This is a genomic window from Achromobacter ruhlandii (genome assembly GCF_002082135.1).
Classification (GTDB): Bacteria; Pseudomonadota; Gammaproteobacteria; order Burkholderiales; family Burkholderiaceae_B; genus Achromobacter; species Achromobacter ruhlandii.
Genome location: NZ_CP017433.1, coordinates 4,675,755 through 4,730,351, shown reverse-complemented (window position 1 = coordinate 4,730,351; position 54,597 = coordinate 4,675,755). Strand labels below are relative to the sequence as shown.

52 protein-coding genes (2 of these 52 running past the window's edge) are annotated in these 54,597 nt (G+C 70.0%); 33 read left to right on the top strand and 19 right to left on the bottom strand.

Annotation, left to right across the window (positions count from 1 at the left end; translation table 11 throughout):
* The 4 genes in view from AruCF_RS21440 to AruCF_RS21425 are tightly spaced (at most 29 nt apart) and all read right to left on the bottom strand, a layout consistent with a single transcriptional unit that may run on beyond the window.
* Nucleotides 1-771 carry the 5' portion of a hybrid sensor histidine kinase/response regulator gene (locus AruCF_RS21440; protein ID WP_049076010.1) on the bottom strand. It extends 366 nt beyond the left edge of the window, so 771 of the gene's 1,137 nt are visible here — the first part of the coding sequence; it begins with the start codon at nucleotides 769-771; its stop codon lies off the left edge, out of view.
* A gap of 19 nt (nucleotides 772-790) precedes the next feature.
* Nucleotides 791-1,396: a chemotaxis protein CheB gene (locus AruCF_RS21435; protein WP_049076008.1), complete on the bottom strand. Its 606-nt coding sequence runs from the start codon at nucleotides 1,394-1,396 to the stop codon at nucleotides 791-793.
* The gene (locus AruCF_RS21430) at nucleotides 1,393-2,238 is read right to left on the bottom strand and encodes a CheR family methyltransferase (RefSeq protein ID WP_049076006.1); all 846 of its coding nucleotides are present in this window, start codon (nucleotides 2,236-2,238) and stop codon (nucleotides 1,393-1,395) included. Before AruCF_RS21430 ends, AruCF_RS21435 begins: the two co-directional genes overlap by 4 nt.
* 29 nt (nucleotides 2,239-2,267) lie before the next feature.
* Entirely contained in the window at nucleotides 2,268-5,672 is a 3,405-nt protein-coding gene (locus AruCF_RS21425) for a response regulator (RefSeq protein ID WP_049076005.1), read from the bottom strand.
* 178 nt (nucleotides 5,673-5,850) lie between these two features.
* Between AruCF_RS21425 and AruCF_RS21420 the strand changes: the two genes are divergently transcribed.
* The 13 genes from AruCF_RS21420 (at nucleotide 5,851) to AruCF_RS21360 (ending at nucleotide 16,561) form a co-directional block, all read left to right on the top strand.
* Nucleotides 5,851-6,225 (top strand): response regulator, encoded by a 375-nt coding sequence (locus AruCF_RS21420; protein WP_235432695.1) that lies wholly within the window; start codon nucleotides 5,851-5,853, stop codon nucleotides 6,223-6,225.
* Nucleotides 6,226-6,430: 205 nt separating this feature from the next.
* A complete protein-coding gene (locus AruCF_RS21415; protein WP_049075999.1) occupies nucleotides 6,431-6,976 on the top strand; it encodes an RNA polymerase sigma factor in 546 nt (181 codons plus the stop codon).
* Nucleotides 6,973-7,644, top strand: coding sequence for an anti-sigma factor (locus AruCF_RS21410; protein WP_049075998.1), 672 nt, complete (start codon nucleotides 6,973-6,975; stop codon nucleotides 7,642-7,644). The genes AruCF_RS21415 and AruCF_RS21410 overlap by 4 nt, the downstream gene beginning before the upstream one ends.
* Before the next feature lie 58 nt (nucleotides 7,645-7,702).
* Nucleotides 7,703-8,602 carry an alpha/beta hydrolase gene (locus AruCF_RS21405; protein WP_080977484.1) on the top strand — a complete coding sequence of 300 codons (900 nt, stop codon included), beginning with the start codon at nucleotides 7,703-7,705 and terminating at the stop codon, nucleotides 8,600-8,602.
* Between the two features lie 2 nt (nucleotides 8,603-8,604).
* Complete coding sequence (locus tag AruCF_RS21400) at nucleotides 8,605-9,348, top strand: hypothetical protein (RefSeq protein ID WP_049075996.1); 744 nt, start codon at nucleotides 8,605-8,607, stop codon at nucleotides 9,346-9,348.
* Between the two features lie 68 nt (nucleotides 9,349-9,416).
* Nucleotides 9,417-10,349: an acyl-CoA desaturase gene (locus tag AruCF_RS21395; RefSeq protein WP_049075994.1), complete on the top strand. Its 933-nt coding sequence runs from the start codon at nucleotides 9,417-9,419 to the stop codon at nucleotides 10,347-10,349.
* Between the two features lie 2 nt (nucleotides 10,350-10,351).
* Entirely contained in the window at nucleotides 10,352-11,617 is a 1,266-nt protein-coding gene (locus AruCF_RS21390) for an NAD(P)/FAD-dependent oxidoreductase (protein ID WP_049075992.1), read from the top strand.
* Nucleotides 11,614-12,390 carry a DUF1365 domain-containing protein gene (locus AruCF_RS21385; RefSeq protein ID WP_049075991.1) on the top strand — a complete coding sequence of 259 codons (777 nt, stop codon included), beginning with the start codon at nucleotides 11,614-11,616 and terminating at the stop codon, nucleotides 12,388-12,390. Before AruCF_RS21390 ends, AruCF_RS21385 begins: the two co-directional genes overlap by 4 nt.
* Complete coding sequence (locus tag AruCF_RS21380; RefSeq protein ID WP_049075989.1) at nucleotides 12,387-13,661, top strand: SAM-dependent methyltransferase; 1,275 nt, start codon at nucleotides 12,387-12,389, stop codon at nucleotides 13,659-13,661. The genes AruCF_RS21385 and AruCF_RS21380 overlap by 4 nt, the downstream gene beginning before the upstream one ends.
* Nucleotides 13,658-14,173 carry a DUF2878 domain-containing protein gene (locus tag AruCF_RS21375; protein ID WP_231891674.1) on the top strand — a complete coding sequence of 172 codons (516 nt, stop codon included), beginning with the start codon at nucleotides 13,658-13,660 and terminating at the stop codon, nucleotides 14,171-14,173. Before AruCF_RS21380 ends, AruCF_RS21375 begins: the two co-directional genes overlap by 4 nt.
* Nucleotides 14,170-14,937: a DUF1295 domain-containing protein gene (locus AruCF_RS21370; RefSeq protein WP_049075987.1), complete on the top strand. Its 768-nt coding sequence runs from the start codon at nucleotides 14,170-14,172 to the stop codon at nucleotides 14,935-14,937. The genes AruCF_RS21375 and AruCF_RS21370 overlap by 4 nt, the downstream gene beginning before the upstream one ends.
* An 11-nt stretch (nucleotides 14,938-14,948) precedes the next feature.
* The gene (locus AruCF_RS21365) at nucleotides 14,949-16,031 is read left to right on the top strand and encodes an SAM-dependent methyltransferase (protein ID WP_049075985.1); all 1,083 of its coding nucleotides are present in this window, start codon (nucleotides 14,949-14,951) and stop codon (nucleotides 16,029-16,031) included.
* An 11-nt stretch (nucleotides 16,032-16,042) separates the two neighbouring features.
* Nucleotides 16,043-16,561, top strand: a complete 519-nt coding sequence (locus AruCF_RS21360) for a lipocalin family protein (protein ID WP_049075984.1) — start codon at nucleotides 16,043-16,045, stop codon at nucleotides 16,559-16,561.
* 20 nt (nucleotides 16,562-16,581) lie between these two features.
* On the opposite strand, the gene AruCF_RS29995 is transcribed toward AruCF_RS21360, so the two are convergent.
* The gene (locus AruCF_RS29995; RefSeq protein WP_235432694.1) at nucleotides 16,582-17,496 is read right to left on the bottom strand and encodes a hypothetical protein; all 915 of its coding nucleotides are present in this window, start codon (nucleotides 17,494-17,496) and stop codon (nucleotides 16,582-16,584) included.
* Nucleotides 17,497-17,515: 19 nt separating this feature from the next.
* Nucleotides 17,516-18,442 carry a DMT family transporter gene (locus tag AruCF_RS21345; RefSeq protein WP_049075983.1) on the bottom strand — a complete coding sequence of 309 codons (927 nt, stop codon included), beginning with the start codon at nucleotides 18,440-18,442 and terminating at the stop codon, nucleotides 17,516-17,518.
* A 292-nt stretch (nucleotides 18,443-18,734) separates the two neighbouring features.
* Between AruCF_RS21345 and AruCF_RS21340 the strand changes: the two genes are divergently transcribed.
* The 3 genes from AruCF_RS21340 to AruCF_RS21330 all read left to right on the top strand — a co-directional run bounded on the left by AruCF_RS21340 (nucleotide 18,735) and on the right by AruCF_RS21330 (nucleotide 23,733).
* Nucleotides 18,735-19,235 carry a hypothetical protein gene (locus AruCF_RS21340; RefSeq protein WP_232734788.1) on the top strand — a complete coding sequence of 167 codons (501 nt, stop codon included), beginning with the start codon at nucleotides 18,735-18,737 and terminating at the stop codon, nucleotides 19,233-19,235.
* A 76-nt stretch (nucleotides 19,236-19,311) separates the two neighbouring features.
* A complete protein-coding gene (gene dsbG / locus AruCF_RS21335; protein WP_049075981.1) occupies nucleotides 19,312-20,082 on the top strand; it encodes a thiol:disulfide interchange protein DsbG in 771 nt (256 codons plus the stop codon).
* A 459-nt stretch (nucleotides 20,083-20,541) separates the two neighbouring features.
* Nucleotides 20,542-23,733 (top strand): ATP-binding response regulator, encoded by a 3,192-nt coding sequence (locus AruCF_RS21330; RefSeq protein ID WP_333474453.1) that lies wholly within the window; start codon nucleotides 20,542-20,544, stop codon nucleotides 23,731-23,733.
* 22 nt (nucleotides 23,734-23,755) lie between these two features.
* Here AruCF_RS21330 and arsH read toward each other — a convergent pair whose 3' ends face one another.
* The 4 genes from arsH to AruCF_RS21310 are packed head-to-tail and all read right to left on the bottom strand — an operon-like array spanning nucleotide 23,756 to nucleotide 26,366.
* Nucleotides 23,756-24,481 carry an arsenical resistance protein ArsH gene (gene arsH / locus AruCF_RS21325; RefSeq protein ID WP_049075978.1) on the bottom strand — a complete coding sequence of 242 codons (726 nt, stop codon included), beginning with the start codon at nucleotides 24,479-24,481 and terminating at the stop codon, nucleotides 23,756-23,758.
* Entirely contained in the window at nucleotides 24,474-24,896 is a 423-nt protein-coding gene (gene arsC / locus AruCF_RS21320) for an arsenate reductase (glutaredoxin) (RefSeq protein WP_049075975.1), read from the bottom strand. Before arsC ends, arsH begins: the two co-directional genes overlap by 8 nt.
* Before the next feature lie 56 nt (nucleotides 24,897-24,952).
* Nucleotides 24,953-26,029: an ACR3 family arsenite efflux transporter gene (gene arsB, locus AruCF_RS21315; protein WP_049075974.1), complete on the bottom strand. Its 1,077-nt coding sequence runs from the start codon at nucleotides 26,027-26,029 to the stop codon at nucleotides 24,953-24,955.
* Between the two features lie 13 nt (nucleotides 26,030-26,042).
* Complete coding sequence (locus AruCF_RS21310; RefSeq protein WP_049075973.1) at nucleotides 26,043-26,366, bottom strand: ArsR/SmtB family transcription factor; 324 nt, start codon at nucleotides 26,364-26,366, stop codon at nucleotides 26,043-26,045.
* A 123-nt stretch (nucleotides 26,367-26,489) separates the two neighbouring features.
* Here AruCF_RS21310 and AruCF_RS21305 point away from each other — a divergent pair, with 123 nt between their 5' ends.
* The 4 genes from AruCF_RS21305 to pdeM are packed head-to-tail and all read left to right on the top strand — an operon-like array spanning nucleotide 26,490 to nucleotide 32,246.
* Nucleotides 26,490-27,494 (top strand): ligase-associated DNA damage response exonuclease, encoded by a 1,005-nt coding sequence (locus AruCF_RS21305; protein ID WP_049075971.1) that lies wholly within the window; start codon nucleotides 26,490-26,492, stop codon nucleotides 27,492-27,494.
* 48 nt (nucleotides 27,495-27,542) lie between these two features.
* The gene (locus tag AruCF_RS21300) at nucleotides 27,543-29,147 is read left to right on the top strand and encodes an ATP-dependent DNA ligase (protein WP_049075969.1); all 1,605 of its coding nucleotides are present in this window, start codon (nucleotides 27,543-27,545) and stop codon (nucleotides 29,145-29,147) included.
* Nucleotides 29,144-31,600 (top strand): ligase-associated DNA damage response DEXH box helicase, encoded by a 2,457-nt coding sequence (locus AruCF_RS21295; RefSeq protein WP_083036842.1) that lies wholly within the window; start codon nucleotides 29,144-29,146, stop codon nucleotides 31,598-31,600. Before AruCF_RS21300 ends, AruCF_RS21295 begins: the two co-directional genes overlap by 4 nt.
* Nucleotides 31,584-32,246, top strand: coding sequence for a ligase-associated DNA damage response endonuclease PdeM (pdeM, locus tag AruCF_RS21290; protein WP_049075966.1), 663 nt, complete (start codon nucleotides 31,584-31,586; stop codon nucleotides 32,244-32,246). The genes AruCF_RS21295 and pdeM overlap by 17 nt, the downstream gene beginning before the upstream one ends.
* A 40-nt stretch (nucleotides 32,247-32,286) precedes the next feature.
* On the opposite strand, the gene AruCF_RS21285 is transcribed toward pdeM, so the two are convergent.
* The 4 genes from AruCF_RS21285 to AruCF_RS21270 are packed head-to-tail and all read right to left on the bottom strand — an operon-like array spanning nucleotide 32,287 to nucleotide 39,060.
* The gene (locus AruCF_RS21285) at nucleotides 32,287-34,029 is read right to left on the bottom strand and encodes an ABC transporter ATP-binding protein (protein WP_049075964.1); all 1,743 of its coding nucleotides are present in this window, start codon (nucleotides 34,027-34,029) and stop codon (nucleotides 32,287-32,289) included.
* Nucleotides 34,026-35,741: an ABC transporter ATP-binding protein gene (locus AruCF_RS21280; protein ID WP_080977589.1), complete on the bottom strand. Its 1,716-nt coding sequence runs from the start codon at nucleotides 35,739-35,741 to the stop codon at nucleotides 34,026-34,028. Before AruCF_RS21280 ends, AruCF_RS21285 begins: the two co-directional genes overlap by 4 nt.
* A gap of 17 nt (nucleotides 35,742-35,758) precedes the next feature.
* Nucleotides 35,759-36,949 carry an MFS transporter gene (locus AruCF_RS21275; protein WP_049075961.1) on the bottom strand — a complete coding sequence of 397 codons (1,191 nt, stop codon included), beginning with the start codon at nucleotides 36,947-36,949 and terminating at the stop codon, nucleotides 35,759-35,761.
* 14 nt (nucleotides 36,950-36,963) lie between these two features.
* Entirely contained in the window at nucleotides 36,964-39,060 is a 2,097-nt protein-coding gene (locus AruCF_RS21270; protein ID WP_235432693.1) for a TonB-dependent receptor, read from the bottom strand.
* A gap of 156 nt (nucleotides 39,061-39,216) precedes the next feature.
* Here AruCF_RS21270 and AruCF_RS21265 point away from each other — a divergent pair, with 156 nt between their 5' ends.
* The 3 genes from AruCF_RS21265 (at nucleotide 39,217) to dmeF (ending at nucleotide 41,592) form a co-directional block, all read left to right on the top strand.
* On the top strand, nucleotides 39,217-40,140 hold the full coding sequence (locus AruCF_RS21265; RefSeq protein WP_049075960.1) for a helix-turn-helix transcriptional regulator: 924 nt from the start codon (nucleotides 39,217-39,219) through the stop codon (nucleotides 40,138-40,140).
* Between the two features lie 93 nt (nucleotides 40,141-40,233).
* On the top strand, nucleotides 40,234-40,506 hold the full coding sequence (locus AruCF_RS21260) for a metal/formaldehyde-sensitive transcriptional repressor (RefSeq protein ID WP_049075958.1): 273 nt from the start codon (nucleotides 40,234-40,236) through the stop codon (nucleotides 40,504-40,506).
* Between the two features lie 54 nt (nucleotides 40,507-40,560).
* Complete coding sequence (gene dmeF / locus AruCF_RS21255) at nucleotides 40,561-41,592, top strand: CDF family Co(II)/Ni(II) efflux transporter DmeF (protein WP_049075956.1); 1,032 nt, start codon at nucleotides 40,561-40,563, stop codon at nucleotides 41,590-41,592.
* Between the two features lie 18 nt (nucleotides 41,593-41,610).
* Here dmeF and AruCF_RS21250 read toward each other — a convergent pair whose 3' ends face one another.
* Both AruCF_RS21250 and AruCF_RS21245 read right to left on the bottom strand, forming a co-directional pair.
* The gene (locus AruCF_RS21250; protein WP_235432692.1) at nucleotides 41,611-42,717 is read right to left on the bottom strand and encodes a hypothetical protein; all 1,107 of its coding nucleotides are present in this window, start codon (nucleotides 42,715-42,717) and stop codon (nucleotides 41,611-41,613) included.
* Nucleotides 42,710-43,354 carry a hypothetical protein gene (locus AruCF_RS21245; protein ID WP_053086023.1) on the bottom strand — a complete coding sequence of 215 codons (645 nt, stop codon included), beginning with the start codon at nucleotides 43,352-43,354 and terminating at the stop codon, nucleotides 42,710-42,712. Before AruCF_RS21245 ends, AruCF_RS21250 begins: the two co-directional genes overlap by 8 nt.
* A gap of 268 nt (nucleotides 43,355-43,622) precedes the next feature.
* On the opposite strand from AruCF_RS21245, the gene AruCF_RS21240 reads away from it, so the two are divergent.
* Complete coding sequence (locus AruCF_RS21240; protein ID WP_049075952.1) at nucleotides 43,623-44,102, top strand: VOC family protein; 480 nt, start codon at nucleotides 43,623-43,625, stop codon at nucleotides 44,100-44,102.
* A 34-nt stretch (nucleotides 44,103-44,136) separates the two neighbouring features.
* On the opposite strand, the gene AruCF_RS29270 is transcribed toward AruCF_RS21240, so the two are convergent.
* Nucleotides 44,137-44,487 carry a hypothetical protein gene (locus tag AruCF_RS29270; protein ID WP_156524680.1) on the bottom strand — a complete coding sequence of 117 codons (351 nt, stop codon included), beginning with the start codon at nucleotides 44,485-44,487 and terminating at the stop codon, nucleotides 44,137-44,139.
* On the opposite strand from AruCF_RS29270, the gene AruCF_RS21235 reads away from it, so the two are divergent.
* The 6 genes from AruCF_RS21235 to AruCF_RS21210 all read left to right on the top strand — a co-directional run bounded on the left by AruCF_RS21235 (nucleotide 44,465) and on the right by AruCF_RS21210 (nucleotide 50,013).
* Nucleotides 44,465-46,234 (top strand): thiamine pyrophosphate-requiring protein, encoded by a 1,770-nt coding sequence (locus AruCF_RS21235; protein ID WP_049075951.1) that lies wholly within the window; start codon nucleotides 44,465-44,467, stop codon nucleotides 46,232-46,234. The genes AruCF_RS29270 and AruCF_RS21235 overlap by 23 nt on opposite strands.
* An 86-nt stretch (nucleotides 46,235-46,320) precedes the next feature.
* Nucleotides 46,321-46,626 (top strand): ElaB/YgaM/YqjD family protein, encoded by a 306-nt coding sequence (locus tag AruCF_RS21230; RefSeq protein ID WP_049075949.1) that lies wholly within the window; start codon nucleotides 46,321-46,323, stop codon nucleotides 46,624-46,626.
* 77 nt (nucleotides 46,627-46,703) lie between these two features.
* Entirely contained in the window at nucleotides 46,704-47,102 is a 399-nt protein-coding gene (locus tag AruCF_RS21225; RefSeq protein WP_049075947.1) for a PRC-barrel domain-containing protein, read from the top strand.
* 192 nt (nucleotides 47,103-47,294) lie between these two features.
* On the top strand, nucleotides 47,295-48,176 hold the full coding sequence (locus tag AruCF_RS21220; protein ID WP_235432691.1) for a glycosyltransferase family protein: 882 nt from the start codon (nucleotides 47,295-47,297) through the stop codon (nucleotides 48,174-48,176).
* An 89-nt stretch (nucleotides 48,177-48,265) separates the two neighbouring features.
* Entirely contained in the window at nucleotides 48,266-48,982 is a 717-nt protein-coding gene (locus AruCF_RS21215; protein ID WP_049075943.1) for a hypothetical protein, read from the top strand.
* A gap of 263 nt (nucleotides 48,983-49,245) precedes the next feature.
* Entirely contained in the window at nucleotides 49,246-50,013 is a 768-nt protein-coding gene (locus AruCF_RS21210; RefSeq protein ID WP_049075941.1) for a class II aldolase/adducin family protein, read from the top strand.
* A 72-nt stretch (nucleotides 50,014-50,085) separates the two neighbouring features.
* Here AruCF_RS21210 and AruCF_RS21205 read toward each other — a convergent pair whose 3' ends face one another.
* Nucleotides 50,086-50,874, bottom strand: a complete 789-nt coding sequence (locus tag AruCF_RS21205) for a hypothetical protein (protein WP_049075939.1) — start codon at nucleotides 50,872-50,874, stop codon at nucleotides 50,086-50,088.
* Between the two features lie 213 nt (nucleotides 50,875-51,087).
* On the opposite strand from AruCF_RS21205, the gene AruCF_RS21200 reads away from it, so the two are divergent.
* From AruCF_RS21200 to AruCF_RS21190, 3 genes are read left to right on the top strand one after another with little or no spacing between them, the layout of a single operon-like run.
* Nucleotides 51,088-51,963: an NAD(P)-dependent oxidoreductase gene (locus AruCF_RS21200; protein WP_049075938.1), complete on the top strand. Its 876-nt coding sequence runs from the start codon at nucleotides 51,088-51,090 to the stop codon at nucleotides 51,961-51,963.
* Between the two features lie 36 nt (nucleotides 51,964-51,999).
* Entirely contained in the window at nucleotides 52,000-52,449 is a 450-nt protein-coding gene (locus tag AruCF_RS21195) for an acetyltransferase (RefSeq protein ID WP_049075936.1), read from the top strand.
* Nucleotides 52,446-53,297, top strand: a complete 852-nt coding sequence (locus AruCF_RS21190; RefSeq protein ID WP_049075934.1) for an alpha/beta fold hydrolase — start codon at nucleotides 52,446-52,448, stop codon at nucleotides 53,295-53,297. The genes AruCF_RS21195 and AruCF_RS21190 overlap by 4 nt, the downstream gene beginning before the upstream one ends.
* A gap of 85 nt (nucleotides 53,298-53,382) precedes the next feature.
* On the opposite strand, the gene AruCF_RS21185 is transcribed toward AruCF_RS21190, so the two are convergent.
* Nucleotides 53,383-54,597: the 3' portion of a molybdopterin-dependent oxidoreductase gene (locus AruCF_RS21185; protein ID WP_049075933.1), read on the bottom strand. 1,104 nt of this gene lie beyond the right edge of the window; only the last 1,215 of its 2,319 coding nucleotides appear in the window; the start codon falls outside the window, past its right edge; it ends in the stop codon at nucleotides 53,383-53,385.

Below are 54,597 nucleotides of genomic sequence, written 5' to 3'. Positions count from 1 at the left end.
GCCATGGCATTCGGTATCGATGCGGCGGTCGCCGGCGCCGGTGCGGATCTCGTCCAGCGTGCGGTCGACCAGCGTTGCCATGTCCAGGCGGGTCGGCGCCAGGGCCAGGCCGCCGGCCTGGCGGATGCGCGTGACGTCGAGCAGATCCGCGATCAGGTGGTTCATGCGTTCGCCGCTTTGCAGGATGCGCTGCGCCAGGCTGACCACGCGCGCATCCTCGCTCTGGCGTTGCAGCAGCGACGCGCCCATGATGACGGCCTGCAGCGGCGTGCGCAGGTCGTGGCCGAGCACGGCCATGAACATGTCGTTGACCCGCAGCGCCTCGGTGCGCGCCTCCAGTTCGCGCGCCAGCGCGTGGCGGCGTTCGTGCAGCTCGAAAAAGACGTTGGCCTTGCTGCGCAGCATGTAGGGGTCGACCGGTTTATACAGGAAGTCCACCGCGCCGCTCTCGTAGCCGCGGAACTGCCAGTTCTGCTCGCGCGAGCCGGCGGTGATGAAGATCAGGGGGATGTGGCGGGTGCGTTCGCTGCCGCGGATCAGCTCGGCCAGTTCGAAGCCGTTCATGTCCGGCATCTGCACGTCGAGCAGCGCCAGCGCCACGTCCGGATGATTCAGCAGCAGTTCCAGCGCCTGCGGGCCGGACTGGGCGGTGAGCACCTGGACACGCTCGCTGGCCAGCAGCGCTTCCAGGGCGATCAGGTTTTCGGGCACGTCATCGACCAGCAGGCACTTGATACGGTCGTCCGATGATTTGGCAGGTGTCAGTAGCATGGTGTCGGGGAAGAAGGTGTCAGGGCAGGCGCGCCAGCAGGGCGGCGATGGCTTCCGGAGGCAGGACTTGCGATGATGGGACCCGGGACAGGGCGGCGTCGGGCATGGCGCGCATGGCGGCGGTCTCGGGCGCCTGGACCAGCGCGTGGCCGCCCGCTGCCTGGATCGCCGCCAGGCCGTCGGCGCCGTCCTCATTGGCGCCGGACAGCAGCACGCCCAGCAGGCGCTCGCGATAGCAGTCCGCGGCGGACTGGAACAAGACGTCGATCGATGGCCGCGAGAAATACACCGGCGGCCCGATCGACAGGGCCAGGCGCGGCCCGCGATCCACCAGCAGGTGGTAGTCGGGCGGGGCGAAGTACAGGTGCCCCGGCTGTATCGGCATCTGGTCCTCGGCCTCCAGCACCGGCAGGGCGCAGCGGTCGCGGAAAATGTCGGCCAGCAGGCTGCGGCGGTCGCGCGGCAGGTGCAGCAGGACGATCACGGCCGCCCGCAGGCCGGCCGGCAGCGCCGGCAGCAGCAGGTTCAGGACATCGATGGCGCCCGACGAACCGCCGATCACGATGGCGTCCCAGGCGGCCGAGGCCGTTGCGTCTTCGCGCGGGGCCGGCGAACGACGGTTCATAGACCGGCCTTCTTGCGGTAGATGCGGTCTTCGAGCACGAAATCGTCGAAGCCGTCGGCCTGGGCCGAAAAGCGCACCGATTCCCGCGATCCCAGGCCCATGAAGCCGCGATGCACCAGGGCGTCGTGGAACAGGCGCAGCGCCCGGTTCTGGAGTTCGCGCTCGAAATAGATGAGCACGTTGCGGCACGATACCAGGTGCACTTCGGCGAAGACGCTGTCCGTGGCCAGGCTGTGATCCGAGAACACCATGTGTTCGCGCAGCGCCTTGTCGAACACGACGCGGCCGTAGCGCGCGGTGTAGTAGTCGGACAGCGAGCTGCGGCCGCCGGCCTGCGCGTGGTTGCGGGTAAAGGTGGCGGCGCGCTCCAGGTCGTACACGCCCTGTTCGGCGGTGCGCAAGGCGTGCGGATTGATGTCGGTCGCGTAGATCAGCGCGCGATCCAGCAGGCCTTCCTCGTGCAGCAGGATGGCGAGCGAATAGACTTCCTCGCCCGTGCTGCACCCGGCCACCCACACCTTGATCGAAGGATAGGTGCGCAGGATCGGCACCACTTCGTTGCGCAGCGCCAGGAAATAGCTGGGGTCGCGGAACATGTCGCTGACCTGCACCGTGAGGAATTGCAGCAGCTCCGTGAACACTGGCGGTTCGTGCAGCACGCGGTCCTGCAGCTGGGACAGCGTCTTGCAGCCGAAGTGGGACAGGGCGCTTTGCAGGCGCCGCTTGAGCGAGGCCTGGGCGTAGGCGCGGAAGTCGTAGTGATAGTGGTGGTAGATCGCGTCGAGCAGCAGGCGCTGCTCGATGTCCTCGGTGGGCACCTTGGCGGGCGGCGGCGTGTTCATGGTCTTGGAAGGGGGCGGGCGGCGGCTCGTCACTTGCGCATCCAGACGCGCACCAGCGACAGCAGGCGCTCGACATCCAGCGGCTTGGCGATGTAGTCGTTGGCGCCGGCGGCCAGGCATTTATCCTGGTCGTCCTTCATGGCCTTGGCGGTCAGCGCGATGATGGGCAGGCGGCGCCATTCGGGCCGGGCGCGGATCTCGCGCATGGCGGTATAGCCGTCCATCTCGGGCATCATGATGTCCATCAGCACCAGGTCGATGGCGCGCTGGCCATCGCTGCCGGCGCGGTCCAGGGCCTCCAGCGCCTCGCGGCCGTTGCGCGCGATTTCCACCCGCAGGCCGGTCGGCTCCAGGATGCTGGACAGCGCGAACACGTTGCGCACGTCGTCCTCGACCACCAGCACCGTGCGGCCTTCCAGCGCGGTGTCGCGGCTGCGCGCCAGTTCCAGCATCTGGCGCTGCTGCGGCGGCAGGTCGGCCTCGACCTGGTGCAGGAACAGCGTCACTTCGTCGAGCAGGCGCTCGGGCGAGCGCGCGTCCTTGATGATGATGGACTTGGAGAAGCGGCGCAGCCGCTGTTCCTCGTCGCGCGACAGGGCCCGGCCTGTGTACACGATCACGGGCGGGAACGACACGCTGTCCTGCTCGGCCATCTCGCGCAGCAGTTCGTGGCCGCTGATGTCGGGCAGGTTCAGGTCCATCACGACGCAGTCGAAGGTGGTGGTGCGCAGCAGGTCCAGCGCGGCGCTGGCGGTGGCGGCGGGCACGATCTCGACGTCATCGCGCGCCAGCAGTTCGCGCACGCTGTCGCGCTGGCGTTCGTCGTCCTCGACCACCAGCACGCGCCGCACGTTCTGCGTGAACTTGGCCTCCAGGCGCTGCAACGCATGGACCAGTTCCTCGCGCTTGACCGGCTTGAGCGCGTAGCCGACCGCGCCGCGGCCCATGGCTTCCTGCGCGTAGTCGGCCACGGACACGATGTGCACCGGGATGTGGCGGGTGTGCGGGTTGCGCTTGAGCTGGTCCAGCACGCCCAGCCCGGAGAAGTCGGGCAGGTTGATGTCCAGCACGATGGCGTCGGGACGCCGCCGGGTGGCGAGGGCGAGCCCGTCGGTGGCGGTGTGCGCCGCCATGCAGGCAAAGCCCATCTCGCGCGCCAGGTCGCCCAGGATCGAGGCGAAGCGCTCGTCGTCTTCGATGACGAGTATGGTGCGGGCGCCGTCCTGGCCGGCATCGTAATGGAACGCCGGTTCGGGTTCGATGGCCGCGGCGGCGATGGCCGGCGGCGTCGCGGGCACGGCCGGCGCGGGCGTGGCCATGTTCGGGATGACGGTCTCGCGCGCGGCCGGCGCGGCTTCCAGGCGCAGCGGCAGCAGCAGCGTGAACACGCTGCCCTGGCCCGGCGTGCTGACCAGCGACAGGGTGCCGCCCAGCAGTTTGGCCAGGTCGCGCGAGATCGACAGTCCCAGGCCGGTGCCGCCATGCTTGCGATGGGTGCTGCCGTCTGCCTGGCGGAAAGCCTCGAAAATCAGTTCCTGCTGGTCGGCCGCCACGCCAATCCCGGTGTCGTGCACGGCGAACGACAGCATGTTGCGCGGCGCGCGCGCGACCTTGAGCCCGACCGTGCCCTGGTCGGTGAACTTGAGCGCGTTCGAGAGCAGGTTCTTGAGCACCTGGCCCAGACGCTGCGGGTCGGTATGCAGCGATGCCGGCACGTCGGCGGCGATGTCCAGTTCCAGCGCCAGGCGCTTTTCCTGCGCGATCGGCCGCAGCGGATCCAGCAGCCGTTGCAGCGCCGGGGCGATGGCGACCTCTTCGACCTCCACCGTGGCCTGGCCCGCCTCGATCTTGGCCAGGTCGAGAATGTCGTTGATCAGCGCCAGCAGATCGCTGCCCGCCGCGTGGATGGTCTGCGCGTACTTGACCTGCTCCGGGCTCAGGTTGCCGGGCTTGTTGTCCGACAGCAGCTTGGCCAGGATCAGCGTGGAGTTGAGCGGCGTGCGCAGTTCGTGGCTCATGTTGGCCAGGAACTCGCTCTTGTACTGGCTGGCCTGCGTCAGCAGGCGCGCCTTGTCGGTCAGCGCGCCCTGCACCCGCAGCAGCTGCTCGGTCTGCTGTTCGAGGCTGACATTGGCCTGCTTGAGCTCGGTCTGCTGCACTTCCATGCGCGCCTGCGATTCCTGCAGGATACGGCTTTGCTGTTCCAGTTCCTCATTGCTGACGCGCAGTTCTTCCTGCTGGGTCTGCAGTTCTTCCGACTGGCGCTGGGTTTCGGCCAGCAGCGATTCCAGGCGGGTGCGGTCCAGGCCGGCGCGGATCGCCGAGGCCAGCATCTCGGAGGCGCCTTCGAGCAGGCTGCGCTCGCTCTCGCCCACCGGGTGGTTGAAGCCCAGCTCGATCACCGCATACACCCGGTCGTTCTGCATGGCGGGCGCCAGCACCAGTTCGGCCGGATTGGAACGCCCGGTGGCCGACGAGACCTCGAAATGCCCGGGGGGCACGTCGCGCAGGTGCAGCAGCTTGCGCGAGCTGGCGGCCTGTCCCACCAGTCCTTGCGCGCTCGCGATCTTCTGCGTCAGCCGCTCGGCGGGGAGGGCGTAGCCGCCAAAGAGTTCCAGGTCGTCGCCGCCCTTGACCACGTAACCGGCGCCCACGCTGGCATGCAGGTATTCGGCCAGGTACTCCAGCGCGCGCTTGCCGATCTCGTCCAGCCGGTGATCGCCGCGCAGGCGCATGCCCAGGCCCGACAGGCCGGCCGTGACCCAGGCCTGGCGCGCCTTGGCGCGGTATTCGCGGATGGTCACCGCGGCCGAGGCCAGGATCAGCGCCAGCAGCAACAGCGAACCGCCCCACGAGTAATAGGTGGAGGTGGCCGAGGCCGAGGCCCAGGTTTCGCGTTGATCCTCGACCAGCGACAGTTGCCGCGTGTACAGGTCGGCGACCAGGTCGCGCAGCCGGTCCATCGCGTCCTTGCCGGCATCGGTGCGCACCACGGCCAACGCGCCGGCGGCGTCGCCGGCCTTGCGCATGTCGACGGTTTCGCGCAGTTCGGCCAGCTTTTGCTGGGTGATTCCGGCGATGTCGTTGACGATGCGGCGCTGGGCCGGGTCGGCGGCGGCGGCCTCCTGGATCACGGCCAGGCGCTGCTCGATGAGGGGGACCGAGCGCAGATAGGGCTGCAGGTAGGTGGGATCCCCGGTCAGCAGGTAGCCGCGCTGGCCGATCTCGGCATCCTTGAGCGCCGAGTTGAACAGGCTGAGCTGGCGCAGCGTCTCGGTGGCGCGGTCCATGGCCTTGACCGCCTGGGTGCGGGTGTCGGCCGAGCGCACGTTGACAAAAGCGATGACCAGCGTGGCCAGGGCGGCCGTCACGAAGCCGAGCATCAAGGTGCGGGGCAGGGCGTGGCGGGCGGCGCGTTGCGGCGAATGCGGCATGGGAACGGTGTATTCGGGTGCGAAAGGAACGACGACTATACAGGGGTCTGTCCAATTGTTGCGTACGGATACAAATGCTTCCCCTCTGTAGGGCCGGCATGTCCTAGCATGCGCCTTCCCCCCGCTTTGCCTATTCGCCCGCGCCTCGGCTTGCGCCAAGGCCCCGGCCTGAACAACCATGACGAAAATCCTTTTGGTCGACGACCAGCCCACGCTGGTCGCCCTGATGAGCGAGTTCCTGAGCGGCGAAGGCTACGAGGTCGCGACGCACACGGACGGACTGACCGCGCTGCGGCAGATGCTGGAGCTGCGGCCTGACGTGGTCATTACCGACTTTTCCATGCCCGGCATGGACGGCGGCGCGCTGCTCACCGCCATGCGCGAGAACGCCTACCTGAGCGACACCCCCGTGCTGGTGCTGAGCGGTCGGCCTGAATCCGAACTCGAAGCGGCCTGCGCCGGCCGCGCCACGCTGCTGCGCAAGCCGGCCGAGCCGCAGGACGTGCTGCACGCCATCCGCAGCCTGCATCCGGCGCCGGCCCTGGCCGCATAGGCGGGCCCGGGCCGGGCGACGCCGTTGCGCTGACCGGCTGGCCGCGCGCGCCTCGGGGCGCGCTGGCGGTTCGCGGCATGCCGGCGATGGCGCGCCGGCCGCACCGTGCCTGCGGACTTGCCTGTATCATGCGCTCCAAGACATCCGTCCCCGAGCGCCGTTTCCCGTCGCGCGATCGCATAGCCAGTGACCTCGGATAGCCGCCATGCCCGACCCGCTTCGTCTGCAGGCTTTGATACAGGATTGTGCCCGCGGCCAGGAATCCGCGCTGGCCGAACTCTACCGACAGACTTCGCCGCATCTGTTTGCGCTCGCCGTACGTATATTGCGGCGAAGCGACTGGGCGGAGGAAGTCCTCCAGGACAGCTTCATCAATATCTGGCGCAATGCCGCCCGCTATTCTTCGGAGCAGAGCCAAGTCATGACCTGGATGACGCGCATCGTGCGCAACCGCTGCATCGACCTGTTGCGCAAGCCTGACCTGGAGCGCCCCGATGCCGATGGCGCCTTGACACTTGCCTGGGCCGACGACGCGCCCGGGCCGTTCGAACGGTTGCAGCGCGACCAGGACGGACAGCGCCTGGCCGACTGCCTGAAACAGCTCGACGGGCCGCAACGCACCGCCATCGCCCTGTCCTTCTTCGATGATCTCAGCCACAGCGAGATCGCCCGCCGCCTGCAGGCGCCGCTGGGCACGATCAAGAGCTGGGTGCGGCGCGGCATGGACCGGCTCAAGAGGTGCCTGTCATGAACTACAGCGATCCCGAGCTGCGCGCGCGGCTTGCCGCGGACTACGTGGCCGGCGCCATGCGCGGCGGCGCGCGCCGCCGTTTCGAGGGCCTGATGGCCGCCGATGCCAACCTGCGCCGCCAGGTGCGCGACTGGGAAGACGATATCTATCCCTTGCTGTGGTCGCTGCCCGCCCGGGTGCCGCCGCGCCGCGTCTGGCGCGCCATCGAATCGCGGCTCAAGCCCGGCGGCGCTCGCGGCTGGCAAGGGCTGGCCTTCTGGCGCGTGCTCAGCGGCGCGCTCGCGGCGGTGCTGGTGGCCGGGGTGGTGGTCTATCCCATGCAGGTCGACCGCGCCGCGCGCACCCAGTTGATGGCGGTGCTGCAAAGTCCGGAAGCCCAGGCGATGCTGGTGGTGCGCGCCGACGAGCGCGGCGGCCTGCACGTCCAGGCCTTGCAGGACCTGGCGTCGCGCGCCGGCGGCAAGGCGCTGGAACTCTGGGTGATCCCGCCGGGACAGGCGCCGCAGTCGGTCGGCCTGGTGGCGCCCGAGGGCTTGACGGCGCTGCCGCGCGCCCAGGGCCTGGAGGGGGTGCAGACCCTGGCCATCACGCTGGAACCGCCGGGCGGGTCGCCTTCGGGCAAGCCCACCGGGCCGGTCATCATGAGCGGCGACGTGCTCAAGATCTAATCCGCATCCAAAGCGGGCCGGGCCGCGTATAGGGGGGTATTCCGTTGCGGAGTGCCCCATGTCTTCCTGGATCGCCGCCGGCCCGCGAGGCCTGCTTGCCATCACGGCCCTGGCCACGCTGGCCCTGGGCCTGCTGGCCGCCTGTTCGCCCTTGACGCTGCTGAACGGCGCGGTGCCCGACGACGCCAGCCGCGTCACGGCGGGCGTTGCCTATGGCCCGTTGCCGCGTCAGCGGCTGGACATCTACCGGCCGCCCGCCGTGACGCGCGCGCCGGTGGTGGTGTTTTTCTACGGGGGCAGCTGGCGCAGCGGCGACCGCGCCGACTACCGGTTCGTGGGCGACGCGCTGGCGGCGCGCGGCATCGTGGCCGTCGTCGCCGACTACCGGCTCTACCCCGAAGCCGGCTACCCGGACTTCCTGCGCGATGCCGCCATGGCGGTGGCCTGGACCCAGCGGCATATCGACGCCTATGGCGGCGATCCGGCGCGGGTCTTCGTTGCCGGCCACAGCGCCGGCGGCTACATCGCGGCCATGCTGGCGCTGGACGGCCGCTGGCTGGGCGGCGCCGGCTCCAGCCCGGCGACCCTGGCCGGCTGGATCGGCCTGGCCGGCCCCTATGACTTCCTGCCCATCGTGGCGCGCGACGTGCGCCCGGTGTTCGGCTATCCCGCCACGCCGGCCGACTCCCAGCCCATTCATCACGCCAGCCTGCACGCGCCGCCCGGTCTGCTGCTGACCGGCGCCGCCGACACCACGGTCGACCCGCGCCGCAACAGTGTCGGCCTGGCGCAGGCCTTGCGGGAGGCGGGCGCGTGCGCGCGGCTGGTGCAGTACCCCGACCTGGGCCACAAGCTGCTGGTGGGCGCGCTGTCGCGGCCGCTGCGCTGGCGCGCGCCGGTGCTCGACGACCTGGGCGAGTTCGTGGCCCGGCCCTGTCCCGGCGGCCAAGGAGAATGACCATGCGACCGCTGCTTGCGCTTGTGCTGCTGGCGCCCCTGTGCGCCTGGTCCGCCAACCAGCACTACCTTGGCTACGCCTATGACAGCCGCGACGGCGCCGAGCGCTATCGCGAAGAACACTGGGTGGTGCGCGAAGGCGCCCGGCAGGAGCGCCTGGTGCTGTACCGCTGCCCGGGCGGCGCGGCGTTCGCGCGCAAATGGGTGCGCGGCGGGATCGACGACCCGGCGCCGGATTTCGCCCTGTATGACCAGCGCGACGGTTACCGCGAAGGGGTGGACACCCGCCAGGGGGGACGCACCGTTTACGTTCAGCCGCGCGCCGGCGCCGAGATGCAGAGCCGCAAGCTGCCGGAAGTGGACGACCCCGTGGTCGATGCCGGTTTCGACGCCTGGCTGCGCGCCCACTGGCAGCCGCCGGAAGCCTCGCCGCGCTTCCTGGTGCCCAGCCGGCTGGAATGGTTGCCATTGGCGGTGCAGGCGCGCGACGCCGCCGGCCAGGGCGAGCGCAGTTTCCGCCTGCGGCTGGACGCCTGGTACGGCTTTGCCGCGCCCACCTTGCGCGTGACCTACGACAGTGCCAGCCAGCGCCTGCTGCGGTTCGAGGGGCCCAGCAACCTGCGCGACGGCAACGGCGGCACGCAGACCGTGCGCATCGAATTCCCGGCCGATGCCATCCGGCCGCCGCCCTCGGCGCGCGACCTGGACGCGGCGGCGGCCACGCCGCTGGTATCGCGTTGCGAGTAAGGGTTTTCACTTATGCATCCGGCGCCTCGCCGTGCCCGTATATCCCGACACGTTTCACACAGGACACCATGATGCGTTCCGTTCTTACCGGCTGGACCGCTTCGATACGACGCTGGGTCGACACACAGGCGCAGGATGCGCCCGGCGGCGACCCCGATCGCATCGATTGGACCCGCGCCTTGCCTTTCGCCCTGTTGCACGCCGGCTGCCTGGGCGCGCTGTGGACCGGCGTGTCGCCGGCGGCGCTGGCGCTGGCGGGGGCGTTGTACGCCGTGCGCATGTTCGCCCTGACCGGCTTCTACCACCGTTACTTCTCGCACCGCGCCTTCCGCACCTCGCGCGCCATGCAGTGCCTGTTCGCCGTGCTGGGCGCATCGTGCGCGCAGCGCGGACCGCTGTGGTGGGCGGCCCATCATCGCCACCATCACCGCCATGCCGACGATGAGCAGGATCTGCATTCGCCGCGCCGCCACGGCTTCTGGTGGAGCCACATGGGCTGGTTCCTGACGCGCCGCGCCTTCGCCACCGACCTGGCGCGCGTGCCGGACCTGCGCGGCTACGCCGAACTGCGCTGGCTCGACCGCTTCGACGCGGCGGTGCCGCTGGCGCTGGCCTTGGGCTGCTACGGACTGGGCGCACTGCTGGAGCGCGTCGCGCCCGGCCTGGGCACGAACGGACCGCAGATGCTGGTCTGGGGCTTTTTCATTTCGACGGTGGCGCTGTTTCACGCCACCGTCACCATCAACTCGCTGGCGCACCGCTACGGCAAGCGGCGCTACGACACCGCCGACGACAGCCGCAATAACGCCTGGCTGGCGCTGCTGACGTTCGGCGAGGGCTGGCACAACAACCATCATTTCTATCCGGGGTCGGCGCGGCAGGGCTTTCGCGCCCATGAGATCGACATCACCTGGTACGGCCTGCGCCTGCTGGCCGCCGCCGGCCTCATCTGGGACCTCAAGCCCGTGCCGGCCTGGGCGCTGGCCGCCGCCAAGGAGTGAACATGCGCATCGCCATCATCGGTTCGGGCATCGCGGGGCTGGTCTGCGCCTGGAAGCTGGGGCGCGACCATGACGTCACGCTGTACGAGGCCAACGACTACCTGGGCGGGCACACCCACACGCACACGGTCGAACAGGACGGCCGGTCCTATGCCGTGGACAGCGGTTTCATCGTTCACAACCCGCTCAACTACCCCCATTTCACGGCGTTGCTGGACGAACTTGGCGTGGCCTCGCAGCCCACCACCATGAGTTTCTCGGTGCACAAGCAGGCCGACGGGCTGGCCTACAACGCCACCTCGCTGGACACGCTGTTCTGCCAGCGGCGCAACCTGTTGTCGCCGCGCTTTCTGGGCATGGTGCGCGACATCATGCGCTTCTACCGGGAATCGCCCGCCCTGTTGCGCGCGCCGGAGCCGGGCCCCGCGCTCGGCGAATACCTGGCGCAAAACCGCTACGGCGAGGCTTTCCGCAGCGACCACCTGATCCCGATGGCCTCGGCGCTGTGGTCGTCGCCGGCCTCGCGCATCCTGGAATTCCCGGCGCGCTACCTGGTGCAGTTCATGGCCAATCACCAGATGCTGCGGATCAGCGGCCGGCCGCAGTGGCGCGTGGTGCAAGGCGGATCGCGCCGCTATATCGACGCCATGCGCCAGCGCTGGACGGTGCGCGAGCGGCTGAACTGTGCCGTGCGCGCCGTCAGGCGCCAGCCGGTCGGCGTGCAGGTGATCACGCGCGACGGCCAGGAACACCATGACGAAGTGATCTTCGCCTGCCACAGCGACCAGGCGCTGGCGCTGCTGGCCGATGCGACGCCGCAGGAACGCCAGGTGCTCGGCGCCATCGCCTACCAGGACAACGACGTGGTGCTGCATACCGACGCTCGCCTGTTGCCGCGCCAGCGCAAGGCCTGGGCCGCGTGGAACGCCTACGTGCCGGCCGATCCCCAGGCGCCCTGTTCGGTCAGCTACTGCATGAATCTGCTGCAGGGGATCGCATCGCCCCGGCCCTTTATCGTGACACTGAACCGCGGCGATGCCATCGACCCGGCGCAGGTGCTGGCGCGCATGCGCTACCACCACCCCGTGTACACCCACGAAGCGGTGGCCGCGCAGGCGCGCCGCGCCGAGATCTCGGGCCGGCGGCGCACCTGGTACGTGGGCGCCTACTGGGGCTGGGGCTTTCATGAGGACGGCGTGGCCAGCGCATTGGACGTGGTGCGCGCCATGCTGGGACGGCCGCGGGTCTGGGCGCGGGAGGCGGCATGAACCTGCAGAGCGCCGTCTACGAGGGCCGGGTGACGCATCGGCGCCATCACCCGCATGCGCATGGCTTCGGCTATCGCATGGCGCAGCTCTACCTGGACCTGGACGAGATCGACCGGGTGTTCCAGGACCGTTGGCTGTGGTCGGTGGAGCGGCCCAACCTGGCGCAGTGGCGCCGTGCCGACTATCTGGATGCCGACGGCGGACTGCCGCTGGCGCAGGCGGTGCGGCAGCGCCTGCGGGCCCACCTGGGAGATGTGCCGGCCGGACCCATCCGCCTGCTGGCGCACCCGCGCTACGCCGGCTACGTCTTCAACCCGGTGAGCTTCTATTACTGCTACGACGCCGACGGCAGCACGCTGGCCGCGATCGTGGCGGAGATCACCAATACCCCGTGGAAGCAGCGCCATTGCGTGGTGCTGCCGGTCGCCAGCGCCGAACGCGAGGGCGATGCGCTGGCCTGGCGCTTCGAAAAACGCTTTCACGTGTCGCCCTTCATGCCGATGGACTGCGCCTATGACTGGCGCTTGACCGCGCCCGCCGACGACCTGCGCGTGCACATGCGCGTCAGCCGCCAGGGCGTGGCGCAGTTCGACGCGCGCCTGGATCTGCGGCGCCGCGAGCTCGACGGCGCGGCGCTGGCGCGCCTGCTGTGGCGCTATCCGCTGATGACGCTGCAGGTCATCGGCGCCATTCATTGGCAGGCGCTGCGCCTGTGGCTCAAGCGCAATCCCGTCTACGACCATCCCCGCACCCCCAACGGAGAACCCCGATGAAACCCATGACGCCCTCGGAACACGCCTCGATCGCGGCCAGCCGCCGCGCCGGATCGCTCGACCGCCTGCTGCGCCAGCGCCTGTTCGCCAGCCTGGGGGCGCTGGACCACGGCCAGTTGCTGATCGAGGACAGCCTGGGCAGCGTTACCCTGGGCCGCGGCGAGCCGTGCGTGCGCCTGACCGTCAGCGACCTGGGCTTTTACCGGCTGGTGGCCGCGCAAGGCAGCGTCGGCGCGGGCGAGGCCTATGGCGACGGCCTGTGGCGCTGCGATGACCTGGTCGGGCTGGTGCGCCTGCTGGTGCGCAACCGCGACACGCTGGACGCCATGGAGTCGGGGCTGGCACGGTTGGCCGGCTGGGCGCTGCGGCGCTGGCATGCCGGCAATCGCAATACGCGCGCGGGTAGCCGGCGCAACATCGCGGCCCACTACGACCTGGGCAACCCGTTCTTCGCGCTGTTCCTGTCCGACGACCTGATGTATTCCTCGGCGCTGTGGGCCGATGGCGACGACACGCTGGAAGCGGCGTCCCACCGCAAGCTGGAAACGATCTGCCGCAAACTGGAGTTGCGGCCGGCGGACCGCGTGGTGGAGATCGGCAGCGGCTGGGGCGGCTTCGCCATCCACGCCGCGCGCCACTACGGTTGTCATGTCACCACCGCGACGTTGTCGCGCGAGCAGCATGACCTGGCGATCGAGCGGGTGCGCGCCGCCGGGCTGCAGGACCGCGTCAGCGTCGTGCTGCGGGACTACCGCGACCTGCAGGGCCAATACGACAAACTGGTGTCGGTCGAGATGATCGAGGCGGTCGGCGCCAACTTCCTGGAAACCTATTTCGCCAAGGTCGCCAGCCTGCTCGAACCGGGCGGCCGCGCGTTGATCCAGGCCATCACCATCGAAGACCACCGCTACCGGCAGGCGCTGGCCTCGGTGGATTTCATCAAGCGCCATATCTTTCCGGGCAGCTTCATCCCGTCCATCGAGGCGATGCTGCGCGCCAAGACGCGCGCCTGCGACCTGGCGCTGGTGCATCTGGAGGACTTCGGCCTGTCGTACGCGCGCACGCTGCAAGCCTGGCGCGAGCGCTTCCTGGCGCGGCTGCCCGAGGCGCGGGCGCAAGGCTTCGACGCGCGTTTCTGCCGTCTGTGGGAGTTCTATCTGGCGTATTGCGAAGGCGGCTTTCGCGAACGATCCATCGGCGTCGCGCACCTGCTGTTGACGCATCCCCAGGCGCGCGCCACGGGCGCCCGCTGGGTGCGGGAGGGCGCATGATGCGCTTCTGGGCCAACCTGATCGGCTACCAGATCGTGTGGTTCAGCGCGGTGATCGGCGCCGGCCGAGGCCTGGCCTGGCCGGGCGTGGTTGCCGCCACGTTGTTCATCGCGGCGCAGTTGGCGGCGTCGGCGACGGCGCGCGCCGACCTGCGGCTGGCCGGCGGCGCCGTGTTGTGCGGCGTGGCGCTGGATGGCTCGCTGTCCGCGCTGGGCTGGGCGCGCTATGCCGCCGACGCGTGGCCCGCGCCGCTCTGGATCCTGGCGTTGTGGGCCGCGTTCGCGCTGACACTGAATCACTCGCTGGCCTACCTGCGGCCACGGCCATGGCTGGCCTGCGTGTTCGGCGCGGTGGGCGGGCCGCTGGCCTATTGGGGCGCCGCCCGCGGCTGGCAGCCGGTGCAATTCGAAGCGCCGGCCTGGCGCGCCACTGCGGCCCTGGCGGCGGGCTGGGCGCTGGCATTGCCCGCGCTGACGGCGGGCGCGCGGCGCTGGACCCGGGAGGCGCCATGACGGCCTGGCAACAATGGTCCTGCATCGCGGTCGCTATGGTCATCGCCATGGCGCTGGCCTGGCGCTGGCAGCGCCGCCGCGCCAACGCCGGCATCGTCGACGTGGTGTGGTCGCTGGGCATGGGCGCGGCGGCCTGGCTGATCGCCGCCACCGGCTCGGGCAGTCTGGCTGCCCGGCTGGCCCTGGCGCTGATGGCCGGCGTCTGGTCGCTGCGGCTGGCGTGGCACCTGTGGCGCCGTGTGCGCGCGGGCGAGGACGGCCGCTATCGCGCCCTGCGCGAGCACTGGCATGGCCACCAGGGCAAATTCTTCGGCCTGTTCATGTTCCAGGCGGGCCTGGTCATGCTGTTCTGCCTGCCGTTCCTGGCGGTGGGGGCCAGCCCGGCGCAAGGCGCGCCGGTCGCCCTGGGGCTGCTGATCTGGCTGGCGGCGCTGACGGGGGAGGTGATCGCCGACCGGCAGCTGGATCGCTTCCGCGACGATCCATCGCGCCGTGGCAAGACCTGCCGCCAGGGCTTGTGGCGTTTTTCACGGCATCCCAACTACTTCTTCGAATGGTGCCACTGGTTCGGCTACGTGGCGCTGGCATGGGGCTCGCCGCTGGCGTGGCTGGCCTGGCTGGGGCCGCTGCTGATGTATGTGTTCCTGCGCTGGATCAGCGGCATTCCATTCACTGAGCAACAGGCGCTGCGCACGCGCGGAGACGACTACCGCGATTATCAACGCCGCACCAGCGCCTTCTTCCCGTGGTTTCCGAAATCCTGACGAGGCTCGCCATGACAACCGCTACTTTGCACGACACCCCGTTGGCCACCGACCGTCCCGCGCCGGGCCTGCTCGGCCTGGCCGAGCGCGGCCTGCTGCCCGACGCGCTGCTGCGCCTGGGCATGCGGCGCCTGTGCGCTCAGCGCCTGGCGCAGGAATATGCCGGCGGCATCGAGGCCTGGACCGAACGCGATCGCCAGCTCATCGCGGCGCTGCGCGCCAGCGCGGTTGCCATCCATACCGATGCGGCCAACGCCCAGCATTACGAATTGCCGACCGCGTTCTTCCAGCTTTGCCTGGGCGCCCGCATGAAATACTCGAGCTGCTATTACCCGACCGGCGGCGAAACCCTCGACCAGGCCGAAGCCGCCATGCTGCGCCTGTATGGCGAGCGCGCCGAGCTCGCCGACGGGCAGGACATCCTGGAGCTGGGTTGCGGCTGGGGGTCATTGACGCTGTGGATGGCCGAACAATTTCCCAACGCGCGTATTACCGCGGTGTCGAACTCCGCCACCCAGCGCCAGCACATCGAGGCGCGCTGCCGCGAGCGCGGCTGGTCGCACGTGCGCGTGGTCACCAGCGACGTCAACGTCCTGTCGTTGCCCGCGGCCGCCTACGACCGCTGCGTCTCCGTGGAGATGTTCGAGCACATGCGCAACTACCAGGACCTGCTGGCGCGCATCGCTGGGTGGCTGAGGCCCGGCGGCAAGCTGTTCGTGCACATCTTCGCGCACCGCGAGCGCGCCTATCCGTTCGAGACCGAAGGGGCGGACAACTGGATGGGCCGGCATTTCTTCACCGGCGGCATCATGCCGTCGGCCCATACCCTGTTGCATTTCCAGCATGACCTGCGGCTGCAGGAGCGCTGGTTCCTTGACGGTACGCATTACGCCCGCACCGCCAACCACTGGCTTGCCAACCAGGACGCCCGCAGCGGGCAGGCGCGGGCAGTGCTGGCGCAGGCCTACGGCGCGCCCCTGGCCGGCCTGTGGCACCAGCGCTGGCGCATGTTCTGGATGGCGTGCGCCGAACTCTTCGGCTATGAAGACGGCCAGCAATGGGGCGTGGCGCACTACCGCTTCGAGCGGCCTTGAGGAGAAGCGCGATGTGGCGATCATTCTGCGCGGGCATCACCGCGATCCTGGCCGGTTGCGCGGCGCCGGCGCCCATGCCGCCGGTTGCCGCAGTCGACCTGGACCGCTTCATGGGCGACTGGTATGTCATCGCGCACATTCCCAGCTGGCCCGAGCGCAATGCCTATGACGCGGTGGAGAGCTACCGGCTGCTGCCCGACGGCCGGGTGCAGACCGACTTTCGCTATCGGGATGGCAGCTTCGATGCGCCCGTCGACACCATGCACCCGGTGGCGACCGTGCGGCCCGACACCGGCAACGCGGTGTGGGGCATGCAGTTCATCTGGCCCATCAAGGCCGAATACGTCATCGCGTACCTGGACGAGGGCTACCAGACCACCATCATCGGCCGTTCCAAGCGCGATTACGTCTGGATCATGGCGCGGGTGCCGTGCCTGGACGACGCGGTCTATGCCGATCTGCTGCGCAGGGTGACGGCACTGGGCTACACGGAAAGCCCGCGCAAGGTGCCCCAGCGCTGCGACCGGTGAGCTGCCCGGGCCGGGCCGCTTCAGGCCTCGCAGGTCCAGCCGGCAGGCGCGTCGCCGTCGGTGAAGCGCACCGACGGCCAATAGCCCGCCATGAACCAGGTCGCGTCGCGCGGCGCCAGATGCAGTACGTAGCCGCCATCGGGCGCGACCACCAGATCGGACGGCGCGAAGCCTTCCATGAAGGCGGGGGGCGCCTGTTCGGGATCACCGGCCTGGCGGCCGGCCTGCCACAGAAAGCGCAGCGCCGCATCGCGGCGCGCGGCCAGCGATTGGGCGATGACGCGGGCGCGCGCCAGCAATGTCGCCGCCTCGCGCGCATCCTCGGTCGGCAGCACCAGCCTTAGCCGGCCGCCGTCCGCCTGCGCGCAATCGAGCCAGCCCTCCCGCGCCGACACGGCGTCGTGCGTGCAGGGCCGCAGCGCGATCTCCTCGACGCCGGCCGGCGCCGCGCCCGGGTCGGCCGGTGGCCCCAGTAGCGCCGCCGTCGCGCCACCGGCCATCATGTCCAGGAACAGCGCGTCCAGGCTCGCCGCCACAGGGGTGGTGTCCTCGAATTCCGGCTCGACGCCATGCACGATCCGTCCGCTCTCGCGGTCGATGGCCAGGAATTCGTAGTCGCCGTCGACGCTCAGGTAAATGGGCGCATGGCGTGTCCAGAACGCCTGGACCGCTTGGCGTTCGGCCGCGTCCAGCGCCGCGTCCAGGCTGATCTGGCGCAAGGCGTCCCAGGGGAAGTCGTCGCCGGCGTCGCCGGCGTAGTCCCTCGCGCTCAAGAACCAGCGCGTGCCGGCGGCGTTGGACAGCGCATCGAACATGGCCGAGAAGGGCGCATAGGCGCCGGCGAACGCCGGCGGCGCCGTGGCGGCGGCGGGCGCCGTCACCGTCCAGCCGCGCGCGGCCAGATGGTCGAGGAAGCGTCGGTATGGCGTGGGCATGGGAGCTCCGTCAGGGTGGTCAGCGGCCGCGCGCCTCGGCCCGGCGCCGGCCGACATGCATGAGCGCCATGCCCGAGATCGCGAGGGCCGCGCCGATGAACAGGTTCGCCGGGGTGGCCTCGCCCAGCCAGAGGCTGGAGAACAGCACGCCGAAGACGGGCACCAGCGTGATGTAGCCGGAGGCCGCGCCGGCACCCAGCGCCTTCACGCCCTCGAAGTACCAGGCATAGGCAATCGCGGTTGCCCCGAACGCCAACGCCAGCAGGCTGCCCCAGGCGCTGGCGGGCGCCTGTCCCAGCTTTTCCCAGGCGGGCACGCCTTCCACCATCAGGCTGGTCAGCAACAGCATCAGCGCCCCGATCACGGTGGTGACCGTGGTGGTGGTCAGGGCGTCCACGCCCTTGAGCACCAGCCGCCCGACCAGGGTGTAGGCCACCCAGCACGCCACGCAGCCGAGCAGCAGCAGTTCGCCCAGGCCCACGCCGGCGCCCGCGGCGGCCTGCGGGCCGCCGCCGCCGATGGCGATATAGGCGCCGATGGCGGACAGGATCATGCCAGCCAGGATCGCGGCATTGAGATGTTCGCGGAACAGGATCGCCGCCAGCAGCAGGGTCGCGCCGGGATTCAGCGTCACCACAATCGCGGCCTTGCCGGCCGGCACCAACTGCAGGCTCAGCATGAAGAAACTGGAGTAGCCGAACACGCCGGCCAGCGCGGCGGCGGCCAGGCCGAGCCATTGGTGGCGCGTCAACGACTTCAGGCCGCGCAGCGCCGAGGCCCGGTGCATCCACAGCACCAGCGCCACGCTAGCGAACAGGAACCTAAGGCTGGCCGCGGCCAGCGGCGCCATCGATTGGGCCACGACCTTGCCCCAGGACCATGACGCGCCCCACAGGGCCGCCATGCCGACCAGTCGCAGGTGCGTGGCCATCAATGTATTTTTCATGTCTCGTTCTAAGTCTGGCGGCAGGCCTCGCGCACGGCGCGACAGGGCAAGGGGAGTACGTCGAAACGGCGGGGCCGAGTCGATCGCAGGCGGGATTTTAGCTGGCCACCCGCCGGCCGCTTGCGTGCCAGCCAGCCGCTGGCCGCCTGGCGCGCCGCCGTGCCCGCGCGGGCCAGCGTGGCGGCAGGCTTCACGCCGCGCGCTCATTCTGTTTCACTTGTCATGAATTGCCGCCTCGACACTGGCATGACGGGGTGGAATAGGCGGGGTCACCAGAATCGGGGAATTTGGCGTGCCGATAGATTTCGAACCGATCGAGCGGGAATTCATGCAGACCTTGCGCGCGCAAGCGGCCTTCGCGGGCTGGAAGACGCGCCGCAAGCGCTGCCTGTGGCGGGCGCTGGCCGACGGCGTCGAGCAGGGCGTGGAGCTGCTGCGCTACCGGGCGTCGTTCGAAAATCGTCAGCTGGTGTCGCTGGGGATCTACGCGTCGGTTCCGTGCGAACGCGAATGGCCGGTCTACGTGCCCCCCGAGGTCTGGCACAAGGGACGGTTGTATCGCCGCGCCTGCCTGGTGCCGGGCCAGGGATTGGTCGACGAGGCCACGCTGGGCAGCGGGGCCGTGATCGACCTCAGTTCTCCCGCCGACCTGGCGGAATGGCTGGCCACCCTGCCGGCGGACATCGAGCGCCATGTCGCGCCCTGGTTCGAGCGGCACGACACCCTGGCGACCGCTTCGTACGAATACGAGATCCCGCGCTGGCGCCTGCGGCAAGCCGGGTTGCTCCCGTAGCCCTGTACGCGTGGATGACAGCGCCGCCGGTATCATTGACGCCTTTGGCACTGTTCGGAAAAGCCCAGGAGTACCCATGATTCGTTCACTTGCGCCCCGCCGCATCGGTTTCGCCCTGGCCGCCCTGCTGGCCGCCGCCGGCACCCAGGCCGCCCAGGATCGGCCCGCCGTGCTCAAGGCGCTGGAGGCGCGCGGCCTGCGCGTGGTGCAGGAGTTCAAGATCGACGGCGGCCTGCGCGCCTTCGCTGGCGTGGCCGGCGACCAGCCCGTGGCGATCTATGTCACCCCCGACGGCAACGCCATCGTCGGCGCGCGACTGGATGCCCAGGGCAAGCCGCTGGACGATGCCAAGCTCGAGGCCCTGGTCAGCAAGCCGATGGGCGACCAGGCCTGGGCCCAGCTCGAGAAATCGACGTGGGTGCTTGACGGCAAGAAGGATGCGCCGCGCATCATCTACACCTTCAGCGACGCCAACTGCCCCTATTGCCACAAGTTCTGGGAGGCCGCGCGGCCGTGGGTCGATGCCGGCAAGGTGCAGTTGCGGCACGTGATGGTGGGCGTCATCCGCCAGGACAGCCCGGCCAAGGCCGCGGCCATCCTGGGCGCCGCCGATTCCTCCGCCGCGCTGCTGGAGAACGAGCACAAGTTCAACCAGGGCGGCATCACGCCGGCCAAGAGCGTGCCCGACGGCATCGCCAGAAAGCTCGATGACAACCAGGCATTGATGGTGTCGCTCGGCTTTCGCGGCACGCCCGGCATCGTCGCGCGCGACGAAACCGGCGCCCTGAAGAAATACAACGGCCTGCCGCAAGCCGGCGAACTGGACAAGTTGTTCGGGCCGCGCTGACGCTTTCTCAATACTCGCCAATGGGCAGGATATCTCCCAGATAGCCCAGAGTGTCCGCCTTGGCGCTCATCATGTGGCGCGCTCGGACATCGCGTTCGCGCCCCGCCATGCACAGGCGCGGGCCATGGCCGCGCCTGCCGCGCGTGTTCGCGGAACACGGCCGCGACTGCCAAGGACAGTTACCGCTACTCACGACTTACCGCTTTTTGCGGATGTCGCTGCGATACCATCAATCGGGCCGGGCAAGATTGGCGGCCGCCGTGCCAGGCGGCTCTTTTCTCTTCCATGGGAGACCCCTTGCAATCCGATCCGAGTCTGAATTTCCTGCCCGACCAGGGCGAGGTCGCGCGGCATCTGCGGCAGCTGGACTGGGGCGCGACCACGATCGGGCCGCCGGCGCTATGGCCGCAGAACCTGCGCACGGCGCTCAGCCTGTGCCTGAGTTCGCGTTTTCCCATCGTGCTCTGGTGGGGCGAGGATTTCAGCATCCTGTACAACGATGCGTATATTCCCTTTCTTGGCGCTCACAAGCACCCGGCCGCGCTGGCCCGGCCGGGCGAGGACTGCTGGCGCGAAATCTGGCAGGAAATCGGCCCCATGCTGGCGAGCGTCTATCGCAGCGGCCAGGCCACCTGGTCCTACGACGAGGAATACTACTTCGATCGCCATCTTCCGCGCGAAGAGGTCTACGTGACTTTCACGTATGGCCCCATCCTGGCGGCCGACGGCGTGACGGTGCAGGGCGTGTTCTGCCCCTGCACCGAAACAACTGAAAAGATCGTCAGCGCCCGGCGCCTGGAGACCTTGCGTGAAATGGGCGCGCAACCGGTGCCGACCACCGGGGCCTTCGCCACCGCGCGGAGCATCTGCGATGTGTTGTCCCGCAATCCGCGCGACGTGCCGTTCTGCCAGGTCTATCGCCGCGGCGAGTCGGCGTTCGAGCTGCTGGCCGCCACCGGCGTGAGTACGGAGGCGATGGGCGCTGCCCATTGGCCGCTGGAGGCCGTTGCCGACAGTGGCGAGCCCCAGACCGTGGCGCTGGCCTCGCTGGGGCTGGCGCTGCCTGGCGGGCCCTGGGCCGACCGGGCGGCCTGGGCCCGCATCCTGCCGATCCGCTGGACCGCCGACGGTTCGGTCTCCGGCATCATGGTGCTTGGCGTCAGCGCGCGCCGGCCGCTGGATGGGGCTTATCGCGATTTCCTCGATCTGGTCGCGCAGCATTCGGCCAGCGTCATCGCCAGCGCCGTCGCTTACGAACAGGAAAGCCGGCGCGCCGAGGCGCTGGCCGAGCTGGATCGGGCCAAGACAACGTTCTTCTCGAACGTCAGCCATGAATTCCGCACCCCGCTCACCTTGATACTGGGACCTTTGGAACAGGCGCTGGCGGCGCAGGCGGCGAGTCCGTCTCGGGAGACGCTGGAGCTGCTGTTCCGCAATGCGCTGCGGCTGCAGAAGCTGGTGAATTCGCTGCTGGATTTCTCGCGCATCGAAGGCGGCGGCCTGGTGGCGCGGCTGGAGCCCACCGACCTTGCCCGCGCTACGGTCGAACACGCCAGCGCGTTCCGTTCCGCCATAGAGAGCGCCGGGCTGAGTCTGTCGGTGCAATGCGACGCGCTGCCCGCCGTCCATGTCGACCGCGAGTGGTATGAGCGCATTGTGCTGAACTTGCTGTCCAACGCGTTCAAGTACACCCTGCGGGGGTCCATTGCCGTGGCGTTGCGGGACATGGGGCGCGAGGTGGCGTTGTCGGTACGCGACACCGGGGTCGGCATCGACAGCGCGGACCTGGCCAACATTTTCCAGCGCTTTCACCGCGGGCAGCCGTCCGCGGCTCGAAGCCATGAGGGATCGGGTATCGGCCTGTCGCTGGTGCGCGAACTGGTCAAGCTGCTGGGCGGCGCAATCACCGTCGACAGCGAGCCGGGCAAGGGCAGCCTGTTCACGGTCACGCTGCCCAAGCGGCACGCGCCGACGGCGTCGGCCGCGTCTTGCGAACCGCGCACAGGCAGCGCGACGCTTCAGGCGCTACAAGAGGTGTCGCGCTGGCGAGCCAACGAGTCTCCTTTGCAGGTGTCCCCGGGCGCGGGCAAGCGGGCGCGCATACTCTGCGTGGACGACAATGCCGATCTGCGTGAATACCTGCGCAGCCTGCTCGCGGATGAATACGATCTGCGAATCGCCGCGGATGGGGCGACGGCATTGCGCAGCGCGCGGCAGGATCCCCCCGACCTGGTCATTTCCGACATCATGATGCCGGGCATGGATGGCCTGACGTTGCTGCAAGCCCTGCGTGGAGACGCCCGGACGCGCACGCTGCCGGTCATTCTGCTGTCGGCGCGCGCCGGTCAGGAAGCGCGAGTCGAAGGCATGGACGCCGGCGCGGACGACTACCTCGTCAAGCCGTTTTCCGCCGCCGAGCTGCGCGCGCGCGTCGGCGCCCATTTGCGGCTGTCGCGGCTGCGCGAGGAAACGCAGGCCGCCTTGCGCGATGCCAACGAACGCAAGGATGAGTTCCTGGCGATGCTGGCTCATGAACTGCGCAATCCGTTGGCGCCATTGCACAATGGCTTGCACCTGCTGTTGCATGCGCGGTCCGCGGACGCCGACAACGGGCGCATCCTGGGGATGCTGGCGCGCCAGGTCAGCCATATTGCGCGGCTGGTGGATGATCTGTTGGACATCGCCCGCATCAATAGCGGCAAGATCCTGCTGCGCAAGGCGCCGGTGGACCTGGTTGAACTCTTGCGCAACGCGCTGGAGGCCAGCCGTGGCGTCGTGGATGCGGCCGGCCATACGCTCAGCGTGACGCTGCCCGCGCAGGCAGTGATGATGGAGGCCGACGCGGTCCGTTTGACGCAGGTGCTCGCCAACCTGCTCAACAACGCGGCCAAGTACACCGATCGGGGCGGCCACATCGTCTTGACCGGCGCGCGCGATGGGGAACGGGAGTTCGTCCTCGCCGTGCGGGACAATGGTCGCGGCATTCCAGTGGACATGCTGGGGCGCATTTTCGAGCCATTCGTGCAGGTCGACGGACGGCGTGGCTCGGGCGGCCTTGGCGTCGGCCTGACACTGGTGGCGCGCCTGGTCGAGCTGCACGGCGGCAGGGTGACGGCTCACAGTCAGGGGCCGGGAACCGGCTGCGAGGTCGTGCTGCGGCTACCGGTAGAGGCGGCGGCCCCGGCGTCGGCGCTGGCGCGCACCGAGTCCAGGCGCGCGCCCAGGGCGTTGGGCCGGATCCTCGTAGTGGATGACAACGCCGATTCCGCGGACACCACCGCCATGGTGCTCGAGACCTTCGGCGCCCAGGTGCGGATCGCGCGCGACGGGCCGGCGGCACTGGCCCAGCTGGCCGAGTTTTCGCCCGGCGTCATGCTGGTGGATATCGGCATGCCCGGGATGGACGGCCATGAGGTGGCGCGGCGAGTGCGGGCGGACTTTCCCGGGCGAGACATCGTGCTCATCGCCATGACCGGCTGGGGGCAGGACGAGGACAGGCGCCTTTCGCATGAGGCGGGCTTCGATCACCACTTGGTCAAGCCGGTGGATTTTGACGCCCTGGAGCGCTTGTTGATCTCGCTGGAAAGCCAGGGCGCGCGGGCCGGAGCCGCCATGCGGCAAGGCCCGCGCCAGCGCGACCTCGCGTCGTGATCCGAGGCGGCGAGGCGGCGGATCAGATCGAAGCCTGCTTCATCCGCGCCGCCAGCGCCTGCGCGCTTTCCTTGCGTTCGCTGTAGCGATCCGTCAGGTACGGCGCCACGTCGCGCGTGAGCAGGGTGAACTTCATCAGTTCCTCGACCACGTCGACAATGCGGTCGTAGTACGGCGACGGCCTCATGCGGCCGGCGTCGTCGAATTCCTGGTAGGCCTTGGCCACCGACGACTGGTTGGGAATGGTCAGCATGCGCATCCAGCGGCCCAGGATGCGCATCTGGTTGACCGCGTTGAAGGACTGCGAGCCGCCGGATACCTGCATGACGGCGAGCGTCTTGCCCTGGGTCGGGCGCACCGCGCCCACCGACAGCGGGATCCAGTCGATCTGCGTCTTCATCAGGCCGGTCATGGCGCCGTGGCGTTCCGGCGAGCTCCAGACCATGCCTTCGGCCCATTGCACCAGCGCATGCAGCTCACGCACCTTGGGGTGGTCCTGGCTGCCGGGCGCGTCGACCAGCGGCAGCCCCGTCGGGTCGAACATCCGGGTGTCGCCGCCCAGGGCGCGCAGCAGGCGCGCGGCTTCCTCCGCCGCCAGCCGGCTATAGGCGCGTTCGCGCAGCGAGCCGTACAGCAACAGGAAGCGCGGCGCGTGACCGGCGCGGGCAGGCGCGAACAGCGCCGTCGTGTCGGGCCGTTCGAACCGCGCGGCATCGAGGTTGGGCAGGAGATCGGCGGTGTCAGACACGGCGGCCCTCCGCGTCGATGACCGGCTCGCCGTCTTCCTTGTTGAAGGGGCCGCGTTGCGGTTGGGGCAGGATGTCGAGCACGGTCTCGGACGGCCGGCACAGGCGCGTGCCCAGCGGCGTGACGACGATGGGGCGGTTGATGAGGATGGGATGGGCGAGCATGAAATCGATCAATTGCGCGTCGCTCCACGCGGGATCCGCCAGGCCCAGTTCGTCGTAGGGCGTGCCCTTCTGCCGCAGGAGGTCGCGCGCCGCGATGCCCATGGCGCCGATCAAGGCCTCCAGCGTGGCGCGGTCGGGCGGCGTTTTCAGGTACTCGATGATGGTGGGCGTTTCCCCGCTGTTGCGGATCAGGGCCAGAACGTTGCGCGATGTGCCGCAGGCAGGGTTGTGATAGAGGGTGATGGGATTCATGGATTGCACGTGATGACGGTGTTGGCGGGGCCGGAGGGGGGCGGATGCTGGCGGGTTCAACCGCGCGCCTGGCCGGCGTCGTACCAGCCGCGGCTGCGGTTGACGATGCGCACCACCAGCAGCATCACCGGCACCTCGATCAGCACCCCCACCACGGTGGCCAGCGCCGCGCCGGACTGGAAGCCGAACAGGCTGATGGCGGCCGCCACCGCGAGTTCGAAGAAATTGGACGCGCCGATCAATGCCGACGGGCAGGCGATGCTGTGGCGCTCGCCCACGCGGCGGTTGAGCCAGTACGCCAGCCCGGAGTTGAACAGCACCTGGATCAGGATCGGCACCGCCAGCATGGCGATCACCAGCGGCTGGCGCAGGATGGCCTGGCCCTGGAAGGCGAACAGCAGCACCAGCGTCAGCAGCAGCGCGGCCATCGAGAACGGCCCGATGCGCGCCAGCGCTGCCTCGAACGCCGCCTGGCCGCGCCGCAGCAGCGCGCGCCGCCAGAGCTGCGCCAGGATCACCGGAATGACGATGTACAGGCCGACCGACACCAGCAGCGTGTCCCACGGCACCGTGATGGACGACAGGCCCAGCAGCAGTCCCACCAGCGGGGCAAAGGCGAACACCATGATGGCGTCGTTGAGCGCCACCTGCGACAGCGTGAACACGGGGTCGCCGCCGGTCAGCCGGCTCCACACGAATACCATGGCGGTGCAGGGCGCCGCGGCCAGCAGGATCAGGCCGGCGATATAGCTGTCGAGCTGGTCGGCCGGCAGCCAGGCGGCGAAGACGTGGCGGATGAACAGCCAGCCCAGCAAGGCCATGGAGAACGGCTTGACGGCCCAGTTGATGAACAGCGTCACGCTGATGCCGCGCCAGTGCCGGCCCACCTCTCCCATGGCGGCAAAATCCACCTTGAGCAGCATGGGAATGATCATGACCCAGATCAGCAGGCCCACCGGCAGGTTGACCTGGGCTACCTCCAGCCGGCCGATGGCGTGGAACAGCCCGGGCAGCAACTGGCCGAGCGCCACGCCCAGCACGATGCACAGGAAGACCCAGAGGGTGAGGTAGCGTTCGAAAACACTCATGCCGGCGGGGGCGCGAACGGCAGCGGCGGTGGGCAGGGAAGACATGGCGGTGATCCGGTCAGCAGGTGGCGCAAGCGCCCGGGGCGATCTCGCACGGCGCACCCTGGCAGCAGTGTTCGGTGAGATAGCCAAGCAGGCCGTTCATGCGCGTGAAGTCGGCGCGGTAGATCAGGTTGCGGCCTTGCGGTTCGACCGTCACCAGGCCCGCGTGCGCCAACTCCTTGAGGTGGAACGACAGCGCGTTGCGGGCGATGCCGAGCTGGTCGGCAAGGACGCTGGGCGTGAGGCCCGGAAGGCCGGCCACGACCAGCGCGCGGAAGGTGCGCAGCCGTTGAGGGTGGGCCAGGGCGCCAAGCGCGGAAACGACTTGATCTTCTTTCATTGTTCGATAATACAACGATTATTGAATTATTGAAAAGCGCGTCGCCGCGTTCGGGTATAACGGAAGCACCGCCGCGTGGTTTGCGCGCCCGCGCAAGCCGCGCCTGTCAGATCGGGAGAGTCCATGGCCGACATCGTCCAATTGCGTCCGGAAGGTCTGTATTGCGCCGCCGGCGGCTTCTACATCGACCCCTGGCGCCCCGTGGACGTGGCCGTCCTCACGCATGGCCATGGCGACCACGCCCGCGCCGGCATGGGTTGCTACCACACCAGCGCCGAGGGCCTGCCCATCCTGCAATGGCGCTTGCGCGAGCAGGACTACCGCGTCCACGCCTATGGCGAGCCGTTCACGCTGGGCCGGGCTCGCGTTTCGTTGCATTCCGCGGGCCACGTGCTGGGCTCCGCGCAAGTGCGCATCGAGGTCGACGGCCAGGTGTGGGTGGTGTCGGGCGACTACAAGCGGCAGCCCGACCCCACCTGCGCGCCGTTCGAGGTGGTGCCGTGCGACACCTTTATCACCGAAGCCACCTTCGGCCTGCCGATCTATCGCTGGCCGGACACCGCGGAAGTGGCGCGCGACATCGTGCAGTGGCGCGACCATTGCGCCGCGCGCGGCGAGGCGGCCATTCTCTACTGCTATGCGCTGGGCAAGGCGCAGCGGGTGCTGGCCGAGCTGATGCCGTTCGTCGACCGGCCCGTCTACCTGCATGGCGCGATTGCCGCGGGTGTGGACGTCTACCGCGAGGCCGGCATCGCGCTGCCCGACACGCGCCTGGTCATCGAGGCGGACGGCGCGCCGGCGGCCGCGGGCACGGGATTTGCTGGCGAGCTGGTGCTGGCGCCGCCGTCGGCGGCCGGCAGCGCGTGGCTGCGGCGCTTCCGCAAGGCGCAGCACGGCTTCGCGTCCGGATGGATGCGGCTGCGCGGCAACCGGCGCCGGCGCAACATGGACCGGGGCTTCGTGGTGTCGGACCACGCCGACTGGCCCGACCTGCTGCGCACGATCCGCCAGACGGGCGCGCGCCGCGTCATCGCCACGCATGGCGACACCGACGCGCTGGTGCGCACGTTGAATGAATCCGGCATCGCCGCCGAGACGCTGGCCACGCAATATGGCGAAGACGACTAGCACGGCGCGCCGCGCCATTTTCGTAGCGACAGGGGAACGGATCCAGGCATGAAGCGATTCGCGGCGTTGTATCAGGAACTGGACCGCAGCACCGCCACCTTGGACAAGCGCGCGGCGCTGGTGGCGTACTTCCGCGATGCGCCGCCGCGCGACGCGGCCTGGGCCTTGTATCTGCTGGCGGGCGGCAAGATCACCAGCGCGCGCCGCAAGATCGCCGCCGTCGGCGAGTTGCGCGCCTGGGCCGCGACCGCCTCCGAGACCGCGCCGTGGCTGGTGGACGCCTGCTACGACCAGGTCGGCGACCTGGCCGAGACGCTGGCGCTGCTGGTGCCCGACCCGCGCACCGCCGCGCCCGAGCGCGGCCTGGCCGATTGGATCGAGGAGATCCTGGTGCCGGTCGCCAACCGCGACGAGGCCGAGCGCCGCGAAGTCATCGTCGCGGCCTGGCTGGGGCTGCCCTACATCGAGCGCCTGGTCTTCAACAAGCTGCTGACCGGCGCGCTGCGCGTCGGCGTGTCGCAACGCATGGTGCAGCAGGCGCTGGCGGAGTTGTCGGGCGTGCCCATCGCCCGCATCGCGCAGCGCATGCTGGGCGCATGGTCGCCCAGCCCCGCGTTCCTGCGCGACCTGCTCAGCGCCGACGAACTGCCCGGCGACCGCCAGCAGCCCTATCCCTTTTTCCTGGCCTCGCCGCTCGAAGGCGACCCGGCGCTGCTGGGGCCGATCGACGACTGGCTGCTGGAGTGGAAGTGGGACGGCATCCGCGCGCAACTGATCCGGCGGCGCGGCGAGGTGGCGCTGTGGTCGCGCGGCGAAGAGCGCCTGGACGGCCGCTTTCCGGAAGTCGAAGCGGCCGCGGCCGCCTTGGCGGTGGACTGCGTCGTTGACGGCGAACTGCTGGCCTGGCAGGAAGACAGCGTCGATCCCATGCCGTTCTCGGCCCTGCAGACGCGCATCCAGCGGCTCAAGCCCGGGCCCAAGTGGCTGGCCGAGGCGCCGGTGCGCTTGCTCGCCTACGATCTGCTGGAGCTGGATGGCGCCGATCTGCGCGACGAGCCGCAGGCCGCGCGCCGCGCGCGGCTGGAAGCGCTGCTGCGCGAGCGCGCCGATCCGCGCCTGGGCCTGTCGCCGCTGGTGGCGCCGGCAAGCTGGGACGAGGCCCACGTGCTGCGCGCGCAATCGCGCGAGCGCGGCGTGGAGGGCTTCATGCTCAAGCGCCGCGGCGCGCCCTACCAGAGCGGCCGACGGCGCGGCGACTGGTGGAAGTGGAAGATCGATCCGCTCACGATCGACGCGGTGCTGCTGTATGCGCAGTCCGGCCACGGCCGCCGCAGCACGCTCTACACCGATTACACCTTCGGCGTATGGGACGGCGACGCGCTGGTGCCCATCGCCAAGGCCTACTCGGGCCTGGACGACAAGGAGATCCTGGAACTGGACCGCTGGCTGCGCGCCCACACGCGCGAGCGCTTCGGCCCGGTGCGCTCGGTCGACCCGGTGCAGGTGTTCGAGCTGGGCTTCGAGGGCGTCAATCTGTCCAAACGGCACAAGTCCGGCGTGGCGGTGCGCTTTCCGCGCATCCTGCGCTGGCGCCATGACAAGCGCGCCGACCAGGCCGACCGGCTCGATACCCTGAAGGCCCTGGCGCGATGAGCGGCGCGCGGCGGGACGGCCCCTTGCTGGCGTGGTTCGCGGCGCGCGGCTGGAAGCCCGCCGCGTTCCAGCGCGAAACCTGGCGGCGCTATCTGGCCGGCGAATCCGGCCTGCTGCATACGCCCACCGGCAGCGGCAAGACGCTGGCCGCATTCGGCGGCCCGCTGGTGGAGGCGCTGGCCGATCCGGCGCCGGCGCGCGCGGCGGCGGGCGAGGGGCCGCGCGTGCTGTGGGTGACGCCGTTGCGGGCGCTGGCCGCCGACACCACGCGCGCCCTGGCACAGACAGCGGCCGACCTGGGCCTGGCGTGGACGGTGGCGCTGCGCACCGGCGACGCCAGCGCGCGCGACAAGCGCCTGGCGCGCCAGGGCAAGGCGGACGTGCTGGTCATCACGCCCGAGTCTCTGGCGCTGTTGCTGTCCTACGCCGATGCGTCGCAGCGCTTTCGCGCCCTGCGCGGCATCGTGGTGGACGAATGGCACGAGCTGCTGGGCAACAAGCGCGGCGTGCTGCTGCAGCTGTGCCTGGCGCGCCTGCGCCGCCTGTCGCCCGGCGCGCGCACCTGGGGCCTGTCGGCCACGCTGGGCAACCTGGACCAGGCCCGCGCGGTGCTGCTGCCGCATACGCCCGACAGCGCCCTGGTGGCGGGCGCGCGGCCGCGCAAGATACAGATATCGACCCTGCTGCCCGAGCGCAGCCGCGCCCTGCCGTGGGCGGGGCACGTGGGGCTGTCGCAGCTCGAACGGGTCTTCAAGCGCCTGTTCGACGTGCGCGCGACCCTGCTGTTCACCAACACCCGCGCGCAGGCCGAGCTCTGGCATCGCGCGCTGGAATCGATCTGGCCCGAGGCCCCGGGCACCCTGGCGCTGCATCACGGCTCGCTCGATCCCAAGCTGCGCGCGGCGGTGGAGCAGGGCCTGCGCGACGGGACGATGCGCTGCGTGGTGGCCACCTCCAGCCTGGACCTGGGCGTGGATTTTCCGGCGGTGGACCAGGTGTTGCAGATCGGCAGCCCCAAGGGCGTGGCGCGCCTGTTGCAACGCGCAGGCCGCGCCCGGCACCGGCCGGGCGAGTCCGGCAACGTGGTGTGCGTGCCGGCGCAGGCGCTCGAACTGATCGAGTACGCCGCCGCCCGGCAGGCCATCGCGCGCGGCGAGATCGAATCCCGGCCGCCGCCGGTCGGCAGCCTGGACGTGCTGGCCCAGCACGCCGTCACGCTGGCGCTGGGCGGCGGCTTCGACGCCGACACGCTGTACCAGGAAGTGCGCGGCACGCATGCCTATGCCGCGCTCGATCGCGCCACCTGGCAGGCGGTGCTGGACTTCATCGTGCAGGGCGGCCGCGCGCTGGCCAAGTATCCGGACTATCAACGCGTGGTGCGCGACGAGGATGGCCGCTATCGCGTGCACGACCGACGCGTCGCGTTCCGCCATCGATTGTCCATCGGCACCATCACCGCCGACGGCGCCGTGGCCGTCAAATACCTGCGCGGGGGCAGCCTGGGCTCTGTGGAGGAAGGCTTCCTGGCGCGCCTGCGGCGTGGCGACCGCTTCCAGTTCGCCGGCCGTACACTGGAGTTGGTGCGGCTGGAAGGGATGGTCGCCTACGTGCGCCGCGCCAAGGGCGGCGATGGCCCGGTGGCCACCTGGCAGGGCGGGCGCATGCCCCTGTCGACGCAGCTGGCCAGCGAAGTGGAGAGCCTGTATTCGCATCCCGGCACGCATCCGGAGATGCGCGCCGTCGCGCCGCTGCTGCGGATCCAGGCGCAGGCCAGCGCGTTGCCGGACCGGGGGCGGCTGGTGGCAGAACGCATCGGCACGCGACGCGGCATGCATCTGTTCCTGTTTCCGTTCGCCGGCCGCGCCGTGCACGAGGGCATCGCGGCAATGATCGCGCTGCGCTGGGGCCGGCGGCAGGCCAACACGATTTCCTACACCGTCAACGACTACGGGCTGATGCTGACGCTGGCCGAGCCGGCCGCGCTGGACGCGGCGCTGCTGCGCCAGCTGCTCAGCCCCGAACACATGGCCGAAGACCTGCGCGACGGCGTCAACCTGGGCGAAATGGCGCGCCGCCAGTTCCGCGAGATCGCGCGCGTGGCGGGCCTGTTGACGCCTTCATTGCCCGGCCAGGCGGCGCGCTCGCTGCGGCAGGTGCAGGCCTCCAGCGGGCTGCTGTACGATGTGCTGCGCCGCTACGATCCGGACCACCTGCTGCTGGCGCAAGCCGAGCGCGAAGTGTTCGAACTGCAGTTGGAAGCGCCGCGCCTGCTGGCGGCGTTGCACGACTGCCAACGGCGCGAACTGGCGCTGTGCGAACCGCGCGCGCTGACGCCCCTGTCGTTCCCGCTGTGGACCGAAAGCATGCGCGGGCAACTCAGCACCGAGACCTGGCAGGCGCGCGTAAGGCGCGCCGCGCAGCAACTGGAGGAGCGCTATGAGCGCCTTGCCTGACGGCGCGTTGCAGGCGTTGCTGGGCGGCGAGCCCCTGTGGCTGTTGGGAACCCGTGCCCTGTTCTGGCCGGCGCGTTCGCGCCTGGTCATCGCCGACCTGCACCTGGGCAAGAGCCATGTGTTCCGGCGCGCGGGCATCGCGGTGCCCAGCGGCGCCACGCGCGGCGACCTGGACCGCCTGGCGGATGTGATCGCGCGCACCGCCGCCCGCGAGCTGTGGATCGTGGGCGACCTGTTGCACGGGCCCGCAGGGCAGGCGGGATGGCGCGATACCTGGATGGCGTGGCGGCGGGACCATGCCGCGCTGGATGTCGCGGTGCTGGCGGGCAATCATGACCGCGCCCTGGATGGCCCGGCGTTCGGCGTGCGGCAGCTGGGCGAGACCCACATTGACGGCCCGTTCCTGTTCAGCCATGTCCCGCGGGCGGACCCAGACGGCCGGCACGTCATCGCCGGCCACATGCATCCGAAGACATCCGTGCGCGGCGTGCCGCGCAGTTGGCCGGCGTTCTGGCTGCGCCCCGGTCTCACGATCCTGCCAGCGTTTTCGGACTTCACCGGCGGCCATCCGGCCGATCGCGCTGACGGGCGCGTCGTCGCCTGCGTGGAAGGCGTCGCGATCGAGGTCGGCGCACGCGCGCGGTGAGGGCGCCGGGCTAGGAATCGCGAAGGGCGCGGCCCGCGGGCTACCCCTGCTGCGCCAGCCACATCCGCCGATAACGTCCCGGCTGCGCCAGCAGTTCGGCGTGCGTGCCCCGCTGCGTGATGCGGCCGTCCTCGAACACCAGGATGCGATCGGCCGCGACGATGGTCGACAGGCGATGGGCGATGACGATGACGCTGCGTTCCGCCACCAGCGTGTCGATGGCCGCCTGCACCGCCAGTTCGCTTTCGGTGTCGAGCGCGGCGGTGGGTTCGTCCAGGATCACGATCGGCGCGTCCTTGAGGATGGCGCGTGCGATCGACAGGCGCTGGCGCTCTCCGCCCGACAGCTTGCCGCCCGCCTCGCCCAGGCGGGTCTGCCAGCCTTGCGGCAGGCGCTCGATGAAGTCCAGGCAATGGGCGGCGCGCGCCGCCGCCCGCACCTCGGCCTCGCCGGCCTCGGGCCGCGCCATGCCGATGTTGCCGATCACGCTGTCGTCGAACAGGTGCACGTCCTGGAACACGGTCGAGATCAGGCGGTTCAGGTCCGCGGGCGGCAGGCCGCGGATATCCACGCCGCCGATCCGGATCGCGCCGCGCTGCGGGTCGGCGTGGCGCATCAGCAGGCGCGTCAGCGTGGTCTTGCCGGAACCGGACGGCCCCACCAGCGCGGTCAGGCCGCGCGCCGGCAGGTCCAGGTCGATGTCGCGCAGCGCCGGGGCAGTGCCGCCGGCGTAGCGGAACTCCAGGTTTTCGATGCGGATGTCCGCCGGCCCGGCCGGGCCGCCCTGCGCGGGCCATTGCGGCAGCGGCGCCACCGCGCGCAGCTCCTCGATGCGGGCCAGCGCGGCTTCAATCAGCGCCAGGACCGTGGTGAAGTTCACGAAAGTCGCCAGCGGTTCGGCAAAGCGCGCCACCAGCACCAGCACCGCGCCCAGCGCCGCGGGCGCCAGGCTGCCCTGCGTGACCCAGAGCATGCCGCAGCCCAGGATCGCCAGCATGCCGGATTCGACGATGGCGGCCACCATCAGCGACGGCTTGGCGCCGCGCCGGTGGTGTTCGCGCTGCAATTGCTCGAGCTGCTCGAAGCCGGCGCGCAGGCGTTCGTTGGCGGCGCCGGCGCGGCCCGTCGCCAGGCACACGGGCAGCCCTTGCATGTATTCGAGCAATTCGGCGTTCAGGGCCTCGTTGGCGCGCCCGGTGGCGCCGTGGCCTCGGTCCAGCGCCGGCCGGCGCCAGCGGTAGAGCGGCACGATGGCGGGGAACACCAGCATCAGCGCCACGCCCAGCCGCCAGTCCCAGGCCAGCAGCGCCACGGCGGCCGCGGCCGGCGTGACGATGGCGCTCAGGATCAGGTTGATCACCGTCAGCGCGTAGTTCATCTGTTCGTCGACGCCGCCCAGCAGCTTGGCGGCGATGCCGCCGGTGCGGTGGGCCTGCAGCGCCTCCAGCGGCATGCGCCGCAACTGTTCTCCCAGCAGCACGCGCAGTTCGTGCGTGGCGCGCGCCATGTGGCCGCGATAGTCGAAGCCCTGCGCCCGCCAGCGCAGGACGATGGCGGCCGCCGCCAGCAGGGTGAAGCCCGCCAGCCAGGCCAGCGCGGCGCGCCAGGGATCGCCGCGGGTCACATGGACGAACAGGGGCACGATGCAGGCCAGCGACAGGCCCTGGCACACGGCGGCGAGCAGCAGCAGGCACAGGCTGGCGCGCAGGCGGCCGGCCTGGCTGCCGGCGCTGCGGAGAAGGCGTCGATAGGTGTCGCGCCAGGGGGCGGGAGGTGTTGTCATGAGGCTTGGTCGCCCAGGGTCCAGCGACGGGCGCGTTGATGGTTGTTCCACAACTGGGCGTAGAGGCCGCCGGCCGCGACCAGGGTGTCGTGCGTGCCGCATTCGGCCAGCCGGCCACGGTCCAGCACCAGAATCTGGTCGGCGTGGCGGATGCTGGCGAGCCGGTGCGCGACCATGATCACGGTGCGGCCGCGCATCAGCGCGGCCAGCGCGGCGCCGACCGCGCGTTCGTTTTCGGGATCGGTGGCGGCGGTGGCCTCGTCCAGCACCAGGATCGGGCGGTCCATCAGCACGGCGCGGGCGATCGTCAAGCGCTGGCGCTGGCCGCCGGACAGGTCCTTGCCGCCCTCGCGCAGCACGGTGGCGTAGCCGTCGGGCAGCGCCAGGATGAAATCGTGCGCCTGCGCGGCCCGGGCGGCGGCCTCGATCTCGGCGGGGCTGGCGTCGGGACGGCCCATGGCGATGTTCTCGGCCACGCTGCCGGAGAACAGGAAGTTGTCCTGGAACACGAAGGCGACGTGCTCGAACAGGGTCTCGCGTTCCAGGTCGCGCACGTCGACGCCGCCCACCAGCAGGCGCCCGGCGTCGATGTCCCAGAAGCGCGCGATGAGCCGCGCCACGGTGCTCTTGCCGGCGCCGGAGCGGCCCACCAGCGCCGTCACCTGGCCGGCGCGCGCGGTGAAGCTCAGGCCGTCCAGCGCGAGGGCGCCGCCATAGCCGAAGCGCACGTCCTCGAAGCGCACGCTGGCGTCGGCAGGACGACGCGCCGGCGCGCGCGCCGGCGGCAGCGGCGTGATCGCCAGCACCTGCTGGATGCGCGCCACGCTCAGCTTGGCCTGGTCGATCATGTGCGCCAGCGACATCATCGGGAACATGGCCTCGGCCATGCCCATGCCAAACAGCAGCAAGGCCAGCCAGACGGGAAAATCGAGCTGGCCCTGCGCCGTCCACCAGGCGCCCAGCCACAGCAGCGCCGCCAGCGTCGGCAGCGGGCCCAGCACGGCGATCGCGAAGCGCGAACTGAAGCTGGCGCCGCGATACCAATCGGTCAGCACGACCAGGTAGCGCTCCAGGGCGCGATGGTAGCGGCCGAAGGTGGTCTGGCCGGTATCGAAGGTGCGCACCACCGGCATCGCCTGCACGTATTCGATGACCGCCGCGCTGACCTGTTCGCGCGCCTGGTGGTAGCGCCGCGTCATGGTTTCGCGCCCGCGCATCGCCAGCGACAGCCCGCCGGCGCCCACCGCCAGCACGCCCACGGCGGCCAGCGCCATGCGCCAGTCCAGTGCGAACAGCAGCGCAGCGCTGAACACCGGCATGGCGTAGGCGCGGGCGAACAGCGGCGTGCTGTCGGCCACGAACACGTGCAGCGCCTGTACGTCGTTCTGCACCACCTTGGCCAGCGGACCGCTGCCCAGCGCCTGCAATTCGCCGAATGACAGCCGTGCAAGGTGCCGGACCAGGTCGTTGCGCAGGATCACTTCCAGGCGGAAGGCGGCATAGTGCGACTGGTTGAAGGCCTGCAGCCGCAGGAAGCAGGCCAGCAGGGTGCAGGCCAGCGCGCCCAGGAACGCGGGCCAGGGGTAGGCGGCCGAGGCCCGCAGCAGGTCGCGCATGGCCAGGGCCAGGCAGCCCAGGCTCGCCAGGCTGCACAGCACGCCGGCCACCGCCAGGCCCATGGCCAGGCGGATCCGGCCGCGCACCGGCCGCATGATTTCCCAGGGCTTGTTCATGCCGCCTCCCGGGGAACCCAGCGCATGGCGGCGAGCAGGCCGAGCACCGCCAGCGCGACCGCCGCGCCGACCACCCCTCCGTAGCCGATGCGTCCGGCCAGCAGGGTGCCGGCCGAGGTCAGCAGCATCGCGAAGAAATGGCTCACGCTCATCTGCAGGGTGTAGTCGGTGGCGGGGCTTTGCGGCGACGACTGATCCATGATCAGCGTGCACAGCACCGTGGCGGCCGGCGTGTACAGCATGTAGTACAGCACCACCGCCACGCCCGTGGTGGCGTGCGACCCCCAGGACATGGCGGGCAGCGCCAGGCCGGCGATGCCCGCCACCTGCAACAGCGCCGCCGACAGGGTGGCGCCGCGCCGCGACCAGCGCTTGAGCAGGCGGCCGTAGGCCAGCGCCACGAGCAGGCCGGCGCTGGCGCCGACTACGTTGAGGACCAGCCCGATGTCGGCGAGCGACCAGCCGGTGTCGATCAGCGAGGGCATGATGACGGCATACCCCAGCGACGCGGAAGCCGGATAGAGCACCAGCAACAGCAGCCAGCGCTTGCGTTGCGGGCCGCGCCAGAAGGCCAGCAGGCGCGCATGGCTGGCGGGCCCGGCGCTGCGCGGCCATTGCGGTTCGCGATACCCCAGCAGCTGGATCCATGACACCGCCGTGAGCGCGGCCAGCAACAGGCAGCAGCCGCGCCAGCCGAGCCTTGGATACAGCATCAGCATCATGCCGCCGCCGACCAGGTTGCCGATCAGGCCGCCGGCGATCTGCAGGCCATTGCCGAAGCCGCGATCGGCCGGGCGGGTCAGCAGCCGGCAGGCCAGGCCGTCGAGCGCCACGTCCTGGGCGCCCGAGAACAGCGCCGTGGCCCAGCACAGCAGGTAGACCGCCGTGAAGTCGGTCCGCAGGTCGAGCATGCCGATCAGGGCCAGGCACAGCACCAGCCCGGCTTGTGTCACCAGCAGCCAGCCGCGGTAGTGGCCGCGCAGGCCGGTGGCGTGGCGGTCGATCCACGGCGCGTACAACGCCTTGAGCGGCCAGGCCATGCCTATCAGGTAGACCAGGCCGAGGGTGTCCAGGCTGGCCCCGCCGTCGCGCAGGATGGCCACCATGGCGATGACGAAGAACATCAGCCCCAGGAACTGGGTGCTGTAGAGGCTGGCCAGCAAGGCCCAGGCGCGGCGCGATGGCATGAGAAGGTTCCGGGTCAATAGGTATAGGAAGCGCCGACCCCGACGGTGCGGCCGCGGGCCGGCGCGCCATAGGCGACCGATGGCGGCGTGAAGTACCCGTACAGGTCGTATTGCCGGTTCAGCAGGTTGCTGCCCCACACGTAGTACTCGGCGCGGCCGTCGGCGATGCCCAGCCGCGCGTTCAGCAACTGGTAGCCGTCGAGTTCTAGGTGGTTCTGCGGGTCGGCCGCGCGTTTGCCGACGTACTGCCAGTCGATGCGGGCGTTGAACACTGGCGCGGACAGGCCTGCCATGGGCGGCATGGCGTGGCGGTAGGTCAGGCCCAGCGTGCCCCCCCAGCGCGAGACGTCGGGCACGCGGTTGCCGGCCTTGACGTCGCCGTCGGCGATGCCGTTGACGGCGGTGGTGATGCGGGCGTCGATGTAGCTCAGGCCGGCGCTCAAGCCCAGGCCGTTGTCCAGTTGCATCGTGCCCCGCAGTTCGGCGCCCTTGCTGCGGGTGTCGGCGTTGAGCGCGTTGACCGCGAAGGTGGCCGAGTCATAGGAAAGCAAGTGGTTGTTGCGCACCTGGTTGAGGTAGACCGCGCCGTCCAGCCCATAGCGCCCGTCGGCGCTCAGGTACTTGAAGCCGAACTCGTAGGCGTTGGTGCTGGCCGCCTTGTAGGGCTGGCTGTCCAACGGCTGCGCGGCGTAGTCGTTGAAGCCGGCTGGGTTGTAGCCGCGGCCGTAGCTGCCATAGAGCGTGGTGGTGGGCGTGAGCGCATAGGCCAGCGCGATGCGGCCGGTGGTGAAGGTATCGTCCAGCTTGCGATGGTCGGTGGTGGCGGCGCCGCCGTCGTGGTATTTGCCGTCATAGGTCTTGCGTACCCACGACTGGCGCAGGCCGGTGGTGAGTTTCCAGCGGCTGGCCACGGGCACGGTCGCTTCGCCATAGATGCCATAGCGGTCGGTGTCGAAGTCGCGGTACTTGGCGCTGGCGTTGCCGTAGGTGTTGCGCGGGGTGTCGTAGGAGCGCCTGGCCTGGGAATACGAAAGGCCCGTCACCCAGAACACCTGGCTTTCCGGCAGCGACGCCAGCCGCAGGTCCTGGGTGAACAGGTGTTCGCGGGTTTCATCGACATTCCAGAATTCGCTGTTGCCGCGGCCCATGACGTTCTGCAGGCGGCGGTCGTAGACCACGGGGCCGATGTTGTAGCTGTCGGTATAGGCGGAGATGGCGGTCAGCCGCGCCTGGTCGAAGCGGTGGTCAAGCTGCAAGGTGTAGCGTTCGACGGTCTTTCTGGCGTCGTCCAGCATCGATGGATCCATGTTCACGATGGGCGGCCGACCGTAGGGCATCAGCACCAGTTGTTCGCCCAGGTGGCGGATCTGGTGGCGTTCGGCCGACACCAGCGCGCTGGTGCGAGTGGTCAGGTCCCACAGCAGGCTGCCGCGGAACGCCAGGTCGCGCGGCTTGGACAGCGGCTGGTCGTTGCGGGCGTTCTCGATCCAGTGATCCGATCCGCCGGCGCGGATGGCGAAGCGGCCGGCCAGCTTGTCGCCCAGCGGGCCGCCGACCGCGGCTTCGGTCAGGAACTGGCGTTCCTGGCCATATTCCGCGCGGGCGTAGCCTTCCCATTCGCGGGTCGGGCGGCGCGTGGTCAGGTTGACCGCGCCGGCCTCGCCCATGCCGCCGAACAGGGTGCCCTGTGGCCCCTTGAGCACCTCGATCTGGTCGACGTCGAGCGTGCCGATGGAAATGTGGCGTGTCGACAGCGGGCTGCCGTCGACATTCAGCGCCACCGAGCTGTCGTCCATGCTCATGGGATAGAGCGCGCCGACGCCGCGGATGTAGATGGTGGACACGTTGGCGCCGCCCGAGGAATTGACGTTGACGCCGGGCGTGGCGCGCAGCACCTGCTCCAGGTTCAGCAGGCGGCGCTGTTCCAGCGTGATGCCGTCGGTGACGTCGACCGTGTAGGGCAGGTCCTTGGCGTTTTCATCGGTGCCGCGCGCATGCACGGTGACGGCGGGCAGGGTGGCGGCATCCGAAGCGGATTGCGCCTGGGTGGGCAGGGCGATGGACAGTGCCAGCGTGGACAGGGAAAGTGCCGGCAGGGCGGGGAGTCGCATGGGGGCCTTCTGGAGATAGGGGGTGGGGCAAGCGCGGTTGGCCGGACCGCGATTGCGGGCTTGATATGAATGGATGATAATGATTTACATTTGTATTGCTACCCGAATCCGATCATCTCCGCCCGAATCGGATCAACTCTGCCTGGTGCGTGTCCCATGAGTTCCGGCCTGATCCCGCTTTCCCGTTTCGTGATGGACACTTCGGTGCTGCGCCTGGGCCCGGGCAGCGTCTGCCGCATCACCCGCATGCCGCTGCAGGACGGCGCCGAACTGGTCTACTGGCATAGCGATTTGCGCGAGGCCATCGAGCTTCCCCTGCAGGATGACAGCGACTACGTCCATTTCAGTTTCAACAGCCGCATGGACGGGCGCGCGGCCTGCCATTTCGACGGCTGGGAAGGCGGCCGCGAGTTCGCGGTGCGCGAGGGCACCGGCACCATCAGCTACGGCCCGGGTCGGCGCGGCCACTATTGCCAGGAAGGCTGCCTGGACAATGTCACCGTCATGGTCCGGCCCGACCTGCTGCGGCGCTGGAGCCACGACCTCGAAGGCGACCTGGCCAGCGGCCTGGCGTCGGCGGCCTGCTTCCTGCACGGCCACGGCGGCGCCGAGCTGCGCGGCACCGCGCACCAGTTGACGCAGGGCCTGGCTGGCGAGGGCGCGGCCTGCCGCCATGGGCTGTGGCTGCAGGCCCAGTCGCTGCTGCTGGTGGGGCTGTTCCTGGAGTCCTGCGGCCGGCCCCTGGCCAGCCTGCCGGTGGCGATGCAGCGCCGCCTGGCGCGGGTGCGCGACCATCTGCTGGCCGACCTGAGCCGTGCGCCCAGCCTGGAGGCGCTGGCGCACGAGGCGGGCGTCAGCGTGCCGACGTTGGCGCGCGCGTTCCGCCGCCACTACGGCCGCAGCATCTACGATTGCTTCCAGCACGAACGCATGCAGCAGGCGCGCGCCGAACTGCTGCGCGGACGGCTGTCGGTGTCGCACGTGGCCGCCGACCTCGGCTACAGCAACCCCAGCCACTTCTCGGCGGCGTTCCGCAAGCAGTTCGGCGTCAACCCATCGGCCCTGCGGCGCGGGGCCTAGCCTTCGCATTTCCGGGACGGCGGCAGGGGAATGGGGCGGCGGATGTGGTGGATATAATATAGTCCCCTACACTATATTTCCCGCGCACCAACCATGGCCCACACCATCCGCCAGAAGGAAAAACTCATCGCCCGCGTGCGCCGCATCCGCGGCCAGCTGGACGGCCTGGAGCGCGCGCTCGAAGCCGAATCGGCCTGCGGCGAAGTGCTGCGCCAGCTGGCCTCGGCCCGCGGCGCGCTCAACGGCCTGACGGCGGAAGTCATGCAGGGCCACCTGGACGAGCACGTCGTGCACGCGGCGTCCGAGGCCGAGCGGGTCGAGGCGGCGCGGGAAATGATGGACGTGATCCGGGCCTACATGAAATAGCGGCCCGCCGGCAGGGGGCCGCCGGTTCATGGCCCCGCGAGCAGGAGCAATCCCATGAATACCCCCTTGACCCATGACCACGTCTTCCTCGGCCAGGACCACCGGCGCAACGAGCGCCGGGTATGGTGGGTCATTGCCCTGACGGCGGGCATGATGGTCGTCGAGATCATCGCCGGCAATCTCTATGGGTCGATGGCCCTGGTGGCCGATGGCTGGCACATGTCGACCCATGCCGGCGCCATGCTGATCACCGCGCTGGCCTACGGCTACGCGCGCCGCCAGGCCCGCAATCCGCGCTTCACCTTCGGCACCGGCAAGCTGGGCGAGCTGGCGGGGTTCGCCAGCGCCATCGTGCTGGCCCTGATCGCCCTGATCATCGGCTGGGACAGCCTGGCGCGGCTGGTCGATCCGGTGCCCATCCGCTTCGACGAGGCCATCGCCATCGCCGCGGCGGGGCTGTTGGTCAACCTGGTGTCGGCCTGGCTGCTGAAGGACGACCATGGCCACGCGCATGGACATGGCGGCCATGGGCATGACCGCGATCATGACCACGGCCACGGCCACGGCCATGACCATGACCATGATCACGGCCACGCGCATTCTCACGCCAGCCCGTCCCACGCCCACGCGCCGGCCGCGGCTCACGCGCACCCGCAACGTAGCCACGACAACAATCTGCGTTCGGCCTACATCCACGTGCTGGCCGATGCCCTGACCTCGGTGCTCGCCATCGCGGCCTTGCTGCTGGGCCGCAGCTACGGCTGGCTATGGGCCGATCCGGCGATGGGCGTGGTCGGCGCGCTGGTCATCGCGCGCTGGTCGTGGGGCCTGATCCGCGACTCGGGCACCGTGCTGCTCGACGCCACGCCGCAGAGCGGGAAAATGCGGCGCGACATCGAACAGGCCCTGGATGCCGGCGACGGCGAGATTGCCGACCTGCATGTGTGGCAGGTGGGGCCGGGCCACTACGCGGCCATCGTGTCCCTGGTCACGCGCCATCCGCGCGACAGCGCGTTCTACAAGGCCAAGCTGGCGCATATCGCCGGCCTGTCGCACCTGACGGTGGAAACCCAGGCCGTCCCGTGAACGGGGCGGCCGGCGGCCTCATTCGCAGGCGTCGGCGTCGCGGCGGGCCGGGTCAATGCAGCGCTCCCAGGCCTGGGCATTCAGCGCCGTCACGGGCAGGAAGCGGGTCATGTCGTGCACGTACAGGAACACCCGCCCCGGCGTCTCGCGCAAGGCCCGGTGAAACGGCGCAATCTGTGCGGACGCCAGCACCACACGGCCCTGGGCATTGCTGACGCCCTTGAGCAGCACGGTCTGCACCTTGGGATCCCACGACGGCAGGCCGTCGCCCTCGACCGTGTCGGGCGGCACGCGCACCACGCGCCAGGGCTCGTCGGGGATCTCGGTGATGACGACCGGCGACGCGCCGGGCGCCACCGGCAGGATCCGGTCCTGCGGGTTGGACGGCAGGGCATAGGCGATCATCGCGCCGTCCCGGTCGGGATCGGGACGTGACCGGTAGACCGCGCGCGTCGTGCCATCGGCGTTCAAGCGCTGCACCCGGGTGCCGAGCGGGCCGGCGCGCTGGTCGATGATGCGCAGCAGGGCGCCGGCATCGTCGCGCACGTAGTACACCGGCCGCGACGGCGCGCCGCCGCAATCGTCCAGGAACACGGCCGTGACGCGGCCGTGGCCGTCACGGCTGACGCAAGCCTGCTGCAGCGCGCTCTGGCTGCGCGCCGACGTGAATTCGGCGTAGGCCGCCAGCCGGCCCTGGGCATCGTAGGCGAGCCGGTAGCCGCCATCCTCGACCTGGCGTCCGCGCACCTGCCGGTAGCGGTCGATGCGGCACAGCCGGCCGTCGGCATCCCGCTGCAACACGGTCGCGCCGGGTTCGCCGGCGCGGCTGGCGTAGACGTTCCAGTCCACCGCGTCGGGCCAGAGGCGCGGCGTGAGATCGCCGTCCTCGGGCACGCTGATCAGCCGGGTGTCGGCCTGCACGCGCTCGCCATGCAGGCCCAGCAAGACGCGCGGGCCGTCCAGCGCCAGCGCCAGCGGCTGGGGGCGCAACGCCACGCCCGCCGGCTCGGCGCCGAAAGGCGTGTCGATGGGCGCGCACGCGGCCCAGCCCAACGTGGGCGCCGCGGCCAGCAGCGCGGCGCCGAGACGGCGCGGCCAGCGGCGGGACATCGTCGCGTCAGCCATGTTGCAGCCCGTCCAGAAAGCGCACCACATCCCAGTATTCCCGCGTCATGGCGCCCAGCCGCAGGCGCGGGCCGTCCTCGAACACCAGGAAGGGATAGGCGTCGCGCTCGAGCTTGCCGTCGGGCGGCAGGCGATAGGGCTTATAGGCGTCGGGGTCGTTGAAATGGCGCTCCAATTGGCCGCCGCCGTCGATATGCAGATACCAGGCGCGCAACCGCAGCGGCGCCTGGCCCGGCGGCGCGTCGGTGTAAGGGCCGCCGTCGCCCGCCACCACCGATTGCCGTAACAGGCCGAGCAGCAGGCGCGCCCGGCCCTGGTAGGCAATTTCCCCCGACACCGTGCCGGCCGGCTGCGCGGCCAACTGGCGCACGAAGGCCACCGCGCGCGATGAGGGCACCACCGTGTCGGCGAAGATGCGTTCGACGTCGGCGTCGGTGGGGTTGGGCACGGCGGCCAGCTGGCGCAGGTCGCGTTCGAAATCGGCCAGCCATTGCTGGTAGCGCTGCGTCTGGGCCTGGCGGTCGAAAGCCTGGGCGGCGGGCGCGCAAGCCAGCCACAGCAATACCGCGGCGCAGCAGAGCGCGCGGCGCATGCGAAGAACGGCGAGACGCGTCGATGCCAGCGGGGGGGAAGACATGCCGGTGGAATCCTTGGGGGAGGACGGGATGCCCGGGATTATGCGCAGAGCGGCGACGGCCTGTCACCCCGGGGGGAGTATCGCCACCGTTGGGCGCTTGAGATTCGCCAACGCTTCGTAACGACTGCGCCCCGGGGCCGGCGTTATGCTCGACCGGGCAGCATTCTTCAGTGAGCGGGGCGCGGACCTGGCGAGCGCTATCGGCGTATAGCGTTCGCGCGTTGCCTGCTTCGTTTCGCGTTTCGCTTCTCATCGCAGGAGACCGATGATGATCAGCAAGAATACGATTTGCCTCTGGTACGACCGTGACGCGCTGGACGCGGCGCGGTTCTACGCACAGACCTTTCCCGACAGCGCCGTGGGCCGCGTGATGCATGCGCCCGCCGACTATCCGTCGGGGCGCGAAGGCGATGTGCTGACCGTGGAATTCACGGTGGCCGGGATTCCCTGTCTCGGCCTGAACGGCGGTCCCGGCATCCAGCACAACCAGGCTTTCTCGTTCCAGATCGCCACTGACGACCAGGCCGAGACCGACCGCTTGTGGAATGCGATCGTCGGCAACGGCGGCTCGGAAAATGTCTGTGGCTGGTGCCAGGACAAATGGGGCCTGTCCTGGCAGATTACGCCGCGCGTGCTGACCGAGGCGCTGGTGGCGCCCGACCGCGCCGCGGCCAGGCGCGCCTTCGAGGCCATGATGCGGATGGGCAAGATCGACGTGGCCGGAATCGAAGCGGCTTTGCGCGGTTGAGCCGGGGCGCGGCTCCGGCGGCGCGCCATCGCGCTCATTGCGCTGATAAGTGAACCCGCGGTAGCGCATCACGGCTTCCGTCAGGAAGACGTTCCGCCCATACGCCTGGTACGAGGCGGTGGAACGCCACGAGTCCGGTGGCGGCGCTTTCGCCGAGCATGCGTTGCAGCCGCCGGACCCGCGCAACGCGGTCAGGCCATTGCTCCTGTCCCTCGAACTTCGGGCGCCGCAAGGCGCCCGTGTCGTTGTTGCCGCCCGTTGTAAATGCCGCCTGCGGCTGCGCGGCATGCGCCGGGCGGGCCGCCCGGGCACGCCAGTTGCGCACGGCGTAATCCACCTGTGCAGACAGAAGGAGCAACGCCATGCAAACCGTATCCGACTTCATGCTGGACCGTCTCGGCCAATGGGGCGTGCAACGCGTGTTCGGCTATCCCGGCGACGGCATCAACGGATTGATTGGCGCGTTCGGGCGCAACGACACGTTGGAATTCGTGCAGACGCGGCACGAGGAAGGCGCCGCCTTCATGGCCTGCGCGCATGCAAAGTTCACCGGGCAGGTGGGCGTGTGCATGGCCACCTCCGGCCCGGGCGCCATCCACCTGCTCAACGGGCTGTATGACGCCAAGCTGGATCACCAGCCGGTGGTGGCCATCGTCGGCCAGCAGGCGCGCAGCGCGCTGGGCGGCGACTACCAGCAGGAAGTGGACCTGGTGAATCTGTTCAAGGACGTGGCGCATGAGTTCGTGCACATGGTGACTTCGCCGGTGCAGGCGCGCCACATGGTCGACCGCGCCATGCGCATCGCCATGGAGCGGCGCAGCGTCACCTGCCTGATCGTGCCGAACGATGTGCAGGACCTGGAGGCGGTGCCGGTGCCGCCGCGCGAACACGGCACCGTGCGCACCGGCATCGGCGTCACCTCGCACGCGGCGGTGCCGCCCGCCACCGCGCTGGCCAATGCCGCCGACATCCTCAATCGCGGCGAGCGGGTGGCGATGCTGGTGGGCGCGGGCGCCCTGTCCGCCGGCAACGAAGTGCGAGCGGTGGCCGAGCGCCTTGGGGCCGGCGTGGCCAAGGCGCTGCTGGGCAAGGCGGTGCTGCCGGACGCGCTGCCCTACGTCACGGGCGCCATCGGGCTGCTGGGCACCCAGCCAAGCTGGGAAATGATGAACGATTGCGACACCTTGTTGATGGTGGGCACGTCCTTTCCGTACGCGGAATTCCTGCCCAGGGAAGGCCAGGCCCGCGCCGTGCAGATCGACGTGGACGGCCGCCAGTTGAGCCTGCGCTATCCGGTGGAGGTCGGGCTGGTGGGCGATGCCAGGCTGACGCTCGATGCGTTGCTGCCCCTGCTTGAACCGAAGGCGGAAAACCCGTGGCGCGAACAGATCGAGAAGTCGGTGCGGCGCTGGCGCGAAACGGTGCGCGCCCGCGCCCTGGTCGATGCCACGCCGGTCAACCCGCAGCGCCCGTTCCTGGAGCTGTCCAGCCGCCTGCCGCCGCACAGCATCGTCACCTGCGACTCGGGTTCGGCCGCCAACTGGTATGCGCGCGACGTTCAGCTGGACGAAGGCATGATGGCCTCGGTATCCGGGGGGCTTGCCAGCATGGGCTGCGGCGTGCCTTACGCGGTGGCGGCCAAGCTTGCGTATCCGGCGCGTCCGGTGATCGCGCTGGTGGGCGACGGCGCGATGCAGATGCTGGGCATCAACGAACTCATCACTATCGCGCACCGCTGGAAGGACTGGAGCGATCCAACCCTGGTGGTGCTGGTGTTGAACAACGGCGACCTGAACCTGGTGACATGGGAGCAGCGCGTGATGGGCGGCGATCCGCGCTTTGCCGACTCGCAGTGGCTGCCGCAATTCTCTTACGCGGACTACGCCCGCCTGTTGGGCCTGGAGGGTATCCGCGTGACCTCGCCCGACGAGGTGGGACCGGCCTGGGACCGGGCCCTGTCGGCCGGACGGCCGGCGGTGCTGGAAGTGGTAACCGACCCGGAAATGCCGCCGCTGCCGCCGCACGTGTCGATGAAGCAATTCGGCGCCTACATGGCGGCCCTGCGCAAGGAGACCGGCGCCGCGGGCAGCGCCGCGTTGCGCGCCACCATCAAACAGTGGTGGGCAGGCTGACAGGGGCCGTGGCACGCGGCTTGCTGGAAGGGCTGGGTCCGGGCTCGCAGCGCGGCTGGCGCGGACGTTTTTTTCAAGGAGGTGTCATGGCTACACAGAACGGCAACGGCACGTTGCGCGACCTGATTTCGGGAACCGAGAACCTGCTGCGCAGCACGGCCAGCTACGGTGGCGCGGAGATCGAAGCGGCGCGCGATCGCCTCAAACAGCAACTCGATGCCGCGCGCGCCGAGGCGCGCGGTTGGGAGAAGCACGCGTGGCGGCGCGCCCGGGAAGTCTCGGCGGCCACCGACGGGTATGTGCACGAGAACGCCTGGAAGAGCATCGCCGGCGCCGTGCTGGTGGGCGCGCTGGCCGGCGCGTGCCTGATGTCGGAAGCCCGGCGCCGCTGAGGGCGGCCTCACTCGTCATTCACAACGATTCATCCTTCAACGACAGACAGCGGGAACAGTCCCGCGGGAGAAACGCGATGGAACAGCAAGCGAATATCGTCGGCGGTCCGAAGTCCAAGGCACTGGGCCCCGGCCCGGAGGTCATGGCCGCCAATACGCTGGAAGGCAACGATGTCTACAACGGCGCCGGCGAGAGCCTGGGGGACATCAAGGCCATCATGATCGACGTGCCGCGCGGCCGCGTGGCCTATGCGGTGCTGGCGCGCGGCGGCGTGCTGGGAATGGGCGAAAAGCTGTTCGCCATTCCCTGGGCGGCGCTGACGCTGGATACGGACCGCAAGTGCTTCGTGCTCAACGTCGACAAGGAGACGCTCAAGAACGCGCCGGGGTTCGACAAGGACAACTGGCCGAGCATGGCCGACGAGACCTGGGCGCGTGAGCTGCACAAGTACTACAACCAGGACATCTACTGGTAGCAACGGGCCGGTGCCCCACGCGCCCGGCGTGTCCTGGCGGCCGGCGGCCTGCGCGTCCCTGCGCGGGCGGGCCGGCCGCCGGCACGGGCTGGGCGTCCCGATGCGGAAAGCATCGCGCCCGGGGTAAAGTCCGATTACAATTCAGCAATTATTCAGGTTGGGCGGCCCGAGGCCCCGACCCCATTGCCAGGGATGACGACACAGATGCGCGACGCCATCAGGATTTTCGTGGGCTGCGACCCGAACGATTGCGACCTCGAACAGATGATGGTGCTGGACTACAGCGCCCGCAAGCATGCCTCGCGGCCGGTCGAGATCACCTGGATGCGCCTGTCGCGCGACCCGGCCAGCCCCTGGTATTGCGATCCCGAACGCGGTCGCGGCTGGCGTACCGAGAAATGGTCGACGCCGTTTTCCGCCTTCCGCTGGGCGGTGCCGGCCGCCGCCGGCTTCGAGGGCCGCGCCCTGTACATGGACGCCGACATGCTGGTGCTGTGCGACCTGGCCGAGATCTGGGACCTGCCCTTCGAAGGCGATGCCATCGTCGCCGGCCGCCGCGACGGCGATGGCTGGCGGTCGTGCGTGGCGCTGTGGGATTGCGCCCGCGCCCGCGACCACCTGCCGGCGCTTGATGCGTTGCGCGCCAAGCGTCACGCCAACCGCGAAATGAAGCACTACTTCGCCGCGCGGCCGCAATTGGTGCGGCACCTGGACGCGCGCTACAACAGCATCGACGGCGAAGGCCTGGCGCCCGACGAGATCGGCATCCTGCATTATTCCGACATGGGCACGCAGTTCTCGCACCGCTACGCCATGCCGCGCCTGCGCGACGAAGGCAGGCGCCACTGGTTCGACGGCGAGGTGGTGGCGCATGCGCGCACCGACCTGGCCGAACTGTTCGACCGCTACTACCAGGAAGCGCTGGCCGCTGGCCACAGGCCCGACGACTACCGCGGCAGCGTGCCGTTCGGCGAGGTGGTCAAGGCCTCGCAGAAGGACTACACCGGCAACCGGCCGCGAGCGCCGCGCCGCTCCTGGATACAGCGGCTCTGGGCCGGCGCGGTCGGCGGCTGAATCCGGCCCCTGCAGGGCCGGGCGGCCGGTCTGGCGGGCGGGCCGGGTTCCGGCGGCGTTGCGCGGCGGCTTTGGGCTTTAATAGCGGCATGTCCCGCGTTCCCCTCATCTCGTATTTCGCCAGCGGCGATGCCTTGCGCAGCCGCGGCGTCGGCGTCGCCACGCCGACCGCCACCCTGGCCCTGCCCGCGCCGCCCGCGCGCCTGCTGGCCGACTGGACGCGCGAGATCGATACCCGCCTGCAACTGGAGCCGGGCGATGTCGAGCAGATGCCGTTGGCGCGCGCCATCGTGCGCTGGCCCGACTATGGCGCCTGCGTGCGCGCCATGCGCGACTGGACCGCGGCGCTCGGCCTGGGCGATGCGCTGGACACGGGCGACATCGCCCTGATGGCTTGCCGCGGCGCCCGCTACCATCATGACGGCAACCAGTACGGCGGCGCCGCCTTCTGCAACCTGTTCCTGAGCGAGGACAAGGGCCTGGATCTGGTTTTCGCCCAGACCGGCCGGCGCATCGCCCTGACGCGCGGCACCGCCGTGTTGTTCGATACCTGCCAGCCACATGGCGTGGTGCCGCGCGGCGCCAGCGTTTTCGACGCCGCCGACTTCGCGGACGGCCGCGATCTGTCGCAGGTATTCCTGACATGGGAACTGCCGATCGAGGACGCCCGCGTGGCGGGCGCGCTGGGCATCGACTTCGACGTCGATGCCGCCGGCGCGGCGCGGCTGGAAGCGGAACAGGTGCGCCGTGGCGACGCGCGCCAATGCGTGCGGCCGGACAGCGGCCAGTGGACCGACGCGGACTGACAGCCGCTCGCCGCGCAGCCCGCGCGGGCGCCTAGCGGGCACTTAGCGGCCCCTGGCGGCCCCCGGCCAGGCACGTCACGCCCGGACCGCCCCGCGGTAGCCGGGCGACATCCATGACCGCCGCGCGCCCCTGTTGCACAGCGCGGACGCTTGCCTGGCCGGCGCCGCCGCGGGCGCATAAACCGAATACATTACCGAACACATTGTGCAACAAGCTCCCGCGCCGCGCCGGTGACGGGAGAACATCAGGCAAGGGAGACGAGATGGATACGGCAGGCAAGGTGGGCGGCGGTGTGCGCGAGCGCGTCAGCGCCACGGAATGGCAGGTGCGCAAAGACCTGGCGGCGTTGTACCGGCTGGTGGCGCTGTTCGGCTGGGACGACCTGATCTTCACCCACATCACGGCCAAGGTGCCCGGCACCGAGCATTTCCTCATCAACCCCTACGGCATGATGTTCGACGAGATCACGGCCTCCAGCCTGGTCAAGATCGACCTGCAAGGCCGCAAGGTGATGGACTCGGAATACGACATCAATCCGGCCGGCTTCACCATCCACAGCTGTATCCATGCGGCCCGCAAGGACGCCATGTGCGTGCTGCACACGCACTCCATCAACGGCGTGGCGGTGTCGGCGCAGAAGGAAGGCCTGCTGCCGCTGTCGCAGTTCGCGTTCATCGTGCTGCGTTCGCTCGGCTATCACGACTACGAGGGCCTGGCGCTCAATCCCGAAGAGCAGCCGCGGCTGGTGCGCGACCTGGGCAGCAACAACTACCTGATCCTGCGCAACCATGGCCTGTTGACGGTGGGGCAGAGCATGGCCGAAGCGTTCCAGGCCATGCACCGGCTGGAAGCGGCCTGCATGGTGCAGGTGCGGGCGCAGGCCGGCGGCGGAGAACTGACCTTCATCCCGCCCGAGGTGCTGGCTCGCGCCGCGGTGGAATCCCCGGCCGACCGCGCCCACAAGGCCGCGCTGGCCTGGCCGGGGCTGCTGCGCCGGCTGGACCGGCGCAATCCGGGCTACGCCGACTGACGACCCCAGCGGTCCGCCGCGTCCCGCCGGTGCGGCGGGGCGGACGCGGCCAGGGTGGCCAAGGCCCGCGCCTTATTTCTTCCCGGGCTGCGGTTCCAGGAACTCGGCGCAGTCCGGCACTGGCGTGGCCGGCTGGTAGACCGAGCCGTCTGCCTTCCACTTGTAGGTCACCGTGTAGCTGCACTGCTTGTCGGCCTGCGGTTGCAGTTGCGCGGCCGTCGGCGCGGGCCGCTTGCTCGAATCGGCGTAGCGGCTGGCGTCGGCCGGGCTGCGCGTGGCCTGGGTGGTGACCTGCAGGTCCGGGTACGGCTGCTGGCTGGGCAGGGCCTTCACCGTGGCGTCATAGCGGTAATAGTCCATGCAGTTGCCTTCGCGGCGTTTCTCGTCCGCCTCGTTGGCGCAGGCGCGGATGCCGGCCTTGGCGCTGTACGGCAGCAATTGCACCAGATTCGACGACTTGTCTCCAAGGTCGACCGCGAACAGGTACAGGTCGCGGCGCGAGAAGCTGCCGCCGGGGAACTGGATTTCCTCCTTGTAGTCGGGCTCGTTGGGACCGATCACGCCCACCAGGGCGCGTTCCTCGCTCAGCCGGATCAGGTGCGGCCAGACCGTGAAGCGCGAGAAGTTCGGGATGTCGGGCAGGTCCCAGATGCGGTACTCGGCGCGCAGCGTGCGGCTGGTGGCGAACGGGCCGTTTTCCTCGAAGCTGCCATCGACCTTGATGCCGACGCACCAGTCGGCCTGTTCGTTGCAGTACAGCTTGTTGCGCGGATCGAGCTTCAGTGCCTCGACATCGGGCTGGGCGGCGGTGGCCAGGGTGGGCAGGGCAGCGCAGAGCAGCAGGGCTAGGGCTTTGTTCATCGGGGTTCCTGGTGAGACGACGGACGGATGCCGGCGCATTGTGGCCCGAAATCCCCGGCGGGACGTCTCCAATTGTGTAAAACGCTGCAAAAAACATCGGCGCGGTTGAGCGCGGCGGTGCGAGGCTGAGGCGGGCGTGCCGGGCATGTCTTATCATCGGAGCGGAAATCAAGGCGGCGTTGACTCGCCCCTGAACGTATATCGGAGACTCATATGGATATCGGATTCATCGGCCTGGGCGTCATGGGCACGCCGATGGCGCTCAACCTGGCCCGCGCCGGCACGCCGCTGGTGGTCTGGAGCCGTTCCCCCGGCGGCTACGACGCGTTGCGCGCCGCGGGCGCGCGCGTGGCCGACAGTGCCGGCCAGGTCTACGTGCAATGCCGCACCGTCATCTTGATGCTCGCCAACGACGCGGCCATCGACACGGTGCTGGCGCGCGGCACGGACGACTTCGCCGCGCGCGTGCGCGACCACGTGATCGTCAATATGGGCACCACCTCGGCCGACTTTTCGCGCCAGCTGGGCGCCGACATCGAGGCGGCCGGCGGGCGCTACGTCGAGGCGCCGGTGTCGGGCTCGCGCAAGCCGGCCGAAGCCGGGCAACTGGTGGTGATGCTGGCCGGCCATGACGATGACGTCGCGGCCGTGCGCGAACTGGTGCGGCCGCTGTGCCGCGACAGTTTCGTCTGTGGCGCGGTGCCGTCCGCGCTGGTCATGAAGCTGTCGGTCAATCTGTTCCTGATCACCATGGTCACGGGCCTGACCGAGTCGGTGCATTTCGCCGAGCGTCACGGCATCGACCTGGCCCTGTTCGCCGAGGTGCTGAACGCCGGACCGATGGCCAGCGACGTGTCGCGCGTCAAGCTGGGCAAGCTGGTGACGCAGGACTTCTCCGTACAGGCGGCGATCACCGACGTGCTCAAGAACAGCCGCCTGGTGGCCGAGGCCGCGCGCGGCGCCGGCATCGCTTCGCCGCTGCTGGACGCCAGCCATGCGCTGTACGGCGAGACCGAGGCCCAGGGCCTGGGCGCGTCCGACATGGTGGCGGTGATCCGCGCCATCGAACGGCGCACCGACGCCGGCTGACGGCCGCCAACCCTTCTTCTTTTTTCCGTAGCATCCATGATTACCCTGAGAACCTCCACCCCCGCCGACGGCGAACGCGTCGTCGACATCTGGCGCCGCGCCGTCGATGCCACCCACGACTTCCTGTCGCCGCAGGACCGCCATGACATCGAGGCCGAGGTGGTGGGCTTCCTGCCCGCCGCCACGCTCGATCTGGCCGTGGATGCGAACGACCGCGCGCTGGCGTTCATGCTGCTCGACGGCAGCCACATGGAAGCGCTGTTCGTCGACCCCGCCGCGCGCGGCACGGGCGTCGGGCGCGCGCTGGTCGAGGACGCGCTGCGGCGCCATCCCGGCCTGAGCACCGACGTCAACGAGCAGAACGCGCAGGCGATCGGCTTCTATGAACGGCTGGGCTTCGAGCGCACCGGGCGTTCCGAGCGTGATGGCCAGGGACGGGCGTATCCGCTGATCCATCTGCGTCATCGCGGCGACGCGCCGGCATGAGCCCGGTCTTCAAGTCCGAGCGCCACGCCGAGGCCGTGCGCCAGGCCTATGCCGCCGCGCTGGCCCATTGGCCGGCCGATGTGCGGCGAGTGATGGTGCCGACGCCGGCCGGCGACACCCATGTGCTGGTGTGCGGCCGCGAGGACGCACCGCCCCTGGTGCTGCTGCATGGCGCGCAGAGCACGGCGGCCAGCTGGCAGCGGCAGGCCGCGGCCTGGGCGCCGCATTTCCGCATTTACGCGATCGACCTGATCGGCGAGGCCGGCCCGAGCGCGCCGGCGCGGCTGCCGCTGGCGAGCGATGCGCACGCGGCCTGGCTGGAGGCCGTGCTCGACGGCCTGGGCGTGGCGCGCGCGGCGTGCTTCGGCATTTCGCTGGGCGCGTGGCTGGCGCTGGACTTCGCCGTGCGGCGGCCGGCGCGGGTCGAGCGGCTGGCGCTGTTGTGCCCGTCCGGCATCGGCCGCCAGAAGAACATCCTGCCGTGGGTTCTGCCGTTGTTGCTGCTGGGGCCCGCGGGTCGCGCGCTGGTGCGTCGCCGCATCATCGGGCCGCTGCCGGCCGATCCGGCGCCCGCCGACCGCGCCCAGTTCGCGTTGATGCACGCCATCGACCGCGGCTTCCGCTCGCGCTTCGGCGCCATTCCGGTTTTCAGCGACGAGGCGCTGCGCCAGCTGGCGCAGCCGCTGTTCGTGGCGGTGGGCGGGCGCGATGTGATGCTCGATTCGCAAGAGACCTGCAGACGGTTGCGCCGCCTGGCGCCGCGCGCGCAGGTGACGCTGTTGCCGCGCGAACGCCATTTCATCCGCGGGCAGAACGACGCGGTGCTGGCGTTCCTGCGGGCGGCCTAGGGTCTGTTCACAGGCGCCTCGCATACGCCGGCAATCGGGCGCCAGGCCGGTGCGGTCGCGCGGCAATGGGAGCGCGATTGCGGCGTCAGCGTGGCGCGCCCGAGGTCTCCGGTTGCAGCGCTGGCGGCTCGAAGGCCCGCATCGCGGGCGCCTCACCGTGCCAGCGTTCCACCTGCACCAGCGCCGACAGCGCGCTCGGGCCCTGCGCCAGCCGCGACGTGCCCACGTCCACCGTCAGCACGTTGGGGTTGCCATGACGCTCCAGCGCGTCGTCCTGCGGATCGAACCAGGCGCCGGTCGGCATCACCACCACGCCGCGCAGCAGGTCGGCGCTGAGTTGCGCGCCGCCGAGGCAGGCGCCGCGATCATTGAAAAGGCGCACCACATCCCCCTGCGCGATACCGCGTTCGGCGGCATCGTCGGGATGCAGCAGCACCGCCTCGCGCCCGGCGACCTTGTTGGCGCGGGTGGCCGGCGCCGGGTCGAGCTGCGAGTGCAGCCGGTCGGCGGGCTGGCAGGTGACCAGGTGCAGCGGCCAGCGCGCGGCGCGCTCGGCGCCCAGCCATTCCACCGGCGGCAGCCAGGCCGGATGCGGCGGACAGTCGTCGTAGCCGAATTCGGCGATGGCCGCGCTGTGCAGTTCGAGCCGGCCGGAGCGGGTCTTGAGCGGATGCGCGGCGGGGTCTTCACGGAACTGCTCGAACAGCACGAAGTCGCGCGCCGGCGGCGGCAGCGCGACGTGGCCGCGTTCCCAGAATTCGTCGAAGGCCGGCAGCGTCAGTTGCGCCGCTTCCCAGGCCGGCCGCATCTGTTCGTAGATGTGGCGGATCCAGGTCATTTCGTCGCGGCCTTCGGTGAAGGCGTGCTCGAAGCCGCCGCGCGCGGCCAGTTCGCGGTAGATGTCGAAGTCGTTGCGGCTGTGGCCCACCGGAGCGAGCGCCTGCCGCATCGCCAGCAGGTAACGGTCGCGCGATGAGCCGCCGATGTCGTTGCGTTCCAGCGTGGTGGTGGCGGGCAGCACGATGTCGGCGCGGCGCGCGGTCGGCGTCCACCAGGGCTCGTGCACGATGATGGTCTCGGGCCGCGCCCAGGCCCGCATCAGCCGGTTCAGGTCCTGGTGGTGATGGAACGGATTGCCGCCGGCCCAGTAGACCAGGCGGATGTCCGGATAGGTCCCGGTCCTGCCGTTGAATTCGTACGGCTCGCCCGGCCGCAGCAGCATGTCGGTCAGGCGCGCCACCGGGATCGACGCGCCAGCAGGATTGCGGCCCGCGCGCATCTCCGGCGCCGGCAGGTCGGG

What these genes read in the sequence shown, in the direction of transcription:
- AruCF_RS21435 (WP_049076008.1), bottom strand. Translation starts at nt 1,396, where the DNA reads ATGAACCGTCGTTCGCCGGCCCCGCGCGAAGACGCAACGGCCTCGGCC.
- AruCF_RS21430 (WP_049076006.1), bottom strand. Translation starts at nt 2,238, where the DNA reads ATGAACACGCCGCCGCCCGCCAAGGTGCCCACCGAGGACATCGAGCAG.
- AruCF_RS21425 (WP_049076005.1), bottom strand. Translation starts at nt 5,672, where the DNA reads ATGCCGCATTCGCCGCAACGCGCCGCCCGCCACGCCCTGCCCCGCACC.
- AruCF_RS21420 (WP_235432695.1), top strand. Translation starts at nt 5,851, where the DNA reads ATGACGAAAATCCTTTTGGTCGACGACCAGCCCACGCTGGTCGCCCTG.
- AruCF_RS21415 (WP_049075999.1), top strand. Translation starts at nt 6,431, where the DNA reads ATGCCCGACCCGCTTCGTCTGCAGGCTTTGATACAGGATTGTGCCCGC.
- AruCF_RS21410 (WP_049075998.1), top strand. Translation starts at nt 6,973, where the DNA reads ATGAACTACAGCGATCCCGAGCTGCGCGCGCGGCTTGCCGCGGACTAC.
- AruCF_RS21405 (WP_080977484.1), top strand. Translation starts at nt 7,703, where the DNA reads ATGTCTTCCTGGATCGCCGCCGGCCCGCGAGGCCTGCTTGCCATCACG.
- AruCF_RS21400 (WP_049075996.1), top strand. Translation starts at nt 8,605, where the DNA reads ATGCGACCGCTGCTTGCGCTTGTGCTGCTGGCGCCCCTGTGCGCCTGG.
- AruCF_RS21395 (WP_049075994.1), top strand. Translation starts at nt 9,417, where the DNA reads ATGATGCGTTCCGTTCTTACCGGCTGGACCGCTTCGATACGACGCTGG.
- AruCF_RS21390 (WP_049075992.1), top strand. Translation starts at nt 10,352, where the DNA reads ATGCGCATCGCCATCATCGGTTCGGGCATCGCGGGGCTGGTCTGCGCC.
- AruCF_RS21385 (WP_049075991.1), top strand. Translation starts at nt 11,614, where the DNA reads ATGAACCTGCAGAGCGCCGTCTACGAGGGCCGGGTGACGCATCGGCGC.
- AruCF_RS21380 (WP_049075989.1), top strand. Translation starts at nt 12,387, where the DNA reads ATGAAACCCATGACGCCCTCGGAACACGCCTCGATCGCGGCCAGCCGC.
- AruCF_RS21375 (WP_231891674.1), top strand. Translation starts at nt 13,658, where the DNA reads ATGATGCGCTTCTGGGCCAACCTGATCGGCTACCAGATCGTGTGGTTC.
- AruCF_RS21370 (WP_049075987.1), top strand. Translation starts at nt 14,170, where the DNA reads ATGACGGCCTGGCAACAATGGTCCTGCATCGCGGTCGCTATGGTCATC.
- AruCF_RS21365 (WP_049075985.1), top strand. Translation starts at nt 14,949, where the DNA reads ATGACAACCGCTACTTTGCACGACACCCCGTTGGCCACCGACCGTCCC.
- AruCF_RS21360 (WP_049075984.1), top strand. Translation starts at nt 16,043, where the DNA reads ATGTGGCGATCATTCTGCGCGGGCATCACCGCGATCCTGGCCGGTTGC.
- AruCF_RS29995 (WP_235432694.1), bottom strand. Translation starts at nt 17,496, where the DNA reads ATGCCCACGCCATACCGACGCTTCCTCGACCATCTGGCCGCGCGCGGC.
- AruCF_RS21345 (WP_049075983.1), bottom strand. Translation starts at nt 18,442, where the DNA reads ATGAAAAATACATTGATGGCCACGCACCTGCGACTGGTCGGCATGGCG.
- dsbG (WP_049075981.1), top strand. Translation starts at nt 19,312, where the DNA reads ATGATTCGTTCACTTGCGCCCCGCCGCATCGGTTTCGCCCTGGCCGCC.
- arsC (WP_049075975.1), bottom strand. Translation starts at nt 24,896, where the DNA reads ATGAATCCCATCACCCTCTATCACAACCCTGCCTGCGGCACATCGCGC.
- arsB (WP_049075974.1), bottom strand. Translation starts at nt 26,029, where the DNA reads ATGTCTTCCCTGCCCACCGCCGCTGCCGTTCGCGCCCCCGCCGGCATG.
- AruCF_RS21310 (WP_049075973.1), bottom strand. Translation starts at nt 26,366, where the DNA reads ATGAAAGAAGATCAAGTCGTTTCCGCGCTTGGCGCCCTGGCCCACCCT.
- AruCF_RS21305 (WP_049075971.1), top strand. Translation starts at nt 26,490, where the DNA reads ATGGCCGACATCGTCCAATTGCGTCCGGAAGGTCTGTATTGCGCCGCC.
- AruCF_RS21300 (WP_049075969.1), top strand. Translation starts at nt 27,543, where the DNA reads ATGAAGCGATTCGCGGCGTTGTATCAGGAACTGGACCGCAGCACCGCC.
- AruCF_RS21295 (WP_083036842.1), top strand. Translation starts at nt 29,144, where the DNA reads ATGAGCGGCGCGCGGCGGGACGGCCCCTTGCTGGCGTGGTTCGCGGCG.
- pdeM (WP_049075966.1), top strand. Translation starts at nt 31,584, where the DNA reads ATGAGCGCCTTGCCTGACGGCGCGTTGCAGGCGTTGCTGGGCGGCGAG.
- AruCF_RS21285 (WP_049075964.1), bottom strand. Translation starts at nt 34,029, where the DNA reads ATGACAACACCTCCCGCCCCCTGGCGCGACACCTATCGACGCCTTCTC.
- AruCF_RS21280 (WP_080977589.1), bottom strand. Translation starts at nt 35,741, where the DNA reads ATGCGGCCGGTGCGCGGCCGGATCCGCCTGGCCATGGGCCTGGCGGTG.
- AruCF_RS21275 (WP_049075961.1), bottom strand. Translation starts at nt 36,949, where the DNA reads ATGCCATCGCGCCGCGCCTGGGCCTTGCTGGCCAGCCTCTACAGCACC.
- AruCF_RS21270 (WP_235432693.1), bottom strand. Translation starts at nt 39,060, where the DNA reads ATGCGACTCCCCGCCCTGCCGGCACTTTCCCTGTCCACGCTGGCACTG.
- AruCF_RS21265 (WP_049075960.1), top strand. Translation starts at nt 39,217, where the DNA reads ATGAGTTCCGGCCTGATCCCGCTTTCCCGTTTCGTGATGGACACTTCG.
- AruCF_RS21260 (WP_049075958.1), top strand. Translation starts at nt 40,234, where the DNA reads ATGGCCCACACCATCCGCCAGAAGGAAAAACTCATCGCCCGCGTGCGC.
- dmeF (WP_049075956.1), top strand. Translation starts at nt 40,561, where the DNA reads ATGAATACCCCCTTGACCCATGACCACGTCTTCCTCGGCCAGGACCAC.
- AruCF_RS21250 (WP_235432692.1), bottom strand. Translation starts at nt 42,717, where the DNA reads ATGGCTGACGCGACGATGTCCCGCCGCTGGCCGCGCCGTCTCGGCGCC.
- AruCF_RS21245 (WP_053086023.1), bottom strand. Translation starts at nt 43,354, where the DNA reads ATGTCTTCCCCCCCGCTGGCATCGACGCGTCTCGCCGTTCTTCGCATG.
- AruCF_RS21240 (WP_049075952.1), top strand. Translation starts at nt 43,623, where the DNA reads ATGATCAGCAAGAATACGATTTGCCTCTGGTACGACCGTGACGCGCTG.
- AruCF_RS21235 (WP_049075951.1), top strand. Translation starts at nt 44,465, where the DNA reads ATGCAAACCGTATCCGACTTCATGCTGGACCGTCTCGGCCAATGGGGC.
- AruCF_RS29270 (WP_156524680.1), bottom strand. Translation starts at nt 44,487, where the DNA reads ATGAAGTCGGATACGGTTTGCATGGCGTTGCTCCTTCTGTCTGCACAG.
- AruCF_RS21230 (WP_049075949.1), top strand. Translation starts at nt 46,321, where the DNA reads ATGGCTACACAGAACGGCAACGGCACGTTGCGCGACCTGATTTCGGGA.
- AruCF_RS21225 (WP_049075947.1), top strand. Translation starts at nt 46,704, where the DNA reads ATGGAACAGCAAGCGAATATCGTCGGCGGTCCGAAGTCCAAGGCACTG.
- AruCF_RS21220 (WP_235432691.1), top strand. Translation starts at nt 47,295, where the DNA reads ATGACGACACAGATGCGCGACGCCATCAGGATTTTCGTGGGCTGCGAC.
- AruCF_RS21215 (WP_049075943.1), top strand. Translation starts at nt 48,266, where the DNA reads ATGTCCCGCGTTCCCCTCATCTCGTATTTCGCCAGCGGCGATGCCTTG.
- AruCF_RS21210 (WP_049075941.1), top strand. Translation starts at nt 49,246, where the DNA reads ATGGATACGGCAGGCAAGGTGGGCGGCGGTGTGCGCGAGCGCGTCAGC.
- AruCF_RS21205 (WP_049075939.1), bottom strand. Translation starts at nt 50,874, where the DNA reads ATGAACAAAGCCCTAGCCCTGCTGCTCTGCGCTGCCCTGCCCACCCTG.
- AruCF_RS21200 (WP_049075938.1), top strand. Translation starts at nt 51,088, where the DNA reads ATGGATATCGGATTCATCGGCCTGGGCGTCATGGGCACGCCGATGGCG.
- AruCF_RS21195 (WP_049075936.1), top strand. Translation starts at nt 52,000, where the DNA reads ATGATTACCCTGAGAACCTCCACCCCCGCCGACGGCGAACGCGTCGTC.
- AruCF_RS21190 (WP_049075934.1), top strand. Translation starts at nt 52,446, where the DNA reads ATGAGCCCGGTCTTCAAGTCCGAGCGCCACGCCGAGGCCGTGCGCCAG.